The 57,671-nt window shown below is 62.6% G+C and carries 46 protein-coding genes and 1 pseudogene (2 of these 47 cut by a window edge); 37 read left to right on the forward strand and 10 right to left on the reverse strand.

The window, feature by feature from the left end; all coding sequences use genetic code 11:
• The 3 genes from MTP16_RS23650 to MTP16_RS23660 form a co-directional block, all read right to left on the reverse strand.
• A protein-coding gene (locus tag MTP16_RS23650; RefSeq protein WP_243520394.1) for an alpha/beta hydrolase crosses the window boundary here: on the reverse strand, positions 1-524 show its 5' portion. The gene continues 409 nt to the left of window position 1, outside the view; only the first 524 of its 933 coding nucleotides appear in the window; the start codon lies at positions 522-524; its stop codon lies off the left edge, out of view.
• Between the two features lie 83 nt (positions 525-607).
• Positions 608-2,239 (reverse strand): glycoside hydrolase family 43 protein, encoded by a 1,632-nt coding sequence (locus MTP16_RS23655; protein ID WP_243520396.1) that lies wholly within the window; start codon positions 2,237-2,239, stop codon positions 608-610.
• Positions 2,240-2,319: 80 nt separating this feature from the next.
• On the reverse strand, positions 2,320-5,214 hold the full coding sequence (locus MTP16_RS23660; RefSeq protein WP_243520398.1) for a TonB-dependent receptor: 2,895 nt from the start codon (positions 5,212-5,214) through the stop codon (positions 2,320-2,322).
• Positions 5,215-5,575: 361 nt separating this feature from the next.
• Here MTP16_RS23660 and MTP16_RS23665 point away from each other — a divergent pair, with 361 nt between their 5' ends.
• The 21 genes and pseudogenes from MTP16_RS23665 to MTP16_RS23765 form a co-directional block, all read left to right on the forward strand.
• Positions 5,576-6,490 carry a helix-turn-helix domain-containing protein gene (locus MTP16_RS23665; protein ID WP_243520400.1) on the forward strand — a complete coding sequence of 305 codons (915 nt, stop codon included), beginning with the start codon at positions 5,576-5,578 and terminating at the stop codon, positions 6,488-6,490.
• Between the two features lie 277 nt (positions 6,491-6,767).
• The gene (locus tag MTP16_RS23670; protein WP_243520402.1) at positions 6,768-7,229 is read left to right on the forward strand and encodes a hypothetical protein; all 462 of its coding nucleotides are present in this window, start codon (positions 6,768-6,770) and stop codon (positions 7,227-7,229) included.
• 4 nt (positions 7,230-7,233) lie between these two features.
• The gene (locus tag MTP16_RS23675) at positions 7,234-8,724 is read left to right on the forward strand and encodes a glycoside hydrolase family 1 protein (RefSeq protein WP_243520404.1); all 1,491 of its coding nucleotides are present in this window, start codon (positions 7,234-7,236) and stop codon (positions 8,722-8,724) included.
• Between the two features lie 51 nt (positions 8,725-8,775).
• Positions 8,776-9,729, forward strand: a complete 954-nt coding sequence (locus tag MTP16_RS23680; RefSeq protein WP_243520406.1) for a VOC family protein — start codon at positions 8,776-8,778, stop codon at positions 9,727-9,729.
• 40 nt (positions 9,730-9,769) lie between these two features.
• A complete protein-coding gene (locus MTP16_RS23685; RefSeq protein ID WP_243520408.1) occupies positions 9,770-10,876 on the forward strand; it encodes an alpha/beta hydrolase family protein in 1,107 nt (368 codons plus the stop codon).
• 33 nt (positions 10,877-10,909) lie between these two features.
• A complete protein-coding gene (hisD, locus tag MTP16_RS23690) occupies positions 10,910-12,217 on the forward strand; it encodes a histidinol dehydrogenase (protein WP_243520410.1) in 1,308 nt (435 codons plus the stop codon).
• Positions 12,204-12,950 (forward strand): SDR family NAD(P)-dependent oxidoreductase, encoded by a 747-nt coding sequence (locus tag MTP16_RS23695; RefSeq protein WP_243520412.1) that lies wholly within the window; start codon positions 12,204-12,206, stop codon positions 12,948-12,950. Before hisD ends, MTP16_RS23695 begins: the two co-directional genes overlap by 14 nt.
• 23 nt (positions 12,951-12,973) lie before the next feature.
• Positions 12,974-13,894, forward strand: a complete 921-nt coding sequence (locus MTP16_RS23700; protein ID WP_243520414.1) for a fumarylacetoacetate hydrolase family protein — start codon at positions 12,974-12,976, stop codon at positions 13,892-13,894.
• A gap of 19 nt (positions 13,895-13,913) precedes the next feature.
• A complete protein-coding gene (locus MTP16_RS23705) occupies positions 13,914-14,210 on the forward strand; it encodes an antibiotic biosynthesis monooxygenase family protein (RefSeq protein WP_243520416.1) in 297 nt (98 codons plus the stop codon).
• 54 nt (positions 14,211-14,264) lie between these two features.
• Positions 14,265-15,026 carry a cyclase family protein gene (locus MTP16_RS23710; protein ID WP_243520418.1) on the forward strand — a complete coding sequence of 254 codons (762 nt, stop codon included), beginning with the start codon at positions 14,265-14,267 and terminating at the stop codon, positions 15,024-15,026.
• Positions 15,027-15,175: 149 nt separating this feature from the next.
• Positions 15,176-16,309, forward strand: a complete 1,134-nt coding sequence (locus tag MTP16_RS23715) for an FAD-dependent monooxygenase (protein WP_243520420.1) — start codon at positions 15,176-15,178, stop codon at positions 16,307-16,309.
• Positions 16,310-16,382: 73 nt separating this feature from the next.
• The gene (gene pcaH, locus MTP16_RS23720) at positions 16,383-17,069 is read left to right on the forward strand and encodes a protocatechuate 3,4-dioxygenase subunit beta (RefSeq protein ID WP_243520423.1); all 687 of its coding nucleotides are present in this window, start codon (positions 16,383-16,385) and stop codon (positions 17,067-17,069) included.
• The gene (gene pcaG, locus MTP16_RS23725; protein WP_243520425.1) at positions 17,069-17,668 is read left to right on the forward strand and encodes a protocatechuate 3,4-dioxygenase subunit alpha; all 600 of its coding nucleotides are present in this window, start codon (positions 17,069-17,071) and stop codon (positions 17,666-17,668) included. The genes pcaH and pcaG overlap by 1 nt, the downstream gene beginning before the upstream one ends.
• 149 nt (positions 17,669-17,817) lie before the next feature.
• Positions 17,818-19,176, forward strand: coding sequence for a 3-carboxy-cis,cis-muconate cycloisomerase (pcaB, locus tag MTP16_RS23730; protein ID WP_243520427.1), 1,359 nt, complete (start codon positions 17,818-17,820; stop codon positions 19,174-19,176).
• Positions 19,177-19,187: 11 nt separating this feature from the next.
• Complete coding sequence (gene pcaD, locus MTP16_RS23735) at positions 19,188-19,967, forward strand: 3-oxoadipate enol-lactonase (RefSeq protein ID WP_243520429.1); 780 nt, start codon at positions 19,188-19,190, stop codon at positions 19,965-19,967.
• A gap of 11 nt (positions 19,968-19,978) precedes the next feature.
• Complete coding sequence (gene pcaC / locus MTP16_RS23740; RefSeq protein WP_243520431.1) at positions 19,979-20,365, forward strand: 4-carboxymuconolactone decarboxylase; 387 nt, start codon at positions 19,979-19,981, stop codon at positions 20,363-20,365.
• A 5-nt stretch (positions 20,366-20,370) separates the two neighbouring features.
• Positions 20,371-21,606 carry a 4-hydroxybenzoate 3-monooxygenase gene (locus MTP16_RS23745; protein WP_243520433.1) on the forward strand — a complete coding sequence of 412 codons (1,236 nt, stop codon included), beginning with the start codon at positions 20,371-20,373 and terminating at the stop codon, positions 21,604-21,606.
• Positions 21,603-22,952 carry a 3-oxoacid CoA-transferase gene (locus MTP16_RS23750; protein ID WP_243520435.1) on the forward strand — a complete coding sequence of 450 codons (1,350 nt, stop codon included), beginning with the start codon at positions 21,603-21,605 and terminating at the stop codon, positions 22,950-22,952. Before MTP16_RS23745 ends, MTP16_RS23750 begins: the two co-directional genes overlap by 4 nt.
• Before the next feature lie 18 nt (positions 22,953-22,970).
• Complete coding sequence (locus MTP16_RS23755) at positions 22,971-23,297, forward strand: DUF3861 domain-containing protein (protein WP_243520436.1); 327 nt, start codon at positions 22,971-22,973, stop codon at positions 23,295-23,297.
• A 28-nt stretch (positions 23,298-23,325) separates the two neighbouring features.
• Positions 23,326-24,531: a 3-oxoadipyl-CoA thiolase gene (gene pcaF / locus MTP16_RS23760; RefSeq protein ID WP_243520438.1), complete on the forward strand. Its 1,206-nt coding sequence runs from the start codon at positions 23,326-23,328 to the stop codon at positions 24,529-24,531.
• A gap of 37 nt (positions 24,532-24,568) precedes the next feature.
• Positions 24,569-25,843, forward strand: a pseudogene (locus tag MTP16_RS23765) (malic enzyme-like NAD(P)-binding protein); the annotation flags it as partial.
• Between the two features lie 147 nt (positions 25,844-25,990).
• Here MTP16_RS23765 and MTP16_RS26130 read toward each other — a convergent pair.
• The 4 genes from MTP16_RS26130 to MTP16_RS23780 form a co-directional block, all read right to left on the reverse strand.
• Positions 25,991-26,323, reverse strand: coding sequence for a transposase (locus MTP16_RS26130; protein ID WP_380286591.1), 333 nt, complete (start codon positions 26,321-26,323; stop codon positions 25,991-25,993).
• 42 nt (positions 26,324-26,365) lie between these two features.
• Positions 26,366-26,863, reverse strand: coding sequence for a cupin domain-containing protein (locus tag MTP16_RS23770; RefSeq protein ID WP_243520440.1), 498 nt, complete (start codon positions 26,861-26,863; stop codon positions 26,366-26,368).
• A 93-nt stretch (positions 26,864-26,956) separates the two neighbouring features.
• On the reverse strand, positions 26,957-27,772 hold the full coding sequence (locus tag MTP16_RS23775) for an SDR family NAD(P)-dependent oxidoreductase (RefSeq protein ID WP_243520442.1): 816 nt from the start codon (positions 27,770-27,772) through the stop codon (positions 26,957-26,959).
• A gap of 59 nt (positions 27,773-27,831) precedes the next feature.
• Entirely contained in the window at positions 27,832-28,572 is a 741-nt protein-coding gene (locus MTP16_RS23780) for a pirin family protein (protein ID WP_243520444.1), read from the reverse strand.
• A 220-nt stretch (positions 28,573-28,792) separates the two neighbouring features.
• Between MTP16_RS23780 and MTP16_RS23785 the strand changes: the two genes are divergently transcribed.
• Complete coding sequence (locus MTP16_RS23785) at positions 28,793-29,683, forward strand: helix-turn-helix domain-containing protein (RefSeq protein ID WP_243520446.1); 891 nt, start codon at positions 28,793-28,795, stop codon at positions 29,681-29,683.
• 15 nt (positions 29,684-29,698) lie between these two features.
• Here MTP16_RS23785 and MTP16_RS23790 read toward each other — a convergent pair whose 3' ends face one another.
• From MTP16_RS23790 to MTP16_RS23800, 3 genes are all read right to left on the reverse strand, one after another.
• Entirely contained in the window at positions 29,699-30,367 is a 669-nt protein-coding gene (locus tag MTP16_RS23790) for an RNA polymerase sigma factor (protein WP_243520448.1), read from the reverse strand.
• A gap of 20 nt (positions 30,368-30,387) precedes the next feature.
• The gene (locus MTP16_RS23795) at positions 30,388-32,799 is read right to left on the reverse strand and encodes a mechanosensitive ion channel family protein (RefSeq protein ID WP_243520451.1); all 2,412 of its coding nucleotides are present in this window, start codon (positions 32,797-32,799) and stop codon (positions 30,388-30,390) included.
• Between the two features lie 174 nt (positions 32,800-32,973).
• On the reverse strand, positions 32,974-33,849 hold the full coding sequence (locus MTP16_RS23800; protein WP_243520205.1) for an AraC family transcriptional regulator: 876 nt from the start codon (positions 33,847-33,849) through the stop codon (positions 32,974-32,976).
• A 181-nt stretch (positions 33,850-34,030) separates the two neighbouring features.
• Here MTP16_RS23800 and MTP16_RS23805 point away from each other — a divergent pair, with 181 nt between their 5' ends.
• The 15 genes from MTP16_RS23805 to MTP16_RS23875 form a co-directional block, all read left to right on the forward strand.
• Positions 34,031-35,746 (forward strand): IlvD/Edd family dehydratase, encoded by a 1,716-nt coding sequence (locus MTP16_RS23805; RefSeq protein WP_243520206.1) that lies wholly within the window; start codon positions 34,031-34,033, stop codon positions 35,744-35,746.
• A gap of 57 nt (positions 35,747-35,803) precedes the next feature.
• Positions 35,804-36,568 carry an SDR family NAD(P)-dependent oxidoreductase gene (locus MTP16_RS23810; RefSeq protein ID WP_243520208.1) on the forward strand — a complete coding sequence of 255 codons (765 nt, stop codon included), beginning with the start codon at positions 35,804-35,806 and terminating at the stop codon, positions 36,566-36,568.
• An 18-nt stretch (positions 36,569-36,586) separates the two neighbouring features.
• A complete protein-coding gene (locus tag MTP16_RS23815) occupies positions 36,587-37,447 on the forward strand; it encodes a fumarylacetoacetate hydrolase family protein (RefSeq protein ID WP_243520210.1) in 861 nt (286 codons plus the stop codon).
• A gap of 70 nt (positions 37,448-37,517) precedes the next feature.
• Positions 37,518-38,285, forward strand: coding sequence for an SDR family NAD(P)-dependent oxidoreductase (locus MTP16_RS23820; protein ID WP_243520455.1), 768 nt, complete (start codon positions 37,518-37,520; stop codon positions 38,283-38,285).
• 33 nt (positions 38,286-38,318) lie between these two features.
• Entirely contained in the window at positions 38,319-39,209 is an 891-nt protein-coding gene (locus MTP16_RS23825) for an SMP-30/gluconolactonase/LRE family protein (protein WP_243520212.1), read from the forward strand.
• A gap of 58 nt (positions 39,210-39,267) precedes the next feature.
• Positions 39,268-42,102 (forward strand): FAD-binding and (Fe-S)-binding domain-containing protein, encoded by a 2,835-nt coding sequence (locus MTP16_RS23830; protein WP_243520214.1) that lies wholly within the window; start codon positions 39,268-39,270, stop codon positions 42,100-42,102.
• A 31-nt stretch (positions 42,103-42,133) separates the two neighbouring features.
• Complete coding sequence (locus tag MTP16_RS23835) at positions 42,134-43,576, forward strand: sugar MFS transporter (protein WP_243520216.1); 1,443 nt, start codon at positions 42,134-42,136, stop codon at positions 43,574-43,576.
• A 316-nt stretch (positions 43,577-43,892) separates the two neighbouring features.
• A complete protein-coding gene (locus MTP16_RS23840) occupies positions 43,893-44,753 on the forward strand; it encodes an NUDIX hydrolase (RefSeq protein WP_243520218.1) in 861 nt (286 codons plus the stop codon).
• 445 nt (positions 44,754-45,198) lie between these two features.
• Entirely contained in the window at positions 45,199-47,748 is a 2,550-nt protein-coding gene (locus MTP16_RS23845; protein WP_243520220.1) for a glycoside hydrolase family 2 TIM barrel-domain containing protein, read from the forward strand.
• A 153-nt stretch (positions 47,749-47,901) separates the two neighbouring features.
• On the forward strand, positions 47,902-50,370 hold the full coding sequence (locus MTP16_RS23850) for a glycoside hydrolase family 2 TIM barrel-domain containing protein (RefSeq protein WP_243520222.1): 2,469 nt from the start codon (positions 47,902-47,904) through the stop codon (positions 50,368-50,370).
• A 96-nt stretch (positions 50,371-50,466) separates the two neighbouring features.
• On the forward strand, positions 50,467-52,104 hold the full coding sequence (locus tag MTP16_RS23855) for a family 43 glycosylhydrolase (protein WP_243520224.1): 1,638 nt from the start codon (positions 50,467-50,469) through the stop codon (positions 52,102-52,104).
• Positions 52,105-52,647: 543 nt separating this feature from the next.
• Positions 52,648-54,981, forward strand: a complete 2,334-nt coding sequence (locus MTP16_RS23860) for a TonB-dependent receptor (protein WP_243520226.1) — start codon at positions 52,648-52,650, stop codon at positions 54,979-54,981.
• A gap of 39 nt (positions 54,982-55,020) precedes the next feature.
• A complete protein-coding gene (locus MTP16_RS23865; protein ID WP_243520228.1) occupies positions 55,021-55,413 on the forward strand; it encodes a hypothetical protein in 393 nt (130 codons plus the stop codon).
• 276 nt (positions 55,414-55,689) lie between these two features.
• Positions 55,690-57,444, forward strand: coding sequence for a family 43 glycosylhydrolase (locus tag MTP16_RS23870; RefSeq protein WP_243520230.1), 1,755 nt, complete (start codon positions 55,690-55,692; stop codon positions 57,442-57,444).
• Between the two features lie 60 nt (positions 57,445-57,504).
• Positions 57,505-57,671, forward strand: the 5' end (the start) of a protein-coding gene (locus MTP16_RS23875) for a glycoside hydrolase family 3 C-terminal domain-containing protein (RefSeq protein WP_243520231.1). Its footprint extends 2,209 nt past the window's final position; only the first 167 of its 2,376 coding nucleotides appear in the window; it begins with the start codon at positions 57,505-57,507; the stop codon falls past the right edge of the window.

Here is a 57,671-nt window from a genome sequence, read left to right on the forward strand (position 1 = left end):
CCCATGATGCCAATCTTATCGGCCCGCACGCCCAACTCTTTGGCGTGGCTGCGCACGTACTCGATGGCCTTTTTGCCATCGGCAATGGCCAGCGGCACCACCGGCGCGTTGATGGCGTCGAGCTTCCTGCGGTCGCCCATCAGCGCCATTGTTTCCTTCACCGGGTCGCTGGTATCCATATGTACTAGGCGGTATTTCAGCACGAACGCCGCCACGCCCCGCGCCTGCAGCCACTTGGCCACATCGATGCCCTCGCTCTCGATGGACAGTGTGTGAAAGGCGCCGCCGGGGCAAATCACTGCCGCCGTGCCGTTGCCCATTCCAGCCGCGGGCAGGTAAGCCGTGAGCGTGGGCGTGGCCACGTTATAGATGACGCGGGTGTTGAACAGGTTTTTGGTGTTCTCCTGCTCCTGCCAGGTCCAGCTTTCGGAGCCTGGCGCTTTGCCAGGGTATAGGGAAATAACTTGCTGGGCCTGGGCCGCAATGGTGCCGAAAAGCAGCAGGGTTGACGCGAGTTTTTTCATGGGTGGGTTATAACAGAATCTGCTTGTTAATCAAGAAAATATTCGGGCTCAACATGACGAGCGTACGAGTTGGTGAGCCTCGGCTATTTGGCCGCCGCAGGGCTGGCGGGAGCATAATCAAACCAGTCGAACAGCGCGGCCGGCGTGGATTTCGCGCCCGCCGCCGTGGCATACAGTCCCAGCAGCACGCCCGTGTTGCCGCCCGCCGTTTCGGTGCTCAGTAGGTAGGTGTCGGCGGTACCCAGCGGCTTGAAAGCCTGGCGGCCCTGCGCATAGGAAAAGGCATAAGTGCGCCGGGTGCCCGTCACGCGCAGTTGCACCGGGCCGGGAGCCAGCAGCACTTCCTTTTCGAGGTGGCGCAGGCGGCCCAGCGTGTAGGCCAGCACCAGCCGGCGCTGGCCGGCAGATTGCCGGATGAAAACCTCGTAGTGATGGCGGTTATTCAGCAGCACGGTGAGGCCCGCTTCCTGACCGGTTTGCCGCGGGGTGAAATCCAGCGACGTGGTGGCCGTGAAATCGTAGTGCTGCTGCCGGCGGCCCACGAAGGTGGGTGAGCCAAGGGTGCTATCCAACGTAATATTGTTGCCCAGCAAGCGCAGAAAGCCCTTTTTCTCGGTCAGGGAGTAGGCGACGGGGGCGGGGTTGCGCAAGTAGTTCCAGGCGAAACCCAACTGGCCGGCGTCGAAGTTGTCACGCACGGCGAGGACTGGAAACGGATGCAGCGGCAGCGTCGGCGCCGTCATATTTTCGGCCAGCGTGCCGTTGCCGTTCACCACCGGCCACTCGCCGGCGGGCCAGCTGACGGGGGCCAGGAAGGTTTCGCGCCCTAGGATGTGGTGGTTGCTGCGGGGCCCGATGGGGCGGAACCCCAGCGCCACCAGCCACCAGGAGTTGTCGGGAGCCTGCACTAGGTCGGCGTGGCCCACGCCCTGCACGGGGCTGTCCTGGGCGCTCACCTGGGCGTGGGTCAGGATGGGGTTGGCGGGATTGCCGACGTAAGGGCCGGTGATGACCTTGCTGCGCGCGATGGTGACTTTGTGGCCGTATTCGGTGCCGCCCTCCGCAATCAGTAGGTAGTACCAACCGTCTTTTTTGTAGAGGTGGGGGCCCTCGGGGTAACGGCCGCCAGTGCCGGGCCAGATGCCGGTTTGCTGGGTCAGCAGCCGGCCGGTTTTTACGTCAATTTCGGCCAGTTGGATGCTGGGCACGCCGTTCTGGCGGCCCGTGGTGGTGAGGTAGGCCTTGCCGTCGTCTTCGAAAAACAGCGACGGGTCGATGATAAAGGGGCCGCCTTCAGCGTTGGTTTTTATCCAGACGGGCTCCGACCACGGCCCGGCCGGGTTCTTCGCCGTCACCAGAAAATTCCAGCCGCCCAGGATGTTGGTGCTCACCACGTAAAATATCCCGTCGTGGTAGCGAATAGTCGGCGCGAAAATGCCCAGCGAAGCCTCCGCCTTAGCCAGCGGCAGCTGCGACGGGCGGTTGAGCACATGCCCAATTTGCTCCCAGTTTACCAGGTCGGTGCTATGGAAAATCGGCACGCCGGGGTAGTACTCGAAGCTGCTGGTCACCAAGTAAAAATCATTCCCGACCCGGCACACGCTGGGGTCGGGGTAGAAGCCGGGCAGCACGGGGTTGTGGTAGGTGACGGCGGGCTGCGCCGTGGCCACCAGCCTCATCAGCAGCAAGAGCAGCGTGGCCCGGAGCAGTTTCATGGTCGGCTGATTTGAGGTAACGGTCAACGGAGCCCCTCACTGCCCCCTTCGGGGACGTGAGGGGCTCCGTTGAACAGGTACTAAAATTTGTACACTGCCGACAGGAAGTACGAGCGCGGCATCGAGCCTTGGGTGGCATACACCGCGTTGGGATTGGCCTGCACGTAGGCGGGCGTAAAAGCTTGGCGGTCAAGAGCGGCGGGGAAGCCGCCGGGGCCCACCCAGCCCAGAATTCCGTACACGTTGAAGATGTTGTTGACGTTGCCCTGCAGGCGGAAATGGTCGTTCAAATCATACGCCACCGTAGCATCGAACTGGCTGAAACCGGGTAGCTTAAAGGCGTTGCTCACGTTGGCCTGGCGGTCGCCAAGGTAGAACCAGTTCACCTGGGCTAGGAACTTGCCCAGCGTATAGGTAGGGGCCGCGCTCAGCATCAGCTTGGCGTTGTTGTCTGTTTCGTTGCCCGAATAGCTCACCAGCGCGTCGTCCTGCGGCCCGGGGGTGTTCGAAATCCAGCTGCTGATTTCGGTCGCCTTCGAGGTTTGCACCGTGGCCGTAGCCCGCACCGACAGGTTGCTTGACAGCGCGTAATTGGCTTCGGCCTCCACGCCGTAGGTCTGGTAGCGGGCAAACTGCACGGGCGGAGTATAAGTGGTCTGGTCGGCGTTGGTGAAGGTCTGCACCGTGGCCACGTTGCTCAGCTGGCTGTAGAAGGGCGTGAGGGCCCCGCTCAGCTTATTGGTTTTCACCTTGAAGCCCAGCTCAATCTGCTCGGTTTGCTGCGAGAAGGCGTTGGGGTTGTCGCGCAGGTAGGGTGTGTTCAGGGCAAAGAAGTAAGTCAAATCCGGCGATTTATGTCCGTTGGAATAGCGACCGTACAGGGCATAGGAGTCGCTGAAGGCGTAGTTGAGGGCCGCCGTGTAGGAGAAGGTGTTGAACTTCTGGTCAAAGTTCAGGGGCGGGCCGTCGGTGCCGCCGCCGTTATCGTAGAGCGTGAGCGGGTTGCCGTCGCGCCCGCCGTAGCCCGCCGTTGAGCGGAGCGGATTAGGCACGGGCTGCACGTTATAGCCCACGTGGCTCGTGTGCTCGTAGCGCAGACCATAGTCGAGGGTCAGCTTGGGCGTCAGCTTCCAGTCGTGGCCGAAGAAGGCGGCAATCTGCTCCTGGCGGCCGTGGTTGTGGTTGAGGCCGTCGCGGCCCACGTCCACGATGCCGTTGGGGTCGGTCACCTGGTATTTGGTGCCGTTGAAGGCCGTCAGGGTGATGTCCGTGAGGTGCGGCTTGTCCTGAATGGTGCCGAAGCCGATACCGGCATCGGTGGCCCCGCCCACGCGGTCCACCAGCGTGTTGGCGTAAAACACGCCCGCCGTAAAGCTCATATTATCCAGCTTCTTGTTGATGGCAAACCGGTCAAGAATATTCTGGATTTTCGTGTCCTGATAGAACATGGGCAAGAAAAACAGCGAGTTGGGCTGCACGTTGGCCCCGGGAAAGTTATTGTTGGCCCCCGGTGTGAAGTTGAAGCCCGCAAACTGTCCGTTGATGATATTCGGAGACTGCGTGACCGTGCCCAGCACCTGCCCGGTCACCTTATCGGTGAAGGTGTAGGTGCCGAAGTTGCCCAACAAGTGCGGAATGGCGTAAAACAGCAGGCTGGTGGTCGAAATCGGCGTCACCACGCTCGGCGTGTTGTTGGTGTTGGCCTGGTTGGAATACCGGAAATTGTTGGTGATAGTGAAGCCGCTGCCCAGCTCCTGCGTCCAGAGCAGCCCGAGGCTGCGGTCGCGGTTGTACACCTTGTCGGTGGTGTTGAAGGTGCGCGTGTCGCCGCCGTTCACGGGGAATGGCACCGAGATGTTGGGCAAATAGTACGAGTCGGTAGCCGACAGACCGGACAGAATTTTGGGGTCCGAAAAGCTCTGGGTCGGAATGAATTCAGCCACAGCGTTGTGGTCGAGCAGCAGCTTGCCGTAGAGCTTCAAGGAGCCAGTGGCGTAGTTTTTCACAATGTTGCCCTTCACCTGACCGCCGTTGTTCATTTGGTAGCCGGGGTAGCGGGCGCCCTGCGAGGTGCGGTAGAACCCCCCAATGCTGTAGGTTAGGCTTTTGTCGGCGTTCAGCGGACCGCTCAGGTTGGCATCGGCGCGGTAGTAGGGGTTCTTGCCGTTGCCTTCCAGTCCGAAGCGCGTGCGTACTTCTCCTTCCGTTTTCGCACCGCCGGTTTTCGACACGTAGTTGAAAATACCGCCTGGCGAGTTAGTGCCCAGGATGGACGCCGTGCCGCCCCGCACCGCCTCCAGGCGCGCAATGGTGGCATCGGCCCGCAGGAAGTTGTCCACGCTCAGGTTCACGTTGGTCACCGGCAGCCCGTCCTCCTGCAGCGACACGTAGTAATAGCCGTTGGCGTTGTCAATAGAGCCCGCCGAAATGCCGCGCGTGTACACCGTGTTATTAATCTCGCCCCGGGCTTGGTTCACGTATACGCCCGGCACGGTTTTGAGCAAGTCGGCAGCGCTGGTGGGCGCCAGCAATTGTATCTGCTTGCTGTTCAGCGTCGAAATAGCTACCGACGACTCCATCTTGGTGCGCGTGTCGAACACGCCGGTCACCACCACCTCGTCCAGGGACTTGCTGTCGTCGGCCATGCTGATGCTCAGGTTGTCGCCCTGCTTGTCGATGGGCACCAGCACGTCCTTAGTGGTGTAGCCTACGAAGGACACCGTGAGCGTGACGTTGCCAGGCTCCAGCCCTTTCAGCGTGAAGGCGCCGTTGGCATCGGTGGAGGTGCCGTTGCTGGTGCCCTTCACCACCACCGTGGCGCCGGGCAGGCCCGCCCCTTTGGGGTCCGTCACACGCCCCGAAAGGTTGCCGGTCGATTGCGCCATCGCCTGCTGAAACGAGAGCAGCCCCAGCAGCCCCAGCATAGGCCACCGCGAAGCGCGTGCTACAGGTAAGAGGATAGTGGTTTGAGTCATGGTGGGGATTTTTTGAATAATGAGGTTAGATGTGCAGTTTCAGGGGGCGCCAACGGCGCGATACAGCTCCGTCATGTTCTTACCAAGCCTGTAACCCAGGCGGCCAAGAAGAAGCAGACGGCCCAAACCAAACAGTGAGTAAGTATTAACTCACTAGATTTGTGTCAGGCAAAAGTATTCCACCTACAGAGGCAGGTATAGGCTAATTGCGGCATTTCCTATACTTTAGCAATCCACTACACGGATTCAATCCATTCTCAATCGTTTTCAGGCCTCATTCAGCTCAATATGCGTTGAAATCGTGCGGCCGGTTACTGCCTACTACCATCCTCCCGTTCCCGCGTACTTCCCACTCAGTGCCATGAACCCCAAGCAGATTCCGCTCCTCAACCCGGCCGCGCTGGGCGTGCACCACTTCTCGGCCTGGGCCGAATGGCAGACCTCGGCGCTGAACAACCTCTTCCACATCAACCGGCTCGAAACGCACGTCGGGCACATTCCCTTCCCGCTGGCCCCGCACCGCAAAACCGTGCACGACTTCGTGTTTATCACCAAGGGCTCCACCAAGCGCAGTAAGGGCCTCGACGAGCACGAAATCGGCGACAACACCTTTTTCTTCCTGCCCGCTACCCAGATTACCACCCACGAATTCATGACGCCCGACGCCGAAGGCTTCTACTGTCACTTCGATATCGAGCTGCTAACGAAAGGGTTTGTGCATTCCGGCGTACTCAGCCAACTGCCGTTCCTGCAGTTCACCGGCAACCCGGTCATCCGCATTAGCCCCGAGGCGCTGGGGCCGGTGCTGCACATCCTGCAGCAGCTGGAGCGGGCCGAAAACACCAACTCGCCCGCGTCGCTCGACCTCATCCGGGTGTACCTGCTGGCCCTGTTCACCGAGCTCAAGCCCTTCGCCAACCCCGACGCGCAGCCCGGCAAGAACGCCGCCGTCCGCATCACGCAGCTCTATAAGGATGCCCTGGCCCAACATATATATGAGAAGCACTCGGTGGCAGCCTACGCCGAGCTGCTGGCCGTGTCGCCCAACCACCTGAACAAGTGCGTCAAGACCGTCACCGGTAAGTCGGCCCAGGACACGCTCGATGAAATGGTGCTGCTTGAGGCTAAGGCCCTGCTCAAGCAATCCACGCTTACCATCAGCGAAATCGCCTTTAAGTTGGGCAAGGAGGACCCAAGCAGCTTCAGCCGCTTCTTCCGCCTCAAGACCAATAGTACGCCAAAAGCATACAAGCTTTCAGCCATCGAGGGCAGTTAACAGCTTGGAAAATGACCAGTTAACAGACGGAACCCCGGGCCTATTTAGGCTCGGGGTTTTCTTATGGTGGACGTAAAGAGTTGGGATATTTCAAGAACGAGTTCAATGGATTGATTGTGCATATCAAATGCCGCAATCGGTCAAGCCTGCCTTGCAAGCCGAGCCTACTTTTGCCAGGGTAAATGACAGTGAGTTATTACTCACTCAAATCATTTGCTACTACTCAAACACGGCGGCTTAGATGGTCGCCCGCTTCTCTCCCAATCCCACCCTGGCAATGCAGCAATTCATCCGGCGCAATGCGCTATTGGCCACCGGGCTGAACCTGGTAATCAACGCCGTCATTCCGGCCGCCATCATGTGGAACGACGCGGCTGTGAACGGGCTTGATGCGGCCCCGAATCTCTTCACGCTGCTACTGCCGGCGGTGGGCATCTCGGCCCTAGCCACCACCATTGCCACGTTTGCCACCATTCCGGGGCGTCCAGCAAGCCGCAGCTGGCTGCCGGCGGCCGTGCTCAATGGCGTAGTCATTTCGCTGCTGTTTGCCGCTCCGGTGGCGGTAGCGCTGTTAGCGGCGCGAGCGGCTGGGCTGGGGCACTTCGTGCTGGTCAAACCCACGGCTTTGGCGCTGTCGTCGCTGGTGGGCGGCGCGACCGGAGCGCTCAGTTCCTTCGTGGCGGTGCGGCGGGCCGCCCGATTCTTTCACTTGCCGCTTGGCGCGGCCAACCCTGCTTAAGCGTATGAACCGAATTTTTCGCCACCTGATAGCTGCTTTGGCGAGCTCGCTGATTTGGGTGCCAGCAGGGGCCCAAACCGCCGCGGCTCCTGGCATGGCGGCACCCACGGCCGCTTCCATTCGTTTTCCAAAGGGCTTTCTGCTGGGCACCAGCACGGCGGCCTATCAGGTGGAGGGCGCCTACCAGGCCGACGGCAAGGGCGAATCGAACTGGGATTTTATGGCCAATAAAATTGGCGTCACCCAGTTCACCATTGGCAAAAAGGAGACGGGCAACGTGGCTGACAACATGTACGACCGCGCCACCTACCTCAAAGACATTGCCTTGATGAAGGCACTGGGCGTGAATGCCTACCGCTTCTCCATTGCCTGGTCGCGCATCATGCCCCAGGGCACGGGCGCGGTGAATGCCAAAGCCGTGGCCCACTACGCTCAACTGATTGACGACCTGAAGGCCGCCGGCATCGAGCCGGTGGTGACGCTCTACCACTTCGATATGCCGCAGGCGCTGATTGAAAAAGGCGGCTGGGCCAACCCGGAATCGGTGGGCTGGTACGCGGCGTACGCGGACGTGATTTTCAAGCAGTATGGCCAGAAAGTCAGGAAGTTCATCACCTTCAACGAGCCGTACATTGAGTTCTTCGTGCAGCATTATTTGATGAACCTGGAGCAGAGCAAGGCCGCCCCCGCGGTGCGCTACGCGGCGGGTATGACCGGGGCCCACCACATGCTGCTGGCCAGTGCCCGCGCCGTGGCCGACTACCACCGCCTGAAGCTGCCGGGCCAGGTGGGCATCACGCTCAACCTCGGGCCCTGCCTGCCCTTCGACCCTAAAAACCCCGCCGACGTAGCCGCCGCGCCCTGGCAGGACGTGCTGCTGAACAAGCTGTTTCTGGACGGTGCGCTACGCGGCAGCTACCCCAAGCAGGCACTGGATTCGCTACAGAAATATAACCCGGCTTTCAAGCCCACGGCGGCCGAAATGGCAACGCTGGCCGCTACTAAGCCCGATTTTCTGGGCGTGAATTTCTATGCGCCGGCGATGGTAAAGGCTGACCCCACGTCTCCCTTTGGCGTGAATTGGCTGGGCCTCAACCCCGAGCCGGCCCCCACCAGCAGCACCGGCCCCACCCGGCCCGACCAGTTGTACGCCCTGCTGATGCGCATCAAGGCCGACTACCAGAACCCGACGGTGCTGATAACGGAGAACGGCGCGGCCTTCGGCGACGTGGACGAAAAAGTGGTGAACGGCAAAATCAACGACACCAACCGCTGCCGCTCCCTGGTGGGCCACCTGGCCGCCGTGCAGCGGGCGGTGGCCGACGGCTCCAAAACCATCGGCTACCTGCACTGGAGCTACGCCGACAATTTCGAGTGGATTTTCGGCTACACCGTGAAGCTCGGGCTCGTGCATGTGGATTTCGCGACCCAAAACCGCCTGCCCAAGCAGAGCTACTACCTCTACCAATCCATTCTCAAACAACAACCGAAATAGCCCCTGGGGCTCCCGCATCACATGGCACGCAATCCGCATTACCTTTCCCAAATGGCCCACATTGAGGTGTACACCACCGATTTGGAAGCCTCCGTTCAGTTCTTCACCGATGTGGCGGGCCTGGACGAAACCGGCCGCGACGGCACTTCCGTGTACCTGCGCTGCTGGGGCGACTACTTCCACCATACCCTCAAGCTCACGCAGCGCGACACGCCCGGCCTGGCTTGCCTGGGCTGGCGCGCCGACAGCCCCGAGGCGTTGGAAGACATCGTGGCCCACTTGGAAAGCACCGGCGCCGGCCGCGGCTGGACCGACGGCGACCTGGGCCACGGCCGTGCCTACCGCTTCCAGTCGCCCGACGGGCACCTGCACGAGGTATTCTGGGACGTGGTATGGCTGAAAGAAACCGGCGAGCGCGCCAGCGTTTTCACCGACCGCTACGCCAGCAACCGCCGCCGCGGCCTCTCGCCCCGCCGCTTCGACCACGTTACGATTAATACGACCAATTACCCGGCGGAAAAGGCCTTCTGGAAGGGCCTGGGCCTGAAAAACCCCGACGAGGTGCGCATCACCGACCAGATTCCGCCGGTGGGCGGGCTCTTTAGCATCGGCAACCTCTCGCACGACATCGCCATTTTCACCGACCCGCACATTCAGCCGGGCATGGGCGCCCTCAACCACGTCGCCTTCGCCTTCGATAGCCGCGAGGAAGTATTGCTGGCCTGCGACTACGTGATTGAGCGCGGCCACAAGCTGGCCATGGGCGCCCCCACCCGCCACAAGGCCGACGAAGGCTTCTTCATCTACATCGACGAGCCGGGCGGCAACCGCTTCGAATTCTACGCCGGGGCCCGCCTGATTTTCGCCCCTGACCACGGCCCGGATGTGCATTACCTCAAGGACAATCCCAACGATGCCTGGGGCAACACCAACCCCTGGAAAGCCGACGGCGGCTTCAAGGCCGAGCACGGCTCGGTGAAGACCAAGGAAGAAGAAGTGGCGTAGCCAGACCGGTTCAATCCATTCATATTCAAGCTAATTCGCCATGTGGCATTACTATCCGGAGCACTATATGTTCTCCTACCAGCTCGTTCGCATCCTGGCGCAAAGCCACTTTGGCGGCGGCGAATTCAACGAGTGTCTGGAGGCGGCCAGCCGCATCAAGCCGGGCGATTTTGAGAGCTTCCACCAGAGCTGGAACTTGGAGGGCGACATGGTGCTGGCCGAGGCCGAGCAGGCCCGCGCCGAAGGCCGGCTGCTGTCGGCCCGCGCCACCTACCTGCGGGCTGCCAACTACTTCCGCATGGCCGAGTTCTTCCAGGTGCCCACCGACCCGCGCAAAAACGAAACCTACGGCAAGGGCGTGAAAGCCTTCCGCGAGGCCGCCGCGCTGATGGACCACCCGCCGCGCCGCGTGTCCATCCCGTTTGAAGGGCAAGAGATGACGGGTTACTTCTTCGAGGTGCCCGGCCAGCAACACGGGCCGTTGGTCATCATGTTTGGTGGGTTGGATTCGACGGCCGAGGAGCTGTTTTTCGGCCCCTACGAGATGCTGAACGAGCGCGGCATTTCGTTGCTGATTCTTGACGGACCGGGCCAGGGCGAGAGCCTGCGCCTGCGCAACATGCTGACGCGCTACGACTACAACGTGCCCGCCACAGCGGCCTTCGACTGGGCCATCGAGAACCTGGACGTCGACCCCAAGCGCATCGGCATCATGGCCGTGAGCATGGGTGGCTACATGGCGGCCCGCTCGGCGGCCTTTGAGCACCGGTTCCGGGCCTGCGGCATCTGGAGCGCCGTGTACAACTACTACGATGTGTGGGCCAAGCGCCCCGACAACCACCCGCTTTCGTCGGTGCTCTGCCACATCGTGGGCGTGGAAAACATGGCCGAGGCCCGCGAAAAGCTCACCCAGTTCACGATGAAGGACGTGGTGGATAAGATTCAGTGCCCCACCTACATTTCGCACGGCGGCGACGACCGGCAGGTGCCCGTGGCCCAGGCCCAGGCCATGTTCGACGAGTTGACCTGTGAGAAGTACCTCAACATCACCCCCGCCGACAGCACCGGCTCGGCCCACTGCCACGTGGATAACATGACCAAAGTGCTGCCGCTGTTCGACTGGATGCAGCAGCAGCTAACCAAATAGCCGCCGACGCCCAATTTCAATACCTGCTTTCTCATGAAAAAAATCATCAAAAAAGGCATCACCTACGCCGAATCGGGCGAGGCTGATGCCAAGGTGCGCGCCACCGTCGAGGGCATGATTCAGGACATCCGCAGCGGCGGCGACGCGGCCGTGCGTGCCCTGTCGGAGCGCCTGGATAAGTGGGCGCCCGAGAGCTTCCGGTTGACTCAGGAGCAGATTGAATCCATCGTGGCGGGCATCGCGCCGGGCACCATCGACGACATCAAGTTTGCCCAGGCGCAGGTGCGCAACTTCGCCGAGAAGCAGCGCGCCACTATCCTCGATTTGGAAGTGGAAACCCTGCCGGGAGTGTTTTTGGGCCACCGCAACCTGCCCATGAACAGCGTGGGCTGCTACGTGCCCGGCGGGCGCTACCCCATGGTGGCCTCAGCCCACATGAGTGTGCTCACGGCCAAGGTGGCCGGGGTGAAGCGCGTTATTGCCTGCACCCCGCCCATCAACGGGCAGATTCCGGCGGAAACCGTGGCCGCCATGTACCTGGCCGGGGCCGATGAAATCTACCTGCTCGGCGGCGTGCAGGCCGTGGCTATGATGGCGCTGGGCACCGAAACCGTGGCCCCCGTCGACATGCTGGTGGGTCCCGGCAACGCCTACGTGGCCGAAGCCAAGCGCCAGCTCTACGGCCAGGTGGGCATCGACCTCTTCGCCGGCCCCACCGAAATTCTAGTCATCGCCGACCACACCGCCGACGCCGAAATGTGCGCCACCGACCTGCTGGGCCAAGCCGAGCACGGCCCCACCTCCCCCGCCATCCTGCTGACCACGGACGAAAAACTCGCCCACGACACCATTGCCGAAGTAGACCGCCAGCTGCAAACGCTGGCCACGGCCGACATCGCCGGGGTGGCCTGGCGCGACTACGGTCAGGTTATCCTGGTCGATTCGGTGGACGAGCTGGTGGCCGAAGCCGACCTGCTCTGCAACGAGCACGTGGAAGTGCTGACCGAAAACCCGCGCTACTTCCTGGAGCACATGACCAACTACGGGGCCCTGTTCCTGGGACCGCGCACCAACGTGGCCTACGGCGACAAGGTCATCGGCACCAACCACACCCTGCCCACCAAAGGCGCGGCCCGCTACACCGGCGGCCTGTGGGTCGGCAAGTTCTTGAAAACCTGCTCCTACCAGGAAGTGCGCACCGCCGAGGCCAGCGCCTTGGTAGGCGAGTACTGCTCGCGGCTCTGTGCCATCGAAAACTTCTGGGGCCACAAGGAGCAGGCTGATTTGCGGGTGCGCCGCTACGGCCAGCCCCAATCCGAACCCGCTCATGCCCCCGCTTAGTGGCCGCGTGGCAGTGGTGACGGGCGGGGCTGGCGGCATCGGCTCGGCCATCTGCCAGGCGCTGGCGTCGGCTGGGGCGGCGGTGGTTGCTACCTACAACAGCGACGCAGCGAAGGCTGAGAGGCTGTTGGCCAGCTTGCCCGGTACCGGCCACGCCACCTTCCATGCCCCCGTCAATGACAGTGCCCGGCTACACGAGCTGGCCGCTTTTATCACCGACAAATACGGCCGGCTGGATGTGCTGGTGAACAATGCGGGCGTGACCACGCCCGTGCCGCACGACGACCTCACCGGGCTTTCCGATGAATGGATTGACCGGATTTTTACCACCAACTGGCGCGGCGCTTTTGCCATGATTCGGGCCTGCCAGCTGCTGCTCACGGCTAGCGGCGATGGCCTTATCGTCAACATATCCTCGGTAGCCGGCCAAACGGGCATCGGCAGCAACGTGGCCTACTGCGCTTCCAAAGCAGCCCTCGACAGCCTGACCCGCTCGCTGGGCCGGGCCCTGGCTCCGGCGGTGCGGGTCATGTCGGTGTCGCCGGGCTGGGTGCTGGGCGAGTACGCCAGCCGCGCCGACCCGGCCTACCTGCAAGCTCAAGTCGATGCTACGCCGCTGGGCCGCCTGGCCACGCCCGCCGATGTGGCCGACGCCGTGCTGGCCCTGGCCACCACGTTGCGGTTCACCACCGGCACCATTCTCCCGGTCGATGGCGGCCGGCCCCTTCGCTAAACGATTTTCAACACAATCAGCCCATGAAACTGGTCACCTTTCAAACTCCTGGCGGCGAGGCCCGCGCCGGCTGGCTCACCCCCGACGGGCAGGGCGTGGTCGACATGCGCCAGCTCAGCCAGGGCGCGCTGCCGGCCGATATGCTTAGTTTCATCGACCAGCACGAGGCATATTTCCAGCTTATTAAGGAGCACGGCTGGGCAAATGCTCCCGCCACGCACCCGCTCGACGCCGTGCAACTGCTGGCCCCGCTGCCCAACCCGCGTAGCTTCCGCGACTACATCAGCTTCGAGCAGCATTTGTTGAATGCTTCGTCAAAATTCGGCCATAAGGTGGCGCCGGAGTGGTATGAGATGCCTATTTTCTACTTCACCAACCACCAAGCTGTTTACGGGCCGGGGGCTGATATTCCACGACCAGTAGGCGAAACGCGGCTGGACTACGAGCTGGAAATGGGCTGCGTGCTGGGCAAAAAAGGCACGAACATCGCCGCCGAGGAGGCAGAAGATTACATTTTTGGCTACACCATCTTCAACGATTTTACGGCCCGTGCCATTCAAGCCCGCGAGATGCGCTGCAACCTGGGTCCGGCCAAGGGCAAGGACTTCGCCAACGTCATCGGGCCCTACATCCTGACGAAGGATGAGATGGAAGCCTACCGCGACGACACCGGCCGCTTCAACGTGCGGATGACCTCGCGCATCAACGGCCAAACCATTGCCGACGGCAACTTCAATACCATTCACTACACCTTCGGCCAGATGATGGCCCGGGCCTCGGAAAACCACGTCAGCCTGCATCCCGGCGACATCATCGGCTCCGGAACGGTGGGCTGGGGCAGCCTGATTGAAACCAACTTCGAAGCCCACCGCGCCCTGGAGCCCGGCGACGTTATCGAGCTGGAAATAGACGGGCTGGGCGTGCTGCGCAATCAGATAGTGTAACCGTTAGTCCTTTCCTCCGATGATTTTAGAAGTTGCCCTTTTCGATATTGTGCCAGGCCGGGAAACGGCCTTTGAAGAGCAGTTCGCGCAGGCCGAGTTGGTCATCAGCCAGGCCAGTGGCTACGTGCGCCACGAGTTGCAACGCGGTATTGAGACTCCCACCAAGTACGTGCTGCTCGTGCGCTGGCAGACCCTGGAAGACCACACCGAAGGCTTCCGCCAATCAGCCCTTTTTACGCAGTGGCGCGCGCTAATCGGACCTTTTTTCGCTACGCCGCCGGCGGTTGAGCACTTCCATCTACTGGCTGAAAGCTAAGCTGCCGCAGCCTTCGATAATTAGATTCAAACCCATCCCTCTCTTTCCCCGACCATGAAAATCATTGACCTTTCGGTTACCATTTCGCCCGAAATTAAGGAGCCGCTGCCCACCAGCATCGAGTACGAAGACCACAAGGAAGGCGCCCGCAAAATGGGGTCCAAGCTGTTTGGCGGGGCTTCGGCGGATGTGTTTCTGGAAGGCAACGGGCCGGCGGGCGAAGTCATTACCGTGACGGGCCACGCCGGCACCCACGTCGATGCGCCGTGGCACTATTTCCCCACGTCGGAAGGCAAGCCCTCGCGCACTATTGAGCAGATGCCGCTGGACTGGTTTTTCCACGATGGCGTGGTGCTCGATTTCACCGACAAACCCGACGGCTACTGCTTCACGACTGAAGATGTACAGGAGAAGCTGGCCGCCATTAATTATACGCTCAAGCCGTTCGACATTGTGCTCATCCGCTGCGACGCCGACAAGCGCCTGCACGACGATGACTTCGTGAAGATTCACGTCGGGGCCTCAGCTCAGGCCACGCACTGGCTTATCGACCAGGGCATCAAGGTAATGGGCACCGATGGCTGGGGCTGGGACCCGCCCCTGCACCTGCAAGCGGCCGACTACCACGCCAACCCGCGCCCCGGCGTGATTTGGGCCGCGCACTATGTGGGGCGCGAAAAAGAATATTGCCAGATTGAGAAGCTGGCCAACCTCGACCAGCTCCCGCCCTTCGGCTTCAAAGTGGCCTGCTTCCCGGCCAAAATAAAGGGTGGCAGCGCTGGCTGGACGCGGGCCGTGGCCATCTTCGAGGACTAGTTATTGAAATTCAAGAACGTCATGCTGCGCTTGTCGAAACATCTCTACCATGCATGTAATCAACCCTGTAGCAACGAAGCGGCAGAGATGCTTCGACAAGCGCAGCATGACGTTCTATAACCTCCCCTTCTCCCCCAAATTCCCACGTTATGGCATCGGTTAAAAAGGTTCTCGTCGTTGGCGGCGGTATTGGCGGCTTATCGGCCGGCGTGGCGTTGCGCCAAGCTGGTATTGAGGTTGATATTGCAGAGCTACACCCCACTTTTGACGTGTATGGGGTGGGCATCATCCAGCCTTCCAACGCATTGCGGGCGCTCGATAGCCTGGGATTGGCCGATGCCTGCCTCGAACAAGGCTCGCCTTACGGTCCCATTGACCTGCACGCGCCCAATGGCCACAAGTTTACAACGATTGGGCCACCGCCGCTGGGCCGGTTTCTGCCGCACAATGGCATCTCACGGCGCATCCTGCACACCATTCTGCGCGACGGCGCGCAGGCCCACGGCGTGAACTGCCGCATGAACCTAAGCGTAACGGCCCTCGACAACCGCGCCGATGGCGTGGACGTGACGTTCACGGACGGCAGCACCGGCACCTATGACCTGGTGGTGGGCGCCGACGGCGTGAATTCCAAGGTGCGCACGTTGGTGTTCGGGCCGCAGAAGGCACGCTACGTGGGGCAGTCGGTGTGGCGCTACGCCTTCGACCGGCCCGCCGAGCTGACCACTGGCCACATGTACATGGGCCGCAACACGCGGGTGGGCCTGATTCCGATGACCAAGGACCGGATGTACATGTTCCTGCTCTCGTGCGAGGGCGAGAACCCGGCCATTCCGCAGGCCGAGCTACTGCCCCGCATGAAGGCGCTGCTGGAAGGCTATACGGCCCCGCTGGTGCGCCAAGCCGCCGAGCAGATTACCGACCCGGCCGGCATCATTTACCGCCCCTTGGAAACGCTGCTGATGCCCGCGCCCTGGTACAAGAACCGCGTGGTTATCATCGGCGACGCGGCCCACGCCACCATCCCGCAGTTGGGCCAGGGCGCCAGCTTGGCCATTGAAGACGCCGTGGTGCTGGCCGAGCTGTTGGCTACCAATCAGCCCGTGAACGAGGTGCTGGAACAGTTTATGAACCGCCGATTCGAGCGCTGCAAAATGGTGGTCGACAGCTCCAACACCGTGAGCGAGTGGGAGCAGCTGGAGTGGCAGGGCAAGCTGCCCGAAGGTGCCAATGTAGCTGCAATGATTGGCCAGGCGTCGGGCCGGATGGGCGCGCCGATATAGCGTTCCAAGTAGTCCGGCCTCGCAGAGTACAAGCTATTGACTTACAACGTTCTTTTTTACTCTCTCCTGCTCGATGGACCTCGTAAATTTTGACGTGCAGCCCCCGCACCTGTACCCGCCTTATAAATCGACCATTTTGCGCAGCCCTACCCGGCCGCTGCTACCAGTGCGCGAGTTGATTAAGGACCTGAGCGTGCCGGTATTCGGCGAGTCGGTGCTGCAACAATTCGACAACGACCTCACCAAAAACGCCCGCGTGAACGGCGAGCCCATCGGCGAGCGCATCAAGGTGGCGGGCCGGGTGCTTGATGAGGCCGGCCGGCCCCAGCCCAATGTGCTGCTCGAAATCTGGCAGGCCAACGCGGCGGGGCGCTACGTGCACCGCAGCGAAGTGCACGACGCACCGCTCGACCCCAACTTCCTGGGCGGTGGCCGGGTGCTGACGGACCGCGAGGGGCGCTACTCGTTTTACACCATCAAGCCGGGAGCCTACCCCTGGGGCAACCACCACAACGCCTGGCGGCCCAACCACATCCACTTTTCGGTGCTGGGCCACCAGCTGGCGCACCGGCTCGTGACGCAGATGTACTTCCCCGGCGACCCCTTATTCGAGTTTGACCCCATTTACCAATCGGTGCCCGCCCACGCCCGCGAGCTGCTGGTGGCCAAGTTCCGCATGGACTGGACCGACCCCGAGTTTGCCTTGGCCTACGAGTTCAACATCGTGCTCGGTGGCCGCCACCAAATCCTGTTTGAGTAATGGAACGCCTGCGCCAAACCCCTTCGCAAACCGTGGGGCCGTTCTTCGCCTACAGCCTCACGGCCCAGCAGTACGGCTACCCCTACGACAGCATCGTGCACCACGCGCTACTGGGCCCGGCCACGCCCGGCGAGCACATTTACATCACCGGCCGGGTACTCGACGGCCAGGGGGCGCCCGTGCCCGATGCCGTGGTAGAGCTGTGGCAGGCCAACGCCCAAGGCCAGTACCGGACCGCGCCCATTAACCCGCGCGATGATGACGGCAGCGAATTCACAGGTTTTGGCCGGGTGGGCACGGGCACGCAGGCGGGGGCCGTGTTTCGGTTTGAAACCATCAAGCCGGGGGCTATTGGTCCCGGCCAGGCCCCGCATATCAACGTGACGCTGTTCATGCGCGGTTCGCTGCACGGCCTGCGTACCCGGCTCTATTTTGAAGATGAAGCCGCCGCCAATGGGCAGGACGAGCTACTGAACGCGGTGCCGTCCGAGCGCCGCGCCACGCTACTGGCCCGGTGCGTGGCGGGCGGCGGCCTGCCGGGCTACCACCTCGATATTCACCTGCAAGGGGCCGAAGAAACCGTGTTTTTCGATGTCTGAACTATCTAATTCAATAAAAAAGGATGTCATGCTGAGCGCAGTCGAATCATCTCGCTTGCCGAAGTAATCAATGCATAGCAACGAAGCGGTAGAGATGCTTCGACAAGCTCAGCATGACCGTTTTCTGATAATTCAGTCTTCCCTCCATTATGCCCTCGCTCACGCACCTGCTCTTCACCAACCTGCAGCAAGACGCGCTGTTTGCCGCCCCGGTGCAGCTCGCGTGCATGCTGCGGGTAGAAGCAGCGCTAGCCAAAGCGGAAGCCGCCGCCGGGGTGATTCCGGCCGCAGCGGCGGATGTTATCGCGGCCGTGTGCCGGGAAACAGAATGGGATGAGGAAGCCCTAGCGCAGCAAACCTTGCTGGCCGGCAATCCCGCCATTCCGTTGGTCAAGGCCCTCACGCAACGGGTGGCTCGGCGCGATGCGGAAGCGGCCAAGTATGTGCATTTTGGAGCCACCAGCCAGGACGTGCTGGACACGGCCCTGATGCTGCAGCTGCAAACCGCGCTGCACTGGCTGGATGCGCAGCAATTCCAGCTCTATGAGCACCTCGCGGCGCTGGCGAACCGGCACCGCAACACCCCGATGATGGGCCGCACGCTGCTGCAACAGGCCCGGCCCATCACCTTCGGCTACAAAGTGGCGAGTTGGCTCGATGGCCTGCTGCGGGCCCAAGAGCGGCTGGCGCAGGTTCATGCCGAAGCGTTGGTATTGCAATTTGGCGGCGCCGTGGGCACGCTGGCGACCCTGGGTGAGCAGGGACCGGCCGTGACTGCGCAACTGGCCCGGGAGCTGCAACTCCCGGTGCCACTGCTGCCCTGGCACGGCCAGCGCGACCGGCTGGTGGACGTAGCCACAGCCCTGGCTATTTTGTGCGGCCTGCTGGGCAAAATGGCCCACGACGTGGTGCTGCTCATGCAAACCGAAGTGGGTGAGTTGCGCGAAGGAGCCGCGCCCGGCAAGGGCGGCTCCTCGGCCATGCCGCACAAGCGCAACCCGGTGGCCGCCACGTTTCTGACGGCCATTGCTGGCCGCACGCCGGCGCTAGTGAGCACGCTGCTCACGGGCCTAAGCCAGCACGAGCACGAGCGGGCCGCCGGGGCCTGGCACGCCGAATGGGACGTGCTGCCCGAACTCTGCAGCTTGACAGCCGCCGCGCTCACTCACGCCATCGACCTGATAAGTGGGCTGGAAGTCGATACCGAACGCATGCAGCGTAACCTGGCGCTCACGCAGGGGCTGGTTTTTGCCGAGGATATCACGGTGGCGCTCACGCCGCACCTGGGCAAAGCAGCCGCGCACGAGCTCATCGAAAAAGCCAGCCAGGAAGCCCCCCGCCAAGGCCGGCACCTGCAAGACTACCTGTTTGATGAGCCCGTGGTCCGGCAACACCTGTCGGCCGAACAGCTGGCGGCCGTGTTTGACCCGGCCCGCGCCACGGGCCTCAGCCAGCACTTCACCGATGCCGTGCTAGCGCGTTTTCACGCCTTGGTTTCACCTGCCTAGCCTTCCGCCCCATGCCGCTGCTCACTACTGATACCGGTCCTTTGTACTACGAACTGACCGGCCCGGAAACGGCCCCGGTGGTGGTGCTTTCCAACTCGTTAGGCACCGACCATACCATGTGGGATGCGCAGCTGCCGGCGCTGGCGGGCAACTTCCAGGTGCTGCGCTACGACGCCCGCGGCCACGGCCGCAGCACGGTGTCGGCGGGGCCTTACTCGGTGGCGCAGTTGGGCCAGGACGTGCTCGATTTGCTCGACGGGCTGGGCGTTGCGCAGGCCCACTTCTGCGGCTTGTCGCTGGGCGGGCTGGTGGGGCAATGGCTGGGCATCAATGCGCCCGAGCGGCTGCTGAAGCTGGTACTCAGCAGCACGGCCGTTAAGATTGGCGACGCGGCCAGCTGGAATGCGCGCATCGCGCAAGTAGAAGCCGAAGGGCTGGCCGGACTGGCCGCGGCCACGGCCGCGCGGTGGTTTACACCGCCCTTCCGGCGCAGCCAGCCCGAGGCGGTGGCCCGTGTGCTGGACGGCCTGGCGGCTACTTCGCCCAGCGGGTACGCAGCCTGCTGCGCCGCCGTGCGCGACGCCGACTTCTGGAAAGACATCCGCCAAATCCCCGTCGCCACGCAGATTTTCGCCGGCAGTGCCGACCCCGTGACCACCGAAACCGACGGTAAATACCTGGAGCAATACATCCCCCACGCCCATCTGGTGGTGCTGCGCGCCGCGCACCTCGCCAACGTGGAAGCCGCCGCCCCTTTCAACGCCGCGCTGCTCCGCTTTCTCCGCGCTTAACTCTCTTAGCTATGAACCAGGAAGAACGTTACGAGGCCGGGATGAAAGTCCGCCGCGAGGTGCTGGGCGCCGAGCACGTGGACCGCGCCACGGCCGGTAGCACCGATTTCACCGCCGATTTCCAGGACTTCATCACCCGCTACGCCTGGGGCGAAGTCTGGACCCGGCCCGGCCTGCCTCGGCACGACCGCAGCCTGATTACGCTGGCCATGCTCATCGCCCTCAACCGCGAAGACGAGTTCAAAATGCACGTCCGGGCCGCCCTCAACAACGGCGTGACGGTGGCCGAAATCAAGGAAGTCATTCTACAATCGGGTATTTACTGCGGGTTGCCGGCGGCCAATGCGGCCTACCACGCCGCCACGCAGGTTTTCGCCCAGCTCGACATCACGCCCTGATTCCTATGGAAACTTTGCCTGAAATCCCGACCCGCACCCAGGTTGGCATCATCGGTGGTGGCCCGGCCGGGCTGCTGCTGGCCCAACTGCTGCACCAGCAGGGCATCGGCGCCGTGGTGCTCGAAAACCGGCCCCGCGCCCGCGTGGAGGCCCGCCAGCGCGCCGGCCTGCTGGAGCAGGGCACCGTGGACCTGCTGCGCGAAGCCGGCGCGGCTGCCCGCCTCGACCGCGAAGGCCTGGTGCACGAAGGCGTGCTGCTGAGCTACAACGGCCGCCGCCACCGCATCAACCTTTCGGCGCTGACGGGTGGTGCTTGCGTCACCATTTATGCCCAGACGGAGGTGGTCAAAGACCTCATCCAGCAGCGGCTGGCCCAGGGCGCGCCGCTGTTGTTTGAAGCGGAGGCCACCCGCATCGAAGGCCTGCAAACCGCTAAACCGCTCATCTATTATACCTATCAGGGCGAGGAGCGAACGTTGGCCTGCGACTTTGTGGCCGGCTGCGACGGATTTCAGGGCATTGCCCGGCGGGCGGCCCCGGCGGGCTTTTTCAAGACCTACGATAAGACCTATCCTTACTGCTGGCTGGGCATTATTGCCGAGGTGCCGCCGAGCACCGACGAGCTGATTTACGCTTTCCATGAGCGCGGTTTCGCGCTGCATTCCATGCGCTCCTCCGAGCGCAGCCGCCTCTACGTGCAGTGCGCCGTGACCGATACCGTGGAGGACTGGCCCGATGCGCGCATCTGGGAGGAGCTACACGCCCGCCTGGGCACCGCAGGCTGGTCACTGCGGGAGGGCCCGATTCTGGAAAAAACCATTACCCCCATGCGCTCCTTCGTGACCGAGCCCATGCAGTACGAGCGCCTGTTTCTGGCCGGCGACGCGGCCCACATCGTGCCGCCCACCGGCGGCAAGGGACTAAATATGGCCGTGGCCGATACCAAAACGCTGTTCGACGCCCTGCGCGCCTGGTACCAGACCGGCGACGGCGAGCTGCTGCGCACCTACTCGGCTGCTTGTATGCGCCGGGTGTGGCGGGTGCAGGAATTCTCGAACTACATGACCGAGCTGCTGCACCTCAACCCCGAAAAATCCGCTTTCGACCAGCACCTGCAGGAGTCGCGCTTTCAACTGCTCACCACCAGCCCGGCGGCTTCGCAGGTCATTGCCGAAAACTACGTGGGCCTGGCCGCCCAGCGCGCCGCTGCGCCGCTAGCACCCCTTTCGCACGCTTTATGAAACAAGTACCTCAAATATCGGCGGCCGAAGCGGCGGCCAAAGTGCGCGACGGCGACGTGCTGCTCGGCGGCGGCTTCGGCATGACCGGCAACCCCGTGCACCTGCTGCACGCCCTGGCCGAAACCGGCACCCAGAACCTGACCTTCATCGGCAACAACGTGGGCGAAGCCGGTCTGGGCGGCGGTCGGCTGCTGCTGAATGGACAGCTCCGGAAGATGGTTGGCTCCTTCTTCACCAGCAACCCCGACGCCGTGAAAGCCGCTCAAAGCGGCCAGGTGGAGTACGAGTTGCTACCGCAGGGTACGCTGGCCGAGGCTTTGCGGGCGGGCGGGGCCGGCATCGGCGGCTTCTACACGCCTACCTCAGCGGGGACGCTCATTGCCGAAGGGCGACCCACGATGACGCTCAAAGGGCAGGAACAAGTATTTATCGAAGGCATTCGGGGCAATGTGGCCTTCATCCGGGCCTGGAGAGCCGACACGGCCGGCAACCTCACCTACCGCCTCACCGAACAGAATTTCAACCGCGCCATGGCCACGGCGGCCGATGTGGTGATTGCCGAAGTCGAGGAAATCGTACCGGTGGGCGAGCTGGACCCCAACCACATCCACACGCCCGGCTGCTTTGTCGATTTCCTGGTGCAGGCTCACGTCACACTGGCCGACTTGGGCAGCTCTGCTTCCACCAGCACGGGCCGCGCCCCCAGCGCCAGCCGGCTGCACATGGCCGCCCGCGCCTTCGCCGAGCTGCGGCAGGGCGATGTGGTGAACCTGGGCATCGGCATTCCTACGCTGGTGGCCGACCTCATCAAGCCCGAACACGGCATCATCCTGCACACCGAGAACGGGATGCTGGGCGTCGGCCCCGCGCCGACGGACGGGGGCGGCGCGCTGGACTACCCGGTCAACGCCGGCAAGATTCCGGTCACGGCCCTGCCCGGCTCCTCCTACTTCGACAGCGCCGATTCGTTCGGCATGATACGCGGCGGGCACGTCGACGTGGCCATCATGGGCGGGCTGGAAGTAGACAGCCACGCCAACCTCGCCAACTGGGCCGTACCGGGCAAGCCGCTGCTGGGCGTGGGCGGGGCCATGGATCTGGCCTCGGGGGCCCGCAAGCTCATCGTCACGCTCACGCACGCCGACCCCGACGGAACCAGCAAGATTGTGCCCGAATGCACCCTGCCCATGACGGCGCACGGCGTGGTCGATATGGTCATTACTGATTTGGCCGTGTTTGAATACCAGTCTGGCCAGCTTACGCTCATCGAGTTGATGCCGGGCGCTACGCTGGATGAAGTGCGGGCCAAAACGGCGGCCGCCTTTATTGAAAGGCTTAGCCATTAACCTTTAAAGCTGTCTATCATGGCCAAACGCGCCCACCACTACCGCCTACGCCTGGAGCACCTGGCCCCGGCCGCACCCGACCAGCCCACCCACGCGCCCATGGAAATCGAATTCGACAACCACGACGACATTTTCAGCATCATTGCCCGCATGGAAGGCCGCCAGCTTTTCGCGGAGCCCGGCCAGGCCGCCGAATTTGCTATCGGCCTCAAACTCTTCAGTGAAGTCATGCTCAAAAACCGCGAGCTGCCGCTGTTTGCGGAGTTCCGGCCCACTTTCAGCGAATTCATGAAGAAGCTAAAAGGCGGGCCCCCTCCAAAAGAAGGGGTAGTTTCGCCCGAATAGATTCCTGCGCCCTTCTCCACCCCTCTCTATGAATACTGCTTACCTCGTTAACGGCATCCGCACCCCCATCGGCAATTTTGGCGGCAGCCTTGCGCCCGTGCGGCCCGATGACCTCGCCGCGCTGGTTATCCGGGAATTGCTGCAGCGCAATTCTTCCGCGGACCCGGCCGCCATCGCCGACGTTATTCTGGGCTGCGCCAATCAGGCCGGCGAGGACAACCGCAACGTGGCGCGCATGGCCCTGCTGCTGGCCGGCCTGCCCGCCTCCGTACCCGGCGAAACGGTGAACCGGCTCTGCGCCTCGGGCCTCTCAGCAAGCGTGGCGGCGGCCCGCGCCATCCAGAGTGGCGACGGCGATTTGTTCGTGGCCGGTGGCGTGGAGAACATGACGCGCGGCCCACTGGTCATATCTAAAGCCAGCACTGCTTTCGGGCGCGACGCCCAAATGGCCGATTCCAGCTTTGGCTGGCGCTTCATCAACCCGAAAATGGAAGAGTTGTACGGTGTGGATGCCATGGGCGAAACGGCCGAGAACCTGGCCGAGCGCGACCACATCAGCCGCGAAGACCAGGACCGGTTTGCCTACGCGTCGCACCAGCGGGCGGCCCGGGCCCGGGAGTCGGGACGCCTGGCGCGGGAAATCGTGGCGGTGCCCATCCAGCAGCGTAAGGGCGAGCCGGTGCGGTTTGCCCATGACGAGTTCATCAAGGCCAATACCACGCTGGAAGGGTTGGCTAAGCTGCGCCCTGCCTTCCGCAAAACCGGCTCGGTCACCGCCGGCAACTCCTCGGGCCTGAACGACGGGGCCGCCGCCCTGCTCTTTGCCTCCGAGCAAGGACTGAAGCAACACGGCCTCACGCCTTTGGCCCGCATCGTGGCCATGGGCGTGGCCGGTGTCGAGCCCCGGTTCATGGGCATCGGCCCGGTGCCGGCCTCCCAGTTGGCCCTAAAAAAAGCCGGCCTCACCCTCGACCAGATGGATTTGATTGAGTTCAATGAAGCTTTCGCAGCGCAAGCCCTGGCTTGCATTCGCGGCCTGGGCCTCGAAGATAATGACCCGCGCATCAACCCAAACGGCGGCGCCATTGCTCTGGGCCACCCGCTGGGCATGAGCGGGGCCCGTATCCTCAACACGGCGGCCCTGGAGTTGCACGAGCAAAACAAGCGCTTCGCCCTCGTCACGATGTGCGTGGGTGTTGGGCAGGGCTACGCCGTTATCATTGAGCGCGCCTAACCCGGCGCGACTTCCAGCCATCGAGTACATCAACCCCATGATAAAAATAAGCCAGCAGGAAGCGCTTGATTACCACACCCAGCACCCCGCAAGTAAGCTCGAAGTAGTGCCCACCAAAGCCATGCGCACCCAGCGCGACCTGGCGCTGGCGTACTCGCCCGGCGTGGCCGAGCCCTGCCTGCGGATTGCGGCCCATAAAGACGACGTATATCAGTATACCGCCAAGGGCAATTTGGTAGCCGTTATTTCGAATGGTACGGCCGTGCTCGGCCTCGGCAACCTGGGCCCGGAAGCCAGCAAGCCGGTGATGGAAGGCAAAGCCGTGCTGTTCAAGAAATTTGCCGGCCTCGACTGCTTCGACCTGGAGCTGGATACTACCGACCCCGACGAATTCATCCGGGTGGTGAGGGTGCTCGCGCCCACGTTTGGCGGCATCAACCTGGAAGATATTAAGGCGCCGGAATGCTTCCGCATCGAGCGGGAACTGCGCGCGCACCTATCCATTCCCGTCATGCACGACGACCAGCACGGCACGGCCATTATTTCGGCGGCCGCGCTATTGAACGCGCTGGAACTGGTCGGCAAGCGCATTGAAGATGTGCGCGTGGTCGTGAACGGTGCGGGGGCCGCAGCGGTGTCGTGTCTGCGCCTGTACGTAGCCCTAGGGTTGCGGCGCGAAAACACCGTGGTGCTCGATACTACGGGCGTCATCACGACCCGGCGACCAAACCTCAGCGCTGAAAAGGAGGAACTGGCCACCGACCAGCCGCTCACCTCGCTGGATGAGGCGCTGGCCGGCGCCGACGTCTTCATTGGCCTCTCCGCCGCCAACATGCTGCCACCCGCGCTGCTACTCGCCATGGCCCCCGACCCCATCGTCTTCGCCCTGGCCAACCCGGACCCGGAAATTGCCTATGCGCTGGCCCTGGCCACCCGCCCCGACGTGGTGATGGCCACCGGCCGCTCCGACCATCCCAACCAGGTGAATAACGTGCTGGGCTTCCCCTACATTTTCCGGGGGGCTATGGACGTGCGCGCCACCGAAATAAATGAGGCCATGAAGCTGGCCGCCGTGCACGCCCTTGCGGCCCTGGCGAGGGAACCGGTGCCCGCAGTAGTGCATTTAGCTTACGGAGATGATTCGCTTTCCTACGGCCGGCAATACTTAATTCCTACCCCATTAGACCCACGCTTGCTCTTTGCCGTGGCGCCAGCGGTGGCCCGCGCGGCAATGGCTAGCGGCGTAGCTCAGCGGCCCATCACCGACTGGGAAGCTTACACCGAGGAGTTAAGGCTTCGCTTAGGAGTAAACCTCAACATTTAATTGTTGACTGCTTGAGTGCTCCAAAAAGGCGCGGTGGATGTGGCAGAACTGCCGGTCCATGCTCACTTCCTATTTTTCAAGCAGATGCCACCGGGCTTGATACCTGGGTCAAAAGGGCGAAATAGGCCCCTCCAGTTATGTCTTGGGCAGAGCGATGGCTAAGCTTGGTGTTCTTGTCGGCGGGTGCTTAAGCAGCTTATTTGGATTAAAGGCGATGGCCGTGAGCAGCATCGTTTTATGAGCGCTGCTGCGCCCCCGAGTGCTGACCCGGCGCAGCCCATCGTGCGGCAGTAAGCTGCCAACTACGGGTTCCACCGTGCGTTGCCGTAATCGGCGCATGCGTCGAACTGCGCGGCTCTGCTGCCGGGCCAGCGCCCGGCAATACGGGGCACTGTAGGCCGTGCGGGTAATCTTACAACACTTGCTCTTCAGCGCGCAGGTGGGATTTGCGCGGGCAGCATCGACAATCGCTCGTCGAGGCGCTCCACAGTGACCGGGGTACCCATCCGATTACCTGGTAAAATAGTCGGGTGAGAAGAATTCCTGACCGTATTCCCTGCCGATGGTCTGGAGCTTTTGTAGGGCCTCCGGGCTCGGGGCCTGCCTGGGCAAAAAGGTGCCGAGAGCCACGGGCTGCCCGATTTCCACGAAGAACTGGTCGAGGCCGGCGGGCACCACAACGCACAGCAAATGCGCGACGGCGTCCGACTCGTTGGTGAAATTGTGGACCGCGCCGCCCTTCGGAATTTCCGCGAGGGCACCCGGGCCCGCAGTGGTGGTCTGCGTGTCCGACCGGAACACGACCTCACCTTCCAACACGTAAAACAGCTCCTGGACGTCGGGATGGGCGTGCGGACCGGGACCGCTGCCGGGGGGCACCAGCATGTCGATGACGGCATAAGCCCCATTGGTTTGCGCCCCGCTGGTGATGATGCGGTACGTGCCCCCGGCAATGGAGAGGGCGGGGCCGGTAGGCGCGGGGAAGAGATTAATGGCCGTAGGACGCATAAGAGAACGAAGAGTAATGCCGGTGGACACCGGGCCGGTGCCCATCCCGACGTCCAGGAGCTGTTTTACGTGTTGGAAGGTGAGCCCGCTTGTTCAGGCGGCCTGTTCGCCACCATCCACGGGAATCACGATGCCGGTCACAAACGCCGCCAGGTCCGAGGCGCTGAAGAGCACGACGCGGGCAATGTCGTCGGGCACGCCCCCCCGGCCCAGCGGCAGGCGGTTGGCAAACGCTTCCAGACCCGCTTTTACGGCATCCGAGGATTGGATATTGGCTTCCAGGCCGGGCGTTTTGGTGGCCGTGGGCGCAATGGCCACCACACGGATGCCTTTAGGGCCCAGCTCGGTAGCGAAGGCTTTGGTGGTGCCGGCCACGCCGTGCTTGGAGGCCACGTAGTGAGCCGCGTTGCCGTTCACGTTGAAGGCCGAGGTGGAGGCAATGTTGATGATGACCTTGCCGGTACCGGCCGCATCGACCAGCATCCGCACGGCGGCCTCGCGGCAGCCGATGAAGGTGCCGCGCAGGTTGATGTTGAGCACGAGGTCAAGCTGGGCATCAGTCGTGGTCAGGGCCGTGGCCAGGGGGTAAATGCCGGCGTTGTTGACCCAGATGTCGAGCTGGCCAAAGCGGGCCACGGCCAAATCGGCCAGGGCGGAGATGGAAGCCGCGTCGGCCACGTCGAGCTTCGCGCCCACGGCCGTGACGCCGTAGGTGGTCGCAATTTGCTCGGCCGCCGCCAGGGCCGCCGACTCGTCCACATCGCCAAGCACTACTTGCGCGCCGGCTTCGGCCAGGCGCTGGGCAATGGCTAGGCCCAGGCCCTTGGCCCCGCCCGTAATGACGGCGCTACGGCCGTGGAGGGAAATCAGGTCGGCCAGGGGATGGCTGGTTACATCGGAAACAGGCATGTTCGAAAGAGGATAATGGGTGAGAAGGAAGAAGAGTAAAAAGGGCGCTCCGAAGGCCGCTAGCCGCTATATTTGCCCGTGCGGGTGTAAGCCGCCTGGCGGTCGAGGCGGAAAAAGACGAGGTCGGCCGGGCCCTGCGCCGCCACTTGGATGGCTTCGTTTTCGATAACCAGGCCGTCGCCCGTTTTCAGGGTCAGGTGGTGGCCCGGGATGGTGACCGTGCCCCGGAACACGTGCAGGTAACCGGTCAGGCCCTGCAAGTCGGGCAGGGCGGTTTCGGCGTCGGTCAGGCGCAGGTCGTGCACCCACACCTGGCTGCGAATGGTGAGCGGGGCCGCGGCCTCGGCGGGGCCACCGACCAGGCGCCAGCCATCGGTCGGCACGGCTTCGGGGAAGGTGTGGAACTGCACGGCCGGCGGCAGGTTCGGGGCGCTGGGGCGAATGAAGATTTGCAGCAGTTCCACCGGCTCGGTGCTCGTGCGCGGGTTGGTTTCCTCGTGGAAAAAGGTCCGCCCGGCGTTCATCATCATCAGGTGCGTGGGCGTGACGGTGGCTGAGCTGCCGTGGCTGTCGGTGTGCACCATCTGGCCCCGGCGCATGTAGGTCAGGATTTCATCGTCGCGGTGCTCGTGCATGCCCACCACGAAGCCGGGCTGCATGCTGGCATCGTCGAAGCAGCCCAAAGGCCCCAAGCCGTGGTCGCCGGTTATTTGTAAGTTGATGCCGGGGTAGGTGCGGGCGATGCGGAAAGCGCCGCCGTTGTTGCCGGGCCGTTGCGCGGCGGGGTTGACTACTAACATGACAAAGAATGACTGACTGTGGGTGGGAATGCAGGCGTCGGCGCTGAGCGACCGGCACCAGCCGGCCCCGCTACCAACGGCAGGAATGATACTGTAAAGGTCCCCCGGGCCGCGACCGGAGGGAAGGGCATAAAGTCGGGGAGATTGGGCAAAAGGTCGGGTGCCGGGCGTCGGGCCACCTTCCTATCTTCGCCTGACCGTCCCTTACCCGCCGCGCCCGATGCCGACCATTTCGTCCTACGACATGCCCTCCCTGCAGCAGGAAGTCGGCGTGGGCGGGGCGTCCACCGAGTTTTTTCTCCTCCACTTCCACCAGCACGAGCGGATTAACTTCGAGCCGCACCGCACCGAGGCCTACGCCGTATGCCTGTTGCACCAGGGCGAGCTGCGGGTGGAAACCGACCTGTTTCCCAACCACTTCGTGGGCCCGGCCGTCTTCGTGATTGCACCCACCGTCATCCGCCAGTTCAGCCGCACCGACGGTTCCTTCGATGCGCACACCCTCTTCTTCGACCAGAACTTTCTGCTGAAAAGCCAGGCCGACGTGACCTACCTGGAAAGGTTCGACTTCCTGCATCGGCCCGACCAGCACGTAGTGCCCCTCAGCCCGGCGCAGCACGAAAAATTCAACACCTACTACCAGTTGGTCGCCCAGACCATCCGGGAAAACACGGCCTACACGCCGGCCATTGTGCGCAGCCTGCTCTACATCCTGCTGCACGAGGTTGCCGCCGCGCACGAGGCCAACCGGGCGGCCAGTCCGCCCGCGTTTACCCACAATCAGCAGTTGCTGTTCACGTTCAAAAATCTGCTGGCCCGCGACCACCTGCGCCACCGCCACGTTTCCTACTACGCCCAGCTGCTGCACATCACGCCCAAGCACTTCTCCACCGTCATCAAGGCCGAAAGCGGCAAAACCGCTGGGGAGTGGATTGACGAGATGGTGCTGCTCGAAGCTAAGGTGCTGCTCCAGCAGAAGGAGCTCACCATTGCCCAGGTAGCCGATAAGCTCCACTTCAACGACCAGTCCACGTTCGGCAAGTTCTTCAAGAACCTGGCTGGCATCTCGCCATTGGAGTACCGCAAGGGCCTGACTGTAGGCGTTGACTAGCCAACCATCCCCCGCTCACACCCGCGCCAACGTGCTGGACAGCTGCTGGGCGAGCAACTCACGGCCCCGGTGCAGACGGCTTTTCACGGCGGCCAGCGACGAGCCCAGCTGAGTGGCAATTTCCCCGTAGCTCAACTCCTCAAAATAGTGCAGTTCGACGATGTGCTGGTAAAGCGGGGGAAGCTGCGCGACGGCCCGGCGCAGGTGCTCGTTGCGCTGCGTCTGAATGAGCATTTCCTGGGGCGTAAGCGCGGCATCCGGCAACTCAAAAAAGCTGCTTTCCCGGTCCGCCACCACGATGGCGGCTTGCAGCGAAACCGTCTGCAGGCGGCGGCGACGCAGAAAATCGATGCAATGGTTCGTGGCAATGCGGAACAGCCAGGTGCTGAAGGCGAACACGGGCTGGAACCTGGCCAGGTAGCGGTAAGCCCGGGTCAGGACCTCCATCGTCAGGTCTTCGGCTACTTCCGTCTGCCGCACCATGCGGTAAATGAGGTGGAACACCGGCCGCCGGTAGTAGTCCAGCAGTTCGGTGTAAGCCTTCTCATCCTTGTGAATCAGGATGCGCTCTATCAGCTCAAAATCCCGGAGGGCCTGGGGCGAAAAATGCCCGCTTGCGGCGGAGCCAAATCCCGGGCGTTCAACGGGGCTGCCGGCGGGTAGGGTACCAGAAAGATTAGTCATTGGAAACGCCCATTACAAGGCTAGTTTAACAGGATGCCTTCGCCGCCAAAGCGTTTGTAGATGCTGGCCAGGATTTCGCTTTTGAGCTGCTGCTCGTGGCGAATGTTGTTAATCCAGAACTGCACCTGCAGGTCGTACACCTGGCCCGCAATGCCGCGCAGCAGGATTTCGGGCTCCACCTGCTGCAGCACGTTTCGACTGGCCAGCACTTCTTCGCTGATGAGCTCCCGGGCATGCTCCAGGTCGGTGGTGGCGGCCAGCTTCAGGTCCAGCGACACGCGCATGTGATTGTTGCTCAGCGTCCAGTTGATGACGTGATTGGAGAGCAGGTCGCCGTTGGGCACAATAATCTCGGAGCCGGCCATGGAAATGAGCTTGCTGGAGCGCACGCCGATGTCCTTGACCCGGCCCGTTTTGCCGGCCACTTCGATGTAGTCGCCAATCTGAAACGGGCGCTCAAAAATCAGGATAATGCCCGATACCAGGTTATTGACGATGTTTTGCAGGCCCAGGCCAATGCCCACGCTCAGGGCGCCAAACACGAGGGCGATTCTATCGACGGGCAGGCCCGATACCGCCGCCGCCAGCGTGGCGCCTATCCCAAACACCACCAGCCGGATGATGAGCTGCTTCGAGCCCTTGCGGTCGAGCCGGGGATTGAATTCGTCGTCGTCGGCATCGCCGTAGAAGTAGCCCACGAATTTCTGGGCCTGCACCGTCAGGAAAATTACGAGCCCGAACAGCAGCACGTTAAGCAGCGAAATGGAGACAGTGCCCACTTCCCAGGGCGTGATGAGCAAGTACTTCACCGCGCCTCCCACCAGGGCATACAGATTCAGATTGGTGAAGAAGGCCATCAGCCACAGCCCCACGGCCACCACCGAAAGCAAGGTGGTAGAGTGCCGCTCAATGACGTCGAAGTTGAACCGGCTCGACACCCCATTGCTCAGACGGATGCGCTGCATTTGCAGGTTCAGGGCCTGGGTAAGCAGGTCGATAAGGGTTGAGAGGGCGATGATTTGCAGCAGGGAATTCGCCGCCGTGCTGGTGAGCAGCTTGGCCAGGCTCAGGTAGCCCGTAAGGTTGCTGATAATTGCCGCCACCTGCAGGCCGGCGTACAAAAACAGCACCGGCCCCACAAACCAGTTCAGCTCCGGCGCCTGCCTGGCGCGCCGGCCCCACCTGATGCCAAGTCCGGCCGCCACCAGGTTGCAGCCAATCAGGACCCAGCGCAGGCCCGGCCCCGGCAATGGCCCGGCCAGCAGCGCATTCTGCGCCACCAGTATGGCCACAAACCCCAGCCACCAGAAATACAGGCGCCGGGGCCAGGTGCGGCCCAGATGCCAGGTGAGCATGAGCAACACCAGCAGCTGCAGCAGGTCGAGGTAGCCGGCCGGGGCCTGCAAGGAAAAGTAGGGCGCCAAGCTCAGCATCACGACCAGGGTGCCCGTCACGGGAAAGGGCCGCAGCTGAATGAGGGCGCGGTGGTCAAGGGCCTTTTCAGGGGCTACCTGACTGGCCTGCCGAAAATTGCGAAATACCCACCAGAAGAACAATGCGCCAATAACCAGCAGCCAGCCCCAGCCCCCGCTGTGCTGACTGAAATAGTAGGCCAAGAGCTGCTGCTGACCGGCGTAGGCCCGCTGCAGCTTCTCGCCAAGTCGGGCCTGCTGGGTCGTGTCGGCTGCTACGGCGCGGGAGAGCGGCTGGGCATCGGGCTGCAGGCTGCTGATGCCCAGCTTGCGAAACTGCTCGCTCAAAATGTCTTCCTGCTCCAGCAGGTGGATGTAGTTGCCCGATACCCGGTTTTGCAGGGTTTGGAGCGTGCGCTGCTGTTGCTGCACGAGCAGGGCAGTGCGCTGCTGCTTGCGCCGGATGCTGGCCAGCGTTTGGGTCAGCACCGTATCGCCGGGCACCTGGTCGTCGGCCGAGGGTGGCCCTAGTTGCTGGCGCAGGCCGGCCAACTGCAGCTGCATGGTATCCAACTGGTGACCCGATTGGATGAGCGCGGCCCGCCACGCGGTCAAATCCTGCCGCATATCCTTCAGCAGCACCCGAAACGTGAGCAGCTGCCGGGCACTAACGACTGCCCCAAACTGGGTCAGGTTGTTATAAATGGTGTGCAGGTTGGTTTCTACCCCGGGCAGCTGCGTGGTGATGTCGGCGGTATTGGCCAGGCTGCGCGCCGTGGCATTGATGTGCCCCAGCGTAAGGTAAGCCGCTTCCACGCGGGCGCTACGGGCGGCGCTGCTGGAATCGGCAGCCAGCGGCACCACCGGCCGGGCAATTGCGCTTCCGGAATCGGCGGCCGGGCCCCCCACCGACTGGGCGGCGGCTAACGCGGGCAGGCCGAGCAATACTACTATCCCAAGTAGCTGGCCCAGTATACCGGGCCAAAGCAGCTTGCGGGGGAGCAAGAATGCTCTTTTCATAGGAAGTGGCAGTTAGAATCTCGGATGAGAAATGCTGGCCTGCTTGGCGGCACCGCATGGAAGTGTTCACAAAGCAACGGCTGGTTCTCGCTAGCGGCTAGCAGAATTGCGTGAACGTGCCCAATTGGTAGTTGAATAGCCGGGATGAGCGCCCGAAAAGACGCTGTTGTATCCTTACTTGGCCTCTTCCCGCAGCGTTTTGCGGTATTCCAAAGGAGAAGTACCCATAATGGCTTTGAACTGCCGGTTGAAATACGAGACGTTGCTGAAGCCGCTGGCGTAGCAAATGGCGGAGACGCTGCTCTCCTGGGTCAGCAGGTGCGTGGCGTGCGTGATGCGTACGGTATTGACAAACTGCGAAAAGGTCTTCTTCGCACGCCGCTTGAAGTACCGGCAGAAGGCGGCTTCCTGCATACAGGCCAGCGAGGCCGCTTGCTTGGTGGTGAGTTCGTCGCTGAAATGTCCGAGCACGTACTGGTAAACGGCGTCGAGCCGGTTGTCATCGCCGGCCCCGGGGGACTGCTTTTCCACCAGCGGGTCGATAAACAGCAGGTTGCGCCGCTTTACTAAGGCCAACTGGTGCAGCAAATGGAGGAATTGCAGCAATGCCGGCAACCCCGCGCTTTTCTGCTTGGCCATCTCCACGAAGAACTGGCGCACCGGCGCTTCGGCCGCGCTGAACTTGATGCCCGCGACTGCCAGCTTCAGCAGCTTGTTCACGGCTTGCAGCTCGGGCAAATGCCCCAAAGCGCCCTCCAGCGCATCGTCCCGGAACTGCAGGAAAATGGAGTGAGCAATGGCCCCCGACTCGACGAAAGTGCGCTCGTTGACGAAGTAGTGCGGGAAATTGGGGCCAAACAGGTACAGGTCCCCGTCGGCAAAATTCAGCACCTGCGTGCCGCCATAGAATTTGCCCTGTCCCTTTACAATCAGCACCAGCTCGTAGCCCCGATGAAAGTGGAAAGGGGCCGCAAACTGCGCCGCCTGTTCCTGCCGGATGGTAAAGCTGGCATCCAGGGCGGGGGTGATTTCGCGGAAAACAGTTCTCATGTGGTACGATTCGCGGCGTTGACTACGCCACTTGCCTCACGTAGTGTAAATAGTGTATCAAAAGTAGCAAATGCAGTGCTTTTTCGACGGGTGGGTTTTCGGGAGCTTTACATTCCGCTTACCAACAGTAAGCCCTCACTTATTTCCCACCCGCACCCGGGCCCCCGGCCCACATTACAGCGTGGATAAACAACCACTTAGAAGCCGCAAATGGTTTGGCCGTACCGGTAAGGACGGGTTCATTTACCGGGCCTGGATGAAAAACCAGGGCATTCCCTCGCACGAGTTTGATGGCCGTCCGGTCATCGGCATCTGCAATACCTGGTCGGAGCTGACGCCCTGCAACGCCCACTTCCGCGACTTGGCAGAGTCGGTGAAGCGGGGCGTGTACGAGGCCGGCGGCTTCCCGGTCGAGTTCCCGGTCATGTCGCTGGGCGAGACGCTGATGAAGCCCACCGCCATGCTCTACCGCAACCTGGTGAGCATGGACGTAGAAGAATCCATCCGCGCCAACCCCGTCGATGGCGTGGTGCTGCTCTGCGGCTGCGATAAAACCACGCCGGCCCTGGTGATGGGCGCGTGCAGCGTCGATTTACCTACGCTGGTGATTTCGGGCGGCCCCATGCTGACGGGCAACTACAAAGGCAAACCCGTGGGAACTTCGGACCTGTGGCGGCTGAGCGAAGCCAACCGCTCGGGCCAGCTGCCCCTGGACCAGTTCGAAAGCATTGAGGCCAGCATGTGCCGCAGCTCGGGCCACTGCGCCGTGATGGGCACCGCCTCCTCCATGGCCTGCATGGTGGAAGCCCTTGGGTTGTCGCTGCCCCAAAACGCGGCCATTCCGGCCGCCGACTCCCGCCGCAAGGTACTCTCGCACCTCTCGGGCATGCGCATCGTGGACATGGTGCGCCAGGACCTGAAGCTGTCGAAGATTCTCACGCGCCCGGCCTTCGAAAACGCCATGATGGCCAACGCCGCCATCGGCGGCTCGACCAACTTCGTGATTCACCTGCTGGCCATTGCCGGGCGCATCGGCGTGGAGTTGAGCCTGGACGACTTCAACCACGTGACGGCGGGCATTCCGCTGCTGGCCAATTTGCAGCCCTCGGGGCAGTTCTTCATGGAGGACCTGTACTATGCCGGGGGCCTGCCCGCAGTGCTCAAGGAGCTGGCCGCCTTCCTGCACAACGACTGCCTCACGGTGAACGGCAATACCATCCGGCAGAACTACGAAACCAGCGAGTGCTACAACCGCGACGTGGTGGCCCCGGTCGATAAGCCTTTCAACCCCGTGGCCGGCGTAGTGGTGCTAAAGGGCAATCTGTGCGAGAACGGGGCCGTTATCAAGCCCTCCGCCGCCAGTACCGAATTGCTGCAGCATACCGGCCCCGCCGTGGTGTTTGAGAACATCGAGGATTTCAAGGCCCGGATTGATGACCCCGACCTGGACGTGACGGCCGACAGCGTGCTCGTGCTGAAAAACGTGGGCCCGAAGGGCTACCCCGGCATGCCGGAAGTCGGCAACATGGCCATTCCCGGCAAGCTGCTGGCGCAGGGCGTGACCGACATGGTGCGCATCTCGGACGGGCGGATGAGCGGCACGGCCTTCGGCACGGTGGTGCTGCACGTGGCTCCCGAAGCCGCCGCCGGGGGCACGCTGGGCATCATTCAGCATGGCGACATTATCACCCTGGACGTGCCGGGCTGCACGCTGCACGTGGAACTGACGGACGAAGAAATACAGCGGCGCAAAGCCCATCTGCAGGCCGGCGATTCGCTGGTGAGCCGCGGGTACGTGCGGCTGTTTCAGCAGCACGTGCAGCAAGCCCACCTGGGCGCCGACTTCGATTTTCTGCGCGGCGGCTCGGGCAGCGAAGTTGTCCGCGACTCCCACTAACCTGACTGCTTACCACCTGCTGCCTGCCGTCGTGGCGCAGCGTTATCTTCTCCCACTATGTTTTCATTAGCTAACAAAACCGCCGTGGTAACGGGCAGCGGCAGCGGCATTGGCAAGGCCATTGCGCTGGTGCTGGCCGGCCAGGGCGCGCTGGTCCACCTGCTGGAGCGCAACGTAGAAGCCGCGCAGGCGGTGGTTGCGGAAATTACGGCCGCCGGGGGCCAGGCCCGCGCGCACAGCTGCGACGTGAGCCAGCAAGCGGACGTACTGGCCACGTTTCAACAAATCGGCCCCCTCGATATCCTGGTCAACAACGCCGGCATTGCACAAATCGGCAACGTGGAAAAAACCAGCGTGGCCGATTTCGACAACATCTACCGGGTCAATGTGAAGGGCACCTACAACTGCCTGTTTGCGGCCATTCCCCTGCTGAAAGCCAACGGGGGCGGAACCATTGTGAACATGTCGTCCATTGCGGCGCTGGTGGGCTTGGCCGACCGTTTTGGGTATTCGATGAGCAAGGGCGCGGTGGCAGCCATGACCCTGTCGGTGGCCCGCGACTACCTGGCCGATAACATTCGCTGCAACAGCATCTCGCCGGCGCGGGTGCACACGCCCTTCGTGGACGGCTACTTGGCCAACAACTACCCCGACAACACCCCCGAAATGTTTGCTAAGCTGTCGCAGAGCCAGCCCATTGGCCGCATGGGCACCCCCGACGAAGTGGCCGCGCTGGCCCTGTTCCTCTGCTCCGACGAGGCCAGTTTCATCACGGGCGTGGACTATCCCATCGACGGCGGCGTCACCACCCTCAGCACCTAAATCCCCACCCGTACCACGATGAAGTTAATCCGATTTGGCGAGGCTGGCCAGGAAAAGCCCGGCATCATACAAGGCGACCAGTGGCTGGACGTTTCAGCCAGCGTGCGCGACTACGACGAGGCATTTTTTGCGCAGGGCGGGTTGAAGCAGCTGCACGCCGCGCTGGCCGCGCGCCCGGCAACGGCGTGGCCCGTGGTGCCGCCCGGCACCCGGCTCGGGCCGCCCGTGGCCCGGCCGTCCAAGATTGTGTGCATTGGCCTCAACTACGGCGACCACGCCCGCGAAACCGGCGCGGCGGTGCCCCAGGAGCCCATTATTTTCCTGAAGTCTACCACGGCCCTGGTCGGCCCGAACGATACGATTGTCATTCCGCGCGACTCGGTGAAAACCGACTGGGAAGTGGAGCTGGCCGTGGTCATTGGCCAGCGGGCCAGCTACGTGACCGAAGCCGAGGCCCTGAGCTACGTGGCGGGCTACTGCCTGCACAACGACGTATCGGAGCGCGAGTTTCAGCTGGAACGGGGCGGCACCTGGGACAAGGGCAAGGGCTGCGATACTTTCGCGCCGATGGGGCCGTTCCTGGCCACGCCCAACGAAATTCCCGACGTCGATAACCTGCGCCTGTGGCTGACGGTGAACGGCCAAACCATGCAGAACGGCACCACCGCCGAGCTGATTTTCAAGATTCCCTTTCTTATTTCCTACCTCAGCCGGTTTATGACGCTCCTGCCCGGGGATATCATCTCCACGGGTACGCCCGCCGGGGTGGGGCTGGGCTTCAAGCCGCCGGTATTCCTGAAGCCGGGTGACGTGGTGGAGCTGGGCATTGAGGGGTTGGGCACCTCGCGCCAGTCCGTCCAAGCCTACGAACCGGCCTAACGGCCACCCTGCAATGGCAACTATTTCAGTAATGGAAACGGCGTCAACCAGTCGCCAGCAATCCCCCATGATGCGTTTTGAAGGAAAAGTAGCAATCGTGACCGGCGCCGGCCAGGGCATCGGCTTCGAGATAGCCCGGCAGCTGACCCGCGAGGGTGCCCACGTGCTGCTCAATGACCTGGACGGCAGCCTGCTGAGCGAAGCGGCAAAGCGCATCCAGCAAGAGGGGCCGGGCACCTGCTCGCCCCTGGCTGGTGACGCCGGCGACCTGGCTTTTATCCAGCAGCTGGTGGCCGAAGCCACTAGCCGGTTTGGCCACCTCGACATCGTCATCGCCAACGCCGGCATCACGCTGTTCGGCGACTTCCTGACCTACAGCCCCGAGTCGTTTTTCAAGGTGATGCAGGTGAACCTGGGCGGCACGTTTTTTCTGGCGCAGGCCGCGGCCAACCAGATGAAGCAGCAAGCCAGCGGCGGCGCGCTGCTGTTCACGTCCTCCGTCACCGGGCATCAGGCTCACAAGCAGTTGTCAGCCTACGGCATGAGCAAGGCCGCCCTGGAAATGCTGGCCAAAAGCCTGGTGATTGAGCTCTCGGAGCACCGCATTACCGTGAACACGGTGGCGCCGGGCGCAACCCTGACCGAACGCACGCAGGACGACCCGGCGTACGAAGCCACCTGGCAAAAGCTGACCCCGATGGGCCGGCCCGCGACCGTGGCCGACATCGCCCAGGCCGCCTTGTTTCTGGTGTCCGACCACGCCCGCCACATCACCGGCCAGAGCTTGGTGGTCGACGGGGGCTGGACGAGCATCAGCCCTGGCCCGGAACCGGTTTAGCCCTCCCCATTCCCCTCCCCTGCTACCTGCCTCGTGGAAACCCCGCCCTCGACCTTAGAAGCTGTTGTTCAGCATCCGTGCCAGTTGGGCGAAGGCCCGGTCTGGGACGCCCATACCCAAACGCTGCTGTGGATTGACCTGCTGGGCGGAGACATTCACGAGTTTACGCCGGCAACCGGCACTCACTCGACCGTTAGCGTCGGGCAGATGGTTGGGGCCGTGGCCCTGCGGCGCGGGGGCGGCCTGGTGGCCGCCCTGCAACACGGCTTCGGCTTCGTGAACCGGCAAACGGGCGAGGTAACCATGGTGGCCAGCCCCGAAGCGGCGCTGCCCGGCAACCGGTTCAACGATGGCAAGTGCGACCCGGCCGGCCGGTTCTGGGCCGGGACGACCTCCTACGCCGAGCTGCCCAACCAGGCCAGTCTATATTGCCTGGAGGCCGATGGCACGGTGAAGCGGCAGCACCAGCCGGTTTCCATGTCCAACGGCCTGGCCTGGAGTCCTGATGGCCAGACTTTGTACTACATCGACACGCCGACCTACGAAGTGGTGGCCTTTGCCTACGACCAGGCTACCGGGACCATTCGTGCTCCCCAAACGGTCATTCAATTCACGGCCGGCGATGGCTACCCCGATGGGATGACCATTGATGCGGAGGGCATGCTGTGGGTCGCCTTCTGGGGCGGCTGGCGGGTGGGGCGCTACAACCCGCACACGGGCCAGCTGCTGCACTGCATCTGGCTTCCCGTGGCCCAGGTGACCAGTTGCACCTTCGGCGGGCCCGAGTTGCGGGACTTATACATTACCTCGGCCCGAACCGGCCTGAGCGAGCCGCAGCTGCGCACCCAGCCCCGGGCCGGGGCGCTGTTCGTGCTGAAGGACTGCGGTTTCCAGGGACTGCCCACCAACGAATTCAACGGCTAACTGCCCACTGCTGACGGACAAGGCCGTCGCGAACAAGCCGGCCGCGAGGCCCCACGATATGCTAAACATCGAGCACGAACTACGGGCATTTCTGCCGGCCGAGCGCATCCGCGCCCGTTACATCGACCTGGTATCGTTCGCCTCGGATGCCGGCTTCTACCACTTGGTGCCCCAGGCCGTGGTGCAGCCCATCAGCGAGGCCGAGATTAAGGCCTTGTTTGCTTTCTCGCACCAGCAGGCCATTCCGTTGGTGTTTCGCACCGGGGGTACCAGCTTGTCGGGGCAGGCCATTACGGACGGAATTCTAGTGGACCTAAGCCAGTTCTGGGCCCGCCTGACTGTCGAGCAGGACGGCCAGCTGGTGCGCGTGCAGCCGGGCATCACGGGCGCCATGGTCAACGCCTACCTGCGCAAGTACCAGCGCAAAATCGGGCCGGACCCCTCCAGCATCAGCGCGGCCATGATGGGCGGCATCCTGTCCAACAATGCCAGCGGCATGTGCTGCGGGGTGGTCCAGAACTCGTACCACACCACCCGCCACATCCGCTTCGTGCTGCCTAATGGCCAGGCCTTCTCCACGGAAAACCCCGGGGACTATGCCCGTTTTGAGCACGAAAGCCGCGACCTGCACCAGGAGCTGGCCGCGATTCGCCAGCAAATAGCGGACACCCCGGAGCTGCACGCCAAAATCCGGCACAAGTACCGCACCAAGACGACGGTGGGCTATTCGCTCAATGCCTTCGTCGACTACGAGCACCCGCTCGACATCCTGGCGCACCTGCTGATTGGGGCCGAAGGGACGCTGGCCTTCATCGCGGAGGCGGTGCTGCACACCGTGCCCGACCACCCGTTCAAGTCGACGGCGCTGCTCTACTTCACCGATATCTACGCCGCGTGCCAGGCCATTGAGCCCCTCACCCAGGCGGGCGCCCTGATGGTGGAACTCATGGACCGCGCCTCGCTGCACGCCGTGGCCGAGCTGCCGGGCATGCCCGCCATTGTGAAAACGCTGCCGGAAGCCGCCGCGGCCCTGCTCGTGGAATTTCAGGAGGCTTCGCCGGAAGCGCTGGAAACCCGGGTGAGCAGCTTCCTGGCATCGTCGGGGGAGCTGGCCCTGCTCAACACGCCGGAATTTACGACCGACTACGCCGAGCGGGAGTTTTTCTGGAAGGTGCGCAAGGGGCTGTTTCCGGCCGTGGGGGCGGTGCGGGCCAGCGGCACGACCGTGATTCTGGAGGATGTCGCGTTTCCGGTGGCCCAGCTCGGCAATGCCATCATCGACCTGCAGCGGTTGTTCCGGCAGTACAGCTACCACAATGCCATCATCTTCGGCCACGCCAAGGACGGCAACATCCACTTCGTTATCACTCAGTCGTTTAATACAACCAAGGAGATAAACCGCTACCAGTACTTCATGGAAGACGTGGTGGAACTGGTGGTGCAGAAGTACCAGGGCACGCTCAAAGCCGAGCACGGCACGGGCCGCAACATGGCCCCCTTCGTGGAAACCGAGTGGGGCGGCGAGGCTTACGCGATTATGCAGCGCATCAAGCAGGCGGTGGACCCGCGCGGGCTGCTCAACCCCGGCGTGATTATCAATGCCGACGAGCGGGCCCACATCCAACACCTGAAAACGCTGCCCTCGGTCGAAGCCGAAGTGGACCGCTGCATTGAGTGCGGCTACTGCGAGCACAAGTGCCCCAGCCGCGACCTGACCATGACCCCGCGCCGCCGCATCGTGGTGCGCCGGGTGCTCAAGCAGCTCGAAGCCGCCGGCGACACCGCCCACCACCAATTGCTGCTTGACCAGTACCAGTACGAAGGCCTGGAAACCTGCGCCGTGGACGGCCTGTGCGCCACGGCCTGCCCGGTCGACATCAACACCGGCGACCTGATTAAGCGCCTGCGCCGCGAAAACCACTCGCCCACCGCCAACAAGGTGGCCCTGCTGGTCGCCAAGAACTTCCGCACGGTGGAGTGGCTGGCCCGCACGGGCCTGCAGGCCGGGGCCGTCTTCAACCGCGCGTTTGGCCCGAACACCATGGCCAAGCTCACGGGCGGGCTGCGCCGGGTGGTGCCCGCCATGCCGCTCTGGAACGAGCAACTGCCGGCACCGCCCGCGCTCAAGTCCCTGCGGGGGGCCGCCGGCCCCCCGGCCCCGGCCGGCCAGCCGGGCATCGTGTACTTCCCCTCCTGCCTCTCGCGCATGCTCGGCACCTACGAAGGCCAGGCAAAGAACGGGCTGGAGGTTTTCCTGAGCGTGTGCGCCAAGAGCGGCATCGCCGCCACGGTGCTGGAGCGGGCGGCCGGCACCTGCTGCAGCCAGATTTTCTCCTCCAAGGGCTTCGCCGAGGCCTACGCCTACACCGCCAACAGCATCGTTGAGCGGCTGTGGGAAAGCAGCCGGCAGGGGCAGCTGCCGGTGGTGATTGACGTGAGCTCCTGCGCCTACACCCTGCACAAGCTGCGGCCGGTGCTGAACCCGGAAAACCAGCGCAAGTACGACCAGCTCACCATTCTCGACAGCGTTGATTTTCTGCACGACCTGGTGCTGCCCCGGGCCACGGTGCGGCAGCGCAAGCAAACGGTGGTGCTCCACCCTGTGTGCTCGCTGGAAAAGATGAAATCGGGGCCCAAGCTGCTCGCCATTGCCCGCCGGTTTGCCGAGCAGGTGACCGTGCCGCAGCACGCCGGCTGCTGCGGCATGGCCGGCGACCGGGGCTTTCTGTTTCCCGAGCTCACGGCGGCGGCCACCCGGCCCGAAGCCCGCGAGGTGCAGCAGCAGCCCGCCCAGGGCTACTATTCCTCGACCAAAACCTGCGAAATGGCCCTCTCCGAGGCCACCAGCAAGAACTACGAGTCCATCCTCTACCTGGTAGACGAAGGGCTATAACGCGCTCCACCCCCCAATTCCCACAAGCTCCATGGCTGGTATCTCCACCTCCTCCGCGCCGCGCCGCGTTCTGCCGTCCCCGGCGGCCGTCCCCTCCTATTTCGGGCCGCTGCTGACCGTGACCATGCTCTTCTTCACCTGGGGCTTCATCGTGTCGATGAACGACGTGCTCATTCCCAAGCTGAAGGTGGTGTTCACGCTGCAGCACTGGCAGGCCATGCTGGTGCAAACCGCCTTTTTCGGGGCTTATTTCATCGTCTCGCTGGCGTATTTCCTGCTCTCGATGACGAAGGGCGACCCCATTCAGCGCATTGGCTACAAAACCGGCATCATCATCGGCCTGCTGGTGTGCGCGGCGGGCGCGGGGCTGTTCTACCCTTCGGCGGAGTTTAAAAGCTACGGGCTGTTTCTGGCCGCGCTGTTCGTGCTGGCTTCGGGCACCACCATCCTGCAAATTGCGGCCAACCCCTACGTCACCATTCTCGGCGCGCCGGAAACCTCGTCCAGTCGGCTGAACCTGACGCAGGCCTTCAACTCGCTGGGGACCACGCTGGCCCCCGTAGTGGGGGGCTACCTGGTGTTCGACCACCTGGCGCAGCAAGCCGGCACCGGGGCCGATTCTGTGAAGCTGCCCTACCTGGGGCTGGCGGCGGCCACGGTGCTGCTGGCCCTGCTCATCCGGCTTGCGCCGCTGCCGGCCGTGGGCAGCGCGGGCCGGGTGGTGGCCGAGGCCGGGGCCCTGCGCTACCGGCACCTGGTGCTGGGCGTGGTCTGCATTTTTGCCTACGTGGGCGGGGAAGTCTCCATTGGCAGCAACTTCATCAGCTTGCTGAAACTACCCCAGATTGGCGGGTTTCCTGAATCCGAAGCCAAATATTACCTGACCTTTTTCTGGGGTGGGGCTATGATTGGGCGGTTTTTCGGGGCCGTGGCCCTGGCCCAGTTCCGCAACAACGCCTACAAGTTCGGCATCCTGGCCCTGATTATTCTGGTTACCTATGCGGGAGTGGCCAGCGTCTACGACCAGCAGCAGAGCCTGATTGTGCTGGGCCTGATGCTGGGCAACGTGCTGGTGCTGCTGCTGAGTCGGTTCGTGCCGCAGCGCACGCTGGCCTTTTTCGCGGCTTGCGTGGTGGGGCTGCTGCTGCTCATCGCCACCCAAACCGGTGCGGTAGCCCTGTGGGCCATCGTGGGCATCGGGCTGTTCAACTCCATCATGTTTCCCACCATCTTTGATTTGGCCATCAAAGGGCTGGGGCAATACACCAGCCAGGCGTCGTCGCTGCTGGTCATGGCCTGCGTGGGCGGGGCCGTTGTGCCGCCGCTGCAGGGGCTGCTGGCCGATGAGACGGGCAATTTGCAGGCCTCCTTCCTACTGCCGGTGCTGTGCTACCTGTACGTCATGTATTACGGCATCTGGGGCTACAAATCGGATAATCAGGCAAATGACACGGTAGTGGAGCCCGGGGCTTAGCTCGTTGGTAGTACCGTTACACAGAAACGCAAGCAAAACGGAACCGGCCGGCCTTACGAATTGGGTGGGACCTGGAGTGTAGGTCGGTCGGCGACGTTTGCTGGGTAGATAACATTAAAAATGCGGACACGTCGCGCTCCGACATCCCGACGATGAGCGGGCGTAGGCCCTCGCTTTCCACCAGTATCGGGGGCAGTAATCCATCGCGTGGGGCAAAAATGCGCGTAATCTGGATGCGTTTTAGGTAGACCTTGTCGTAAATTGCCAATTCAAGCAGGAACATTCACCCGTTGCATGTGCCTGACCTGAATGCTACTTGCACCCAGGCTCGCTGCTGGTACAAGGATTGGCAACCCCTACGACCATGGATATTCCTACCGCGGCTCAGCCAAGCGCTGAGCTTTATCAAACGCAGGAGCAGTTAATTCCCCTCATCACCTCTTTCCTGGAGAATGAGGCACATCAGCTCTTTGTGCCCAGTCTGGCCATCGACACGGCCATCTTCAGCTTTCAGAACGACAAGCTTAAAATACTGCTGCTGCGCTTTTGGAACACGCCCTACTATTGCCTGCCGGGCGGCTTTGTTGGCAAACAGCAAACCCTGGACGAGGCCGCGTATGCGATTCTTCGGGAAAGGACCGGCCTGACGACAATCTACCTGGACCAGTTTTATACGAGTGGCAACCTGGAGCGCTTCGGCAACGATGCGCTGCTCACCAAACTGCGGGAGCTAGGTGCCGCACCCCGGCCGGGCAACTGGCTGGAGCAGCGCTTTGTGTCCGTGTGCTATTATGCCTTGCTCGATGAAGTAGCTTTCTGCCAGACAATCGACCCGCTGGTGTTTGAGCCCGAGTGGGTGGACATCGATAAGCTGCCCGAGATGCTTTATGACCACGCAGAAATTGCTGGCAAAGCACTGGAAAGGCTTCAATTCGACCTCAACCATAAGTTTGTCGGCTTCAACTTGCTGCCCGAAGAATTCACCATGGGCGAATTGCAGAAGATATACGAAGCCATTCACCAGACTCAGCTAGACCGGGCCAGCTTTCAGCGCAAAATGCTCAGCCTGGGAATTCTGGAACGATTAGAGAAGAAATACACGGGCAAGGCGCATAAGTCGCCCTATCTCTACCGCTTTAACAAAGTGCCCGCCGCCGCAGAGGCCTTAGCCGGCTAAAGACTAAATTTTGAATGAACAGGCCCGTGGGCTGGCGCAAGAGGAGATTACCTCTTCTGCGCCAGCCCACGGGCCTTTTTGGCATCCTGCCACAACTCGCCCCCCTAGCTCTCAGGCTTGGCTAAAGCGGCATTAGAAGGTTCAAATCAGAGAGATAGCGCAGAAATATCACTCAGGTTTTTGTAAGTGGCTGCTTTCTGATTATTATTGTTACATATTGCAACAATGAGAAAATCTATACTGTCCGCCTTCACGATGTGAAGGGTAGATGCCACTCCTCATGCCGAAAAAGGCAGTTGCAATTGGCTACTCAACAGGTGGTCTTGGCGCTTTTTCCAACGCGAGCGTGCACCCCTGAACTGGCCAGGGTTGTCCTGTGCCCTGGCTACGACCGATAGGTATTCATCCTGCTCCCCTCCCAAAATCCCACCCACTCACCTGGAAAATGAAAACCTTAAAGCTGCTACGAGTTGTCACGGCCCTGCTGCTGGTGATGACAGCAGACACGGCCTGGTCTCAATCCAACCCGGCCGCGCAGCCGGGCACCCGCTCGTTCGACCAGGGGTGGAAATTCTTGAAGGACAACCCGACGGGGGCCGAAAACCCCGGCTTTGACGACGCGCGCTGGCGGGCGCTCGACCTGCCCCACGACTGGAGCATCGAGGACCTGCCCAACCAAAGCCCCGACTCCATCAGCGGGCCGTTTTCGCGGGCCTCGCTGGGCAAGCTGCACAGCGGCAACACGGTGGGAGGCACGGCCTGGTACCGCAAGCGGTTTGTGGTGGACAAGGCCGAGCAGGGCAAAACAGCCTACCTGCAATTTGACGGGGTGTACATGAACGCGGACGTGTGGGTGAACGGCCAGCACCTGGGCAACCATTTCTACGGCTACACCTCGTTCTGGTATAACATTACGCCCTACCTCAAGCCCGCCGGGCAGCCCAACGTGGTGGCCGTGCAGGTGAAAAACGAGGGCCTGAACTCGCGCTGGTACACCGGCTCGGGCATTTACCGCCACACTTGGCTGCGGTTTGCCAGCCCGGTGCACGTGGCCCCCTGGGGCGTGTACGTGACGACGCCCACGGCCACCGCCGCGCAGGGCACGGTGGCCGCGGTGGCCACCATCGCCAACACCAGCGCGCAGGCGCAGCAGGTAGCCTGCACGCTGCAGCTGCTCGACCCGGCGGGCAAGGTAGTGAGCAAGGCCACCCGGCAAGCCCTGGTGCCGGCCGGGCAGTCGGCTGACGTGGCGCAGACCCTGACCGTGGCGCGGCCGGCGCTGTGGTCGCCGGAGTCGCCCACGCTCTACCGCGCCGAGGTGACGCTGCGGGTGGGCGGCCAGGTGCAGGACCAGCACACGACGCCGGTCGGCATCCGCACCATCCACGCCGATGCCCAAACCGGGTTTAGCCTCAACGGCAAGACGATGAAGCTCAACGGCGGCTGCATTCACCACGACAACGGCCCCCTGGGGGCCGTGGCCCTGGACCGGGCCGAGGAGCGCAAGGTGGAGCTGCTCAAAAAGGCCGGCTTCAACGCCCTGCGCCTCTCGCACAACCCGCCCTCGCCCTACCTGCTCGACGCCTGCGACCGCCTGGGGATGCTGGTGATTGACGAGTCGTTCGACATCTGGGAAAAATCGAAGATGCGGGTGATGTCCAGCATCTTCGGCCCCAAGGGCGCGCCGATTTCCGACTACTCGACCGTGTTCAAAACCGACTGGCAGCAGGACATCAAGCTCATGCTGCTGCGCGACCGCAACCACCCGAGCATCATCATGTGGAGCATCGGCAACGAGATTCTGGAAGTGGCTACCTCGCCGGGGCTGCGCATCGCGCAGGGCCTGGTGAGCGAGATGAAGAAGTACGACACCACCCGCATTATCACGGAGGGCTTTGCCCTGAGCGACGACCCGAAGGCGGGGCCGGGCAGCCCCAACGAGGAGGCCCACTACGCCCTGCTGGGGGCCACCGGCTACAACTACGCCTATACCAAGTACGAGCAAGACCACGCCCGCTACCCCAACCGGGTCATCTACTCCTCGGAGTTTATGCCCCCGCGGGCGCTGCCCAACTGGCAGGCCGCCCAAAAGCTGCCCTACGTGATTGGCAACTTTACCTGGGCCGCCATGGACTACATGGGCGAGTCGGGCGTGGGCCTGCCGCGCCTGGTAAACGCCAACGCGCCGTATTCCGACACCACGGCCGTCTCGCTGGCCAACGTGAGCTTGTTTTTCTCGCCCAAGCCCTGGCCGATGTTTCAGAGCTTCATGGGCGAGTACGACCTGATTGGCAACGCCAAGCCGGCCGCCGAGTACCACCGCGTGGTGTGGGGCAGCCAGCCGGTAGCCCTGTTCGTGCACAAGCCCGTGCCGGCCGGCAAAAAGGAAATCCGCAGCCCCTGGGGCTTCCCCGACGAGCTGAAAAGCTGGAACTGGCCCGGCCACGAGGGCGAGAAGATGCAGGTGCGCGTGTACACCCGCAGCCCGCTGGTGAAGCTGGAGCTGAACGGTAAAGTCATCGGCGAGCAAAAGCTGGACGTGAACGAGTCGGTGACGGCCTTTTTCTACGTGCCCTACGCGCCCGGCACCCTGGTAGCCCGCTGCTACGACAAGGGGGTCGAAACCGCGTCAACGACCCTCCAAACCGTGGGCCCGCCCGCCGCCCTGCGCCTCTCGGTCGACCGCGCCACCCTGCGCGCCGACCGCAACGACCTCGCCTACGTGCAGGTAGAGGTAGTGGACGCCGCCGGCAACCTCGTGCCCACGGCCGACGACGTACTGGTGCAGTTTGCCGTGCGGGGCGCGGGCACGCTGGCCGGGGCCGGTAGCGGCAGCCCCGTCGATGTGAGCAGCTTTCAGCAGCCGCGCAAGAAATCGTGGCAGGGCCGGTGCCTGGCCATCGTGCGCCCGCAGGGGCCGGCCGGCACCATCGTGCTCGAGGCTACGGCCGCCGGCTTGCGGCCCGCCATGGTAGCGCTGGCGGTGAAGAAGTAGCTATCAGTCCCTACCTAGTAGTTGTCATTCTGAAATGTTAACAGCTTAAAAGCAGCCCCGTCCGGGCCGCACGGTTGCTTTTTGATTCCCTAACAAATCGGTGCCGCCTTCTCCGTGTACTGGCTGCTCCCATTCCCACCCACCCCTTTTCGTATGCTGCGAACCCTTTCTTCGGCGGGCCTTTTGGGCTGCCTGTTGCTGACTGCCGGGAGCGCCTCGGCGCAAAAAAAGCGCCCGTCGGCCCAGCCGGCGCGCACCGTTTCCTTTGACCAAAGCTGGCGGTTTAGCCGCGACAGCGTGGCGGGCGGCGAGCTGCCCGCCTACCGCGACGCGCAGTGGCGCAAGCTGGATTTGCCCCACGACTGGAGCATCGAGGATTTGCCCACCCAGATACCCGGCCGCACCTTCGGGCCGTTTGATAAGAAGAAGACTGCCAACATGATGGCCGGCTTCGTGACGGGCGGCACGGGCTGGTACCGCAAGCGCTTCGCCACCGACCCCGGCGCGACGGGCAAGCGCGTCAGCATCCAGTTCGACGGGGTGTACATGAACGCCGACGTGTGGCTCAACGGCCACCACCTGGGCACGCACCCCTACGGCTACACCTCGTTTCGCTACGACCTGACGCCCTACCTGCTGCCCGCCGGCCAGGAAAACGTGCTGGCCGTGCGCGTGCGCAACATCGGCACCACGGCCCGCTGGTACAGCGGCTCGGGCATCTACCGTCACGTGTGGCTCACCACCACCGAGCCGGTGCACGTGGCCCCCTGGGGCGTGTACGTGACCACCCCCGAGGCCACCGCCAGCCAGGCCCGCGTGGCCGTGCAAACCACCCTGGCCAACGAGCAGCCCACCCCGCGCGAGATTGAGCTGGTGACCACCCTGCGCTCGCCGGCCGGCAAAAAAGTGGGCGAGGCCACGCAAAAGCTGACCCTGGCGGCCGGCGCTTCGCAGGTGGCCAGCCAGGCGCTGACCCTGGCAAAACCGGCGCTGTGGTCGGTGGAAACGCCCAGCCTGTACCGCGCCGTGACCGAAATCAGGGACGGGGGCCGGGTCGTGGACCAGGTCGAAACCCCGTTTGGGGTGCGCAGCATCGCGGTATCGGCGCAGCAGGGGTTTGTGCTGAACGGCAAGCGGGTGCTGCTCAAGGGCGGCAGCATTCACCACGACAACGGGCCGCTGGGGGCCGTGGCCCTGGACCGGGCCGAGGAGCGCAAGGTGGAGCTGCTCAAGCAAAACGGCTTCAACGCGGTGCGCTTCAGCCACAACCCGCCCTCGCCGGCCATGCTCGACGCCTGCGACCGCCTGGGGATGCTGGCCATCGACGAGGCGTTTGACGTGTGGGAAACCGGCAAGTACCCGCAGGACTACCACCTGTATTTCAAGGAATGGTGGCAGCGCGACCTGGAGGCGGTGCTGCTGCGCGACCGCAACCACCCGGCCGTCATCCTGTGGAGCATCGGCAACGAGATTCCCGAGCGGGTCGATAGCGACGGGCTGCGCATTGCCGGGCGGCTGGCGGCCTTCACGCGCCGCCTCGACGCCACCCGCCCGGTGACCGAGGCGCTGTGCCAGTTCTACGAGCCCGCCAACCAGGGCAAGGACTGGAGCCTCACCGTGCCGGCCTTCCCCCTGCTCGACGTGGGCGGCTACAACTACCTGTGGCAGCGCTACGCCGCTGACCACCAGCAGTTTCCCAACCGCATAATGCTCGGCACGGAGTCGTATGCCAGGGAGGCCCTGCAAAACTGGAACCTGGTGGAGCGCAACCCCTACCTGCTGGGCGACTTCGTGTGGACGGCCGTGGACTACCTGGGCGAAATCTCGCTCGGCTACTCCTACTACGATACCCGCAAGCTCAAGCGCGGCGTCATCGGCTGGCCCTGGTACACGGGCTGGTGCGGCGACCTCGACCTGACGGGCGCCAAGAAGCCGCAGTCGTACTACCGCGACGTGGTGTGGCGGCAGCGCCCCCTGGCCCTGATGGTGCACGAGCCCATCCCGGAGGGCAAGGTGGAAAACATTGCCGACTGGGGCTGGCCGCAGGAGCTGCCCCACTGGACCTGGCCGGCCGCCACTGGCAAGCCGCTGCAAGTGCGGGTGTTTTCGCGCGCGCCGCTGGTGCGCCTGAGCCTGAACGGCCGCGTGATAGGCGAAAAGCAGCTGGCCGACACCACCATCACGGCCGTGTTTGAGGTGCCCTACCAGCCCGGCACCCTGCGCGCCGTCAACGTGGTGGGGGGCAAGGAAACCGACGCGGTTGAACTGAAAACCACCGGCCCCGCCACCCACCTGCGCCTCACCGCCGACCGCCCCACCATCACCACCAGCCGCGACGACCTGGCCTACGTGACGGTGGAGGTACTCGACGCCAACGACCAGGTAGTGCCCAACGCGGAGGTGCCCGTCAAGTTCTCGCTGCAAGGCGGCGGCGAGCTGGCGGGCGTCATCAGCGCCAACCCCACCGATTTGGCCAGCTTCCAGCAGCCCACCCGCAAAACCTTCCGGGGCCGCTGCCAGGCCATCGTGCGGCCCCTCGGGCCGGGCGGCACCATCACCCTGCAAGCTACCGCCGAGGGGTTGGCAGCCGGGCAGGTGGTGGTTACGGCCAAGAAGAAGTGATGAACAGCTTCGCCTACCACAGCTTCCCTATTCACCCCTGACCCAGGCAGTGCGCAGGCCGTTGCCGGCGCGTCTGGAAACCAGTTTGCTATCCACATGAGAAAGCCTAATGCTTTGTTGAGAATCCTGAAAACAGTGGGCATTGCCGTGGGCAGCCTGGTGGGGCTGTTCGTAGTAGCCGGGTTGGGGATTTATGCCTACCTGCGCTTCACCTCCAGCCCGCGTCCGCCGCATACCGAGGCCATTGCGGCGGCAACCGTGCTGGCCCCCGACACCACGCAGGCCGTCAACCCCTACCTGCCTGCCTGGGAGTACGTGCCCGACGGCGAGCCCCGCGTGTTTGGCGACCGGCTCTACGTCTTCGGCAGCCACGACCGCTTCAACGCCAACACCTTCTGCGAGAACGACTACGCGGGCTGGTCGGCCCCGCTCAGCAACCTGGCCAACTGGCGATATGAGGGCGTGAGCTACCGCCGCACCCAGGACCCGGCCAACCCCAGCGGCTCGATGTCGATGTACGCGCCCGACGCCCAGCGCGGCCCCGATGGCCGCTACTACCTCTACTACCAGCTCTCGCGCAAAAACGCCATCTCGGTGGCTGTGGCCGACGCGCCGGCCGGCCCGTACCAGTTCTACGGCTACGTCACCAATCCCGACGGCTCGCTGCTGGGCGATAAGCCCCAGGACCACAACCAGTTCGACCCCGGTATCTTTATCGATGACGACAAGCGCATCTACCTCTACACTGGCTTCTGCCCGGTCGACTGGATGAAGACTCTCCTCAACCTGGGCCGGCCCGTTGGCAACGGCCCGATAGTAATCGAGCTGGAGCCGGACATGAAGACGGTGAAAGTGCCCTCCGACGGCCGCTTCCTGGTGCCCGACAAGTCGGCGGAGGCGGGCACCGGCTTCGAGGGCCACGGCTTTTTCGAGGCGTCCTCGCTACGCAAAATCAACGGGCGGTACTACTTCATCTACTCGTCCTACAACGGCCACGAGCTGTGCTACGCCGTGAGCAACTCGCCCACCAGCGGCTTCACCTACGGCGGCGTGCTTGTCTCGAACGGCGACATCGGGCTGCCCGGCGTCAGTAACCCCACCAACGCCCGCAACTACACCGGCAACAACCACGGCTCCCTGGTGCAGGTGCGGGGCAAGTGGTACGTCTTTTACCACCGCCAAACCAACCAGCACATGTTCTCGCGCCAGGGCTGCGCTGAGGAAATCCAGGTGCTGCCCGACGGCCGCATTCCGCAGGTGGAGATGACCTCGCAGGGCCTCAACGGCAAGCCTCTGCGCGACAGCGGCGTGTATAGCGCACACATTGCCTGCAACTTATATTCCAAGGAAGGGGCCGTGAAGTACGACGTCTTCATGCCCCACGTGCCCCTCGAGCGCCACCCCTACCTCACGCAGGACGGCCCCGACCGCACCAGCCAGCCCAACCAGTACATCGCCAACATGCAGGACGGGGCCACGGCAGGCTTCAAGTATTTCGACTTCCAGGGGGCCAACGCCATCGCCGTGACCACCCGCGGCCCCGGGCGGGGCAAGATGCTGGTCAAGGATGGGCCGCAGGGCTCGGTAGTGGCCGAGGTAGCCATTCAGCCCTCCGAGCAAACGCAGACGTTCCAAGCACCCCTGCGCATTAGAACGGGCAGGAAGCCGTTGTTTTTCGTGTTTCAGGGCACCGGAGCTGTTGAGTTTCACAAGTTCGAGTTGGCCAAGCGGTGAGTATGCACTCATCGTCCCCTTCTCTCTACATTATGTTGCGGGCTGCTTAAATGCCGTACCAACTGCTTGCCGGCTGATTTTCCTAGTACCTGCTTAGCCTCTAGGTAGGTGCACACCTGATAATCCTGCTCGTGGCATCAAGCAGCGTTGGCTATCGATAATTGATTAAAGGTCTGAGCTACCAGTGCCTCCTCCATTGCGACTTGCAGCGGGGGAGGCATTCTATTTCAGCCCAATAGCCCTGCTGCTCCACCGGAAGCGAATGAGTGGACGGCAATGGCATTTACTCCAATCGTTTGCTAAAAAAAGAAAAAATTGTTAAAAATTATTTATCTGTTAATCAGGTACTTAAAAATTATCAGGCCCTTTGAGTGATTACTTACTCTTGGCTTGCAAAAAAAATAATTTATCATTGTGACACATTGCAACAATGGCAATAAAAATGCTGCACTTTGCTGGTAGCCAGTAACCTATTCGGTTTCCTGGACTGGACCTGCCTGCCCGTACGATTCAGCTAATTCCCACCTCCATTCTCACACTTTGATGAAACCAAGACTACTCCCGGTATGCCTATCAGGCGTCTTGCTGTTTGGCAGCAAGCAGGTGCTGGCCCAAACCCGGCCGGATAGCGTGAAAGTGCCCCAGGCGGACTCCACGGCCCTTAAAAAGACCGAGCAGAACCGCAACGTGATGCTAAACGCGGACACCAACACCGGCCCGCGGCAGGTAAACATCGGGTTGCCGTTTACCGGCGACATCACCATTCTGGAGAACGAGGTGCCGGTGGTGTACAACTTCAACCCGACGGTGCCCACTGCCACTTGGCGTTTCAGCAACAGCCTGGCCAAACTGGGGCTGCTTTCTTTTGCGGAGAGCGCGCTGACCTTCGGCAAGGTGGGCTTCACGGTGCAGTCGTCCGACCGCGACCCTACCCCTACCCTCAAAGGATTTGTCACTTTTTACGGCAACAGCTTTGGCTCGTCGCGCTACGATGCGACCATTACCGGCCCACTCAGTAAAAACGGTTGGGGCTTCATGGTCAACGGCTTTCAGACGTTTGACCGCGGCAACGGCACCAACTTTATGTACACGCCTTGGACTGACAAGACATCTTTGGTAAAGCTCGGCATTACTAAGAAGTTCGAGAAAGGCAACATTCGGGTATTGTACAAATACTCCGACTCGCGGCAGCAGCTCACTAACTACAACCCGCTCGTGTACGAGGGCGACGGCAAAACTCGCGCCTTGGATAACTTCGACCTCGGCCGCGACTCCTACCTGCCGCGCGACGGCCAGTTGCCGGTTTACGATGCCTACACGGGTGCTCCAACCTTCGTCGGCTTGGATGCTGGCAACCGGTTTCAGTCCCACAACATCTACCTGACCGGGGCCTACAAGTTCAACAACGACTGGAAGCTGTCGGCTTCCTCGATGTTCCAGCACATGACGGGGGGCCTGGCCTCGGTGCAGCCCATCAGCCTGCTCATCGTAGACCCCGACCAGCAACAGGGCCAGCTCTACACCTACCAGGGCACGAACAAGGCGTACACCGGCTCGGTGCAGTACGCGGCCAGCTACGCCGTGCGCGACTTGGACAGCAAGTCGTTGTTCAGCCGGGCCGAAATTGCCCGGCAGTTCACCAAGCACTCGCTGCGCTTCGGCCTGACGCAACTCTACAGCCACCGCCAGTACGATATTTCCAGCGGCCTGTTTTTGCAAACGGTGCAAGCCAACCCCGAGCGGCTCGACCTCGCCGCCGTTATTCCGGGCGTGGGCACGTTCAAGGCCACCAACGACTTCGGGCTGCTGCCTGCCGCCAGCGGGGGCTATGGCTTCACGACCGACGAAACCTTCAACAGCCAGGCGTTCTATGCGTCCGACGACATTAAGGTGAACAGTAGGCTCGATGTGGGCCTCGGGGGGCGCATCGAGCACCTGAACATCACCGAAAACAAGAATCCCTACCTCAACGACTTCGTGAAGGGGCGCCCCTTCATTAACTATAGCTTCGGTAACCTCTGGAACAAGGTGGGCGTGGCCAGCGCCGTACTCAAGCTGACCGCCAAGTTCGGCCTGGTGGGCGACTTCACCTACAACTCGTCGTACGACCGCTACTGGGACTACCAGTACCGCGACGGCAACGGCAACCCCATGCCCGACCCCGCTACGCCCACGGCCAACCCGCTGCAAAACCAGCCCCACCCGCTGGAAAGTGTGGTGCTCAACTTCGGGGGCGGCTTGTTCTACAACGCCGGCGACAAATTCAGCGTGGTGTCGAAGGTGAACCGAATTTCAAAAACCAACATCCGCACCAACCCGACCATCACCAACCCGGCCGACCCGACCCAGCGCCGGACGTTCGACCCGCTGTTTTACGACCTCGAAACGCTGGGCTGGAACACGGACATCGTGACTACGCCCTTCAAAGGCTTCTCGCTGCACTACCTGCTCACGGTGCAGAACCCGGTGTTCAAGAACTACGATATCGGCGCGTTCGGCGTCACCTACAACTACAGCAACAACCGCATCCCGGAGCTGTCGAAGGTGCTGATGGAAATTGACCCAAGCTACTCGTTTCTGCAGGGCAAAGTGCGGGTGTGGGCCAGCGTGCGCTACTACAGCAAACAGTACCCCAACCTGAGCAACTCGTTCTCTTACAACGCCTGGTTCGAGAACTTCGGCGGCATCGACTACCGCGTGAACCGCAACATCGACTTCAAGCTGCAAGTCACCAACTTCCTCGACCAGAAGGGCGTGAAAGGCAGCATCCTGGGCGCCGACCAGATTATCGATGCAACGCCGTACGTGGGCCGCAAAATTGTCGCCAGCGCTATCCGCCCCCGCACCATTGAGCTAACCGCCAACTTCAAATTCTAAATTTTCCTTTAACCCACCCTTTCAATAATTCCTGGTATCATGAAAAAGTTAAATGTAATCCTCGCTGCTATGTTTGCCCTGCTGCTCTCGTTTGCGGCCCAGGCCCAGACCCCACCCGCCGACTATTTCACCGGCAAATGGAAAGTAGCCCTAGAGGGCACTCCTGGCGGCGACCAGACGATGTTCATCGAGCTTACCCGCAAAGACGGCAAGCTCACGGGCGGGGCCTTCGACCCCAAAACCAACAAGCTGGGCATCACTTTCGACCGGGTGGAGGAAACCCCCAAGTCGGTGACGGTGTACTTCAAAGCCTCGGGCGTAGACGTGTTCATGAACCTGGACAAGCAGGACGACACCCACGCTACGGGCAGCATGATGGACATGTTTGACGCCAAAGCCGAGCGCGTGGCCACCGCCACGCCAGTGAAGTAATTACCTAAATGCAGTGGAGTACAGCGGGGGAAGCCGAGCTTCGCCCGTTGTGCTCCACTCTTTTTTTGCCGGCCTAGGTGCCTTAGGCCCTTTTTGTCTGGTATAGCCCGCCGCGCGGCGGCTACCCACTAGCCTGCTGCCCCCTAAGCGGCGCGCCACCGGTCCCTTGCGGATACCGCGTGTTACCCCTCCTGAATCTGGATTTGATGACGGGCCTGCTGGCGCGAAAGCGCACAGTGCCGGGCCGCGCCTTGCCCTCTTTTCTCCCGCCTCCCCATGAAAAATACCCTTTACGCCGGCACCCTCTGCCTGCTGCTGGGCCTGGGCGGCCCGGCCGCGCACGGCCAGGTAGCGCCCAAGCCCACCACCATTTGCAACCCCCTGAACCTGAGTTACCGGTACCAGCTCAAGAAGCCCTCGCGCCGCGAGGCGGCCGACCCCACGATGGTGGCCTACAAAGGCAAGTACTACCTGTTTGTCTCCAAATCGGGATGCTACTGGTCGTCGAGCGACTTGCTGAACTGGAAGATGATTACCTCGCAGCAACTGCCCTTCGAGGACTACGCGCCCACGGTGGTGGTGATGCGCGATTCGCTGTTTTTCATGGCCACCAACTGGGGGCGCAACAACAAGAGCATCTTCAAAACCGCCGACCCGGAATCGGGCAAGTGGCAGGTGGCGGTGCAGACCTTTCCGAAGAATCTCAGCGACCCCGACTTGTTTCTGGACGACAACGGCAAGCTCTACCTCTACGACGGCACGTCGAACGAAACGCCCATCGCGGGTACGGAGCTGAACAGCAAGACCCTCTTGCCGGTGGGCCAGTCCGTGGTCACCGTAAGCGGCCACCAGAACGTGGACGGCTGGGAGCGCCAGGGCGACTACAACGAGAAGGAGGAAGGCCCCTTCGTGGAAGGCGCCTGGATGACCAAGCACGCGGGCAAGTACTACTTCCAGTACGCGGCGCCCGGCACGCAGCACAAGAGCTACAACGACGGGGTGTACATGGCCGAAACGCCCCTGGGGCCGTTTAAGCTGGCCGAGCACAACCCGTATTCCTATAAGCCCGAGGGCTTTATTACCGGGGCCGGGCACGGCAGTCTGTTTCAGGACAAGTACGGCAACTATTGGAAGGTGGCGACGATGGTGATTTCCGTCAAGCAGATGTTTGAGCGCCGCCTGGGGTTATTTCCGACCTTCTTCGATGCCGATGGCACGCTGCACACCTACACCGCCTTCGGCGACTTTCCGCACACCGTGCCGCAGCGCAAGCTCAGCGGCCCGGCCGACTACCAGCCCACCGCGATGCTGCTCTCCTACCACAAGCCGGTGGAGGTGTCCTCGACGCTCGACAAACACCCCAAGGAAAACGTGACGGGCGAGGACATCCGCCGCTGGTGGAGCGCGGCCACCGGCAACAAGGGCGAGTTTGCGCTGGTCGATTTGCAAAGCCCCTGCACCGTGCGCGCCGTGCAGCTCAACTTCGCCGACGAGGGCACCACCATTCTGGGCAGCGAAATTGGGCGGGCCGATTCCATCTACTACCAGTACCTGCTGGAGTACTCGACCGACAAGAAAACCTGGAAAACCCTGGCCGACAAGCGCACCAACAAGACCGACGTGCCCCACGACTACTTGGAGCTGGCTACGCCCGTTACGGCCCGCTACGTGCGCCTGACTAACTACCACGTGCCCGACGGCAAGTTTGCCCTCTCCGGCCTGCGCGTATTCGGCAAGGGCACCGGCAAGGCGCCGGCCCCCGTCGCGGCCTTCACCGCCACTCGCGATGCCGCCGACGCCCGCAACGTGACCCTGACGTGGCCCGCCGTACCCGGCGCCACGGGCTACAATATCCGGTTTGGCTCGAAGGCCGACAAGCAGTACCTGGACTACCAGGTGCTAGGCGCTAACACGCTGACCATGCACAGCTTGAATAAGCTGCAAGACTACTATTTCACCATCGACGCCTTCAACGAGAACGGCATCACCAAGGGCACGAAAACCGTGAAGGCGGCCACTCCGGCCAAATAAGCTGCCGGACGGCATACCTCCCTCCCGCTTTTAGAAGCGCAACTTATCAGCTTCCACTACATGAGACTTTCCGCATTTCGCCGCGCATTCGTGGGTCCTTTTCTGCTGGCCGCTTCGGTGGCGCAGGCCCAGAACCAGCCGCCGCAGCTGGGCACCGCCCCCATCCCCGAGGTCATCAAGGCAATGACGCTCGAAGAAAAAGCCAACTTGGTAGTGGGCAACGGCTT

The sequence above is a fragment of the Hymenobacter monticola genome (assembly GCF_022811645.1).
GTDB lineage: Bacteria > Bacteroidota > Bacteroidia > Cytophagales > Hymenobacteraceae > Hymenobacter > Hymenobacter monticola.

Excerpts from the sequence above, each read along its gene's own strand:
- MTP16_RS23830 (WP_243520214.1), top strand. The coding sequence starts at position 39,268 with ATGCTAAACATCGAGCACGAACTACGGGCATTTCTGCCGGCCGAGCGC.
- pcaD (WP_243520429.1), top strand. The coding sequence starts at position 19,188 with ATGCCGCTGCTCACTACTGATACCGGTCCTTTGTACTACGAACTGACC.
- MTP16_RS23770 (WP_243520440.1), bottom strand. The coding sequence starts at position 26,863 with ATGCGTCCTACGGCCATTAATCTCTTCCCCGCGCCTACCGGCCCCGCC.
- MTP16_RS23785 (WP_243520446.1), top strand. The coding sequence starts at position 28,793 with ATGCCGACCATTTCGTCCTACGACATGCCCTCCCTGCAGCAGGAAGTC.
- MTP16_RS23710 (WP_243520418.1), top strand. The coding sequence starts at position 14,265 with ATGAAAATCATTGACCTTTCGGTTACCATTTCGCCCGAAATTAAGGAG.
- MTP16_RS23665 (WP_243520400.1), top strand. The coding sequence starts at position 5,576 with ATGAACCCCAAGCAGATTCCGCTCCTCAACCCGGCCGCGCTGGGCGTG.
- MTP16_RS23795 (WP_243520451.1), bottom strand. The coding sequence starts at position 32,799 with ATGAAAAGAGCATTCTTGCTCCCCCGCAAGCTGCTTTGGCCCGGTATA.
- pcaG (WP_243520425.1), top strand. The coding sequence starts at position 17,069 with ATGGAACGCCTGCGCCAAACCCCTTCGCAAACCGTGGGGCCGTTCTTC.
- MTP16_RS23745 (WP_243520433.1), top strand. The coding sequence starts at position 20,371 with ATGGAAACTTTGCCTGAAATCCCGACCCGCACCCAGGTTGGCATCATC.
- MTP16_RS23680 (WP_243520406.1), top strand. The coding sequence starts at position 8,776 with ATGGCCCACATTGAGGTGTACACCACCGATTTGGAAGCCTCCGTTCAG.
- MTP16_RS23850 (WP_243520222.1), top strand. The coding sequence starts at position 47,902 with ATGCTGCGAACCCTTTCTTCGGCGGGCCTTTTGGGCTGCCTGTTGCTG.
- MTP16_RS23865 (WP_243520228.1), top strand. The coding sequence starts at position 55,021 with ATGAAAAAGTTAAATGTAATCCTCGCTGCTATGTTTGCCCTGCTGCTC.
- pcaF (WP_243520438.1), top strand. The coding sequence starts at position 23,326 with ATGAATACTGCTTACCTCGTTAACGGCATCCGCACCCCCATCGGCAAT.
- MTP16_RS23715 (WP_243520420.1), top strand. The coding sequence starts at position 15,176 with ATGGCATCGGTTAAAAAGGTTCTCGTCGTTGGCGGCGGTATTGGCGGC.
- pcaH (WP_243520423.1), top strand. The coding sequence starts at position 16,383 with ATGGACCTCGTAAATTTTGACGTGCAGCCCCCGCACCTGTACCCGCCT.
- MTP16_RS23860 (WP_243520226.1), top strand. The coding sequence starts at position 52,648 with ATGAAACCAAGACTACTCCCGGTATGCCTATCAGGCGTCTTGCTGTTT.
- MTP16_RS23700 (WP_243520414.1), top strand. The coding sequence starts at position 12,974 with ATGAAACTGGTCACCTTTCAAACTCCTGGCGGCGAGGCCCGCGCCGGC.
- MTP16_RS23810 (WP_243520208.1), top strand. The coding sequence starts at position 35,804 with ATGTTTTCATTAGCTAACAAAACCGCCGTGGTAACGGGCAGCGGCAGC.
- MTP16_RS23855 (WP_243520224.1), top strand. The coding sequence starts at position 50,467 with ATGAGAAAGCCTAATGCTTTGTTGAGAATCCTGAAAACAGTGGGCATT.
- MTP16_RS23815 (WP_243520210.1), top strand. The coding sequence starts at position 36,587 with ATGAAGTTAATCCGATTTGGCGAGGCTGGCCAGGAAAAGCCCGGCATC.
- MTP16_RS23750 (WP_243520435.1), top strand. The coding sequence starts at position 21,603 with ATGAAACAAGTACCTCAAATATCGGCGGCCGAAGCGGCGGCCAAAGTG.
- MTP16_RS23835 (WP_243520216.1), top strand. The coding sequence starts at position 42,134 with ATGGCTGGTATCTCCACCTCCTCCGCGCCGCGCCGCGTTCTGCCGTCC.
- hisD (WP_243520410.1), top strand. The coding sequence starts at position 10,910 with ATGAAAAAAATCATCAAAAAAGGCATCACCTACGCCGAATCGGGCGAG.
- MTP16_RS23695 (WP_243520412.1), top strand. The coding sequence starts at position 12,204 with ATGCCCCCGCTTAGTGGCCGCGTGGCAGTGGTGACGGGCGGGGCTGGC.
- MTP16_RS23820 (WP_243520455.1), top strand. The coding sequence starts at position 37,518 with ATGCGTTTTGAAGGAAAAGTAGCAATCGTGACCGGCGCCGGCCAGGGC.
- pcaB (WP_243520427.1), top strand. The coding sequence starts at position 17,818 with ATGCCCTCGCTCACGCACCTGCTCTTCACCAACCTGCAGCAAGACGCG.
- MTP16_RS23685 (WP_243520408.1), top strand. The coding sequence starts at position 9,770 with ATGTGGCATTACTATCCGGAGCACTATATGTTCTCCTACCAGCTCGTT.
- MTP16_RS23655 (WP_243520396.1), bottom strand. The coding sequence starts at position 2,239 with ATGAAACTGCTCCGGGCCACGCTGCTCTTGCTGCTGATGAGGCTGGTG.
- MTP16_RS23800 (WP_243520205.1), bottom strand. The coding sequence starts at position 33,849 with ATGAGAACTGTTTTCCGCGAAATCACCCCCGCCCTGGATGCCAGCTTT.
- MTP16_RS23790 (WP_243520448.1), bottom strand. The coding sequence starts at position 30,367 with ATGACTAATCTTTCTGGTACCCTACCCGCCGGCAGCCCCGTTGAACGC.
- MTP16_RS23845 (WP_243520220.1), top strand. The coding sequence starts at position 45,199 with ATGAAAACCTTAAAGCTGCTACGAGTTGTCACGGCCCTGCTGCTGGTG.
- MTP16_RS23660 (WP_243520398.1), bottom strand. The coding sequence starts at position 5,214 with ATGACTCAAACCACTATCCTCTTACCTGTAGCACGCGCTTCGCGGTGG.
- MTP16_RS23780 (WP_243520444.1), bottom strand. The coding sequence starts at position 28,572 with ATGTTAGTAGTCAACCCCGCCGCGCAACGGCCCGGCAACAACGGCGGC.
- MTP16_RS23670 (WP_243520402.1), top strand. The coding sequence starts at position 6,768 with ATGCAGCAATTCATCCGGCGCAATGCGCTATTGGCCACCGGGCTGAAC.
- MTP16_RS23870 (WP_243520230.1), top strand. The coding sequence starts at position 55,690 with ATGAAAAATACCCTTTACGCCGGCACCCTCTGCCTGCTGCTGGGCCTG.
- MTP16_RS23755 (WP_243520436.1), top strand. The coding sequence starts at position 22,971 with ATGGCCAAACGCGCCCACCACTACCGCCTACGCCTGGAGCACCTGGCC.
- MTP16_RS23675 (WP_243520404.1), top strand. The coding sequence starts at position 7,234 with ATGAACCGAATTTTTCGCCACCTGATAGCTGCTTTGGCGAGCTCGCTG.
- pcaC (WP_243520431.1), top strand. The coding sequence starts at position 19,979 with ATGAACCAGGAAGAACGTTACGAGGCCGGGATGAAAGTCCGCCGCGAG.
- MTP16_RS23705 (WP_243520416.1), top strand. The coding sequence starts at position 13,914 with ATGATTTTAGAAGTTGCCCTTTTCGATATTGTGCCAGGCCGGGAAACG.
- MTP16_RS23775 (WP_243520442.1), bottom strand. The coding sequence starts at position 27,772 with ATGCCTGTTTCCGATGTAACCAGCCATCCCCTGGCCGACCTGATTTCC.